The following is a 48,155-nucleotide window of genomic DNA, read 5'->3' as shown; positions in this document are numbered from 1 at the left end:
TGATTAACTACATGAAGAAAAACACTGCAACATTTTAAATAGCTAAAAATCCACATTTAATAAATTAAAGCCTAGTATAAAAATACAAAGACTGATTCTTTCTGTTAGTTAGTTACCCCCATAATTAATCAGAAAACTAACGTGACGTTACGTGAATAAAAATACATTTTGCGAGGTGTATTGCTACAGATTTCACGTAGCGCACGATTCAATTTATTACGTCTAAATCAAATCATCTGAGCGCTTTTAAATTAAAAACACCAACGCAAGTGCGATGTTCACGCACAAGCGTAAACACCAACACAGCAGCCACGCATAAAAGTCTGTAAGTAATCACAGCCAACAAACCAACCAAATAGAGCGACATCAACGCCCTAATCGCCCATATACTTTATTTCGCATAATGTATATTATGTTAAATAGAGTATCAAAATTGATGGTGAATGAGCCAGATGGTGCTTTGCAAATAGCTCTAAGCTATCCTTCCCGTAACAATTAGTTTTTCGTAAGGTTTAATTACAATTAACACAGATAAATAATAGATTTAATAATGTTCCTAAAAATATGTATCAGGCGTAATCCTAAAATTTTTATTATATTTAATGTGCGGATAGAAACATTAATTTATAAGCTCAAGTAGCCAAATACATAACGCTGATGTAATAAATAAAGGAAGCTAATTATTCCTAGGATAAAACGACTGCTGTAAGGTTTATTTTTTTAACAGTAAGCGCTAATGTGATAATAAGGACTATTTATTAATTGCTCTTTATTTTAAATATCATCAATTATTTAAACTTCTTATTAAATTAAAATTTAAGCATGTAGACCGTTCGTTGTTTTAGATTTGGATGGCGTGGATAGCACGTGGAATTTAAAATAATCGACGCGATGTTTATTGAATTCATATATGCGTAGACGTCGTTTATTCGGTAACGTACGTATCGACGTTTTATTATCGTCGTACCGTACTCGCCATTAGATAGGCGCTCTATGAAAAGCATATAAAAAGCAAAGGTAATGACTACTAGGTTATCGCCTATTCCACTTTTGTAACGTTTATTTTTAACTCGTTTGGTTTTAAACAATGTGTGACTAACCAGCAAACATGTTGGAAGTAAATCATGTGAAGTACTTCTTTAATAAATAAGCTTTTAGGGTGCTTGTTCATCACTTTATAGCCTATTTTTCAGGCGTCGCTACGTGAAATCTGAGCGCGCATTCGGGGTGTTGCCTTGCAGATTTCACGTAGCGCACGATTTAAATTGCTCAAAAAAAGCACTATCTCAGCAGGTCACAAGCCTTCTCAAGCGATATGGTTTGGAAAAATTACGAGATAGGCCAACAATCGACGGCATTGAAACATCCAAACTGTTTATATATACAGCAATATGGTAGAGTAGCAGTGTACTTGAGATTATAATAGCAAAGCGGTTTGTTGAGTGTTCAATGGATTACTGCGTAGCTTCACGCATGATAACTGTAATTATCATGCGTGAATATTGTTATATATCAATAGCTTATCAAGTTCTGTTAAATCTAGCATAATAGTCACATTAATGTCTTCAACAGGTTGCTCAATGCCCTCAAAAACTAATAGTTCATACCTGCCCACAACTCAATTAGTTAACAGCAACAGTGATAGCAACTCACAGCCACAAGACTCAATTAGCGCGACGGTTCCAGCTTTTGGTATCGAGTACTCTCATGGTAAGCAGCACTCGTCAGGTTCTGACGACCTAACAACAAGTCAATTTTCATCTTCTGATAAAAACGTTGAAAGCTATTATCAAGATATTTTTACCAAGCTTCCATACAACACACAACGGGCATATATTAGTGACTACAATGAGTTCACAATTTTTTGTAAGCAAGCTGGATTAAGTGGCTTTAAGAACAACTTCGAACACAATGAGATCTGCATTAAACAATATGTTGAAGCGTTGTGTCGTTCTCCCCTAGCCTATAGAACCATTAAGCGTCGGTTATCTGCCCTTAGTAAATTTTTAGGCGTGGCTAAATTGCCAAACCCAATTATTAGATCTGCGTATCTGAGAGACTTTATCCGTTTATCGCTTATAGAGAATAGAAAGTTTCGCTTGTCTCACAAACAAGCGGTTCCGCTTACCATAAATATGCTTGAACAAATAAACAATGCAATTATTCCTGATTCTTTATTAGAGCTCCGCGACCTTGCAATCATTAACCTGATGTTTGATGCATTGCTTCGCGCTGATGAATTAGTTCGCGTTTGCATCGAGGATATATCTGCGCGTAATAACACGCTGTTGGTTGTTTCTTCGAAAAGCGACCAGTCTGGTCAGGGTCAATATCGCTATGTTTCTTCCAGCACTATATCTATGGTTCAAGAGTATATTAACGAAGCTAATCTTGACCCAAAAACTAAAGCACCCCGCCTTTCTTCAGATTTACGCGGCCTTCACAAAGGCGTTTTGTTTAGACGACTAACAAACCATAAAACAGCACTTTTGCCATTCGATGAGAACATTCCCAGCCATAAGGCAAATGTACTTAACTATTCAAGTGTCTATAGGATTTGGCAACGCATTGCTCAACGCGCAGGTATTAGCGAAAACATTACCCCTCATAGCGGTCGTGTTGGTGGTGCAGTGTCTCTAGCCGAAGATGGTGCATCTTTACCCGAGCTTCAACTGGCTGGAGGTTGGCAATCACCGGAAATGCCTGGGCATTATACAAAACAGGCTAACGTAAAGCGTGGTGGAATGGCAAAATTATCGGCAAAACGGAAAAGATAAACCTTCTAAAATACAGTAATTTAATCAATACATGGTTACGCATAACCAGCGATATCAGTAACAATATCTAACTCACCTACTCTCTTCATTCTTTTACCAATCTGAAACTGTCCTACCCTCGTATCAAAAGGTAAATTTGCCCTAAACCTATATTAATGAATAGGTTTTCTAAGTTGGCAAGCATTCAAGTAAAAGGAGTGATATATGAGTAGCGGTATTGATACAAAGCATGGAAAATTACTCGCGGAGATGGTGGTTCCTTCGTCGTCATGGAATGTCCAACCCGAGAAGCAAGACCCATTCAAGTCACAAGAAGCAGCACTAGATTATTTAAACTCAAACAATGAGCCGTTATATCTCCACGTGCCATTTGCTCAATCTGATGATTACGTGAGAATCTGCGTAACTTCACGAGGCGATGATGTTGTTTTTATGATAAAAGATATCAATAACGGTGGTGAAGCTTCATTGCATTATTCGCACATTAAAAATTTAGATAGCACAATTAGAACCTTAGTATCAGAATGTTGTGACCAGAAAATCAAAGCCCTATAAATTAGGGCTTTCTTTCTGCCTATAAATCGCAAATTGCACTACCAAAGAATGCTAATCCACGTAAAGCCTGCCATCATTAAACTAATGAACACTGCTGCCGATCCGATATCTTTAGCACGCCCTATTAATAAATGGATGTCTGTGCTGACATGATCACAGAGTTTCTCAATAGCGGTGTTGAGTAGCTCAGTGATAAGCACTATCAATAAAGATATCACCAGCAATATACGTTCTACATGCGTAACGTCGATGAAAAACGCTATAGGTGTCATTATCAATATTGCGAAAATTTCTTGTCTTACCGCAGCTTCACTTAAAAAGGCTGCTCGAAGCCCCTTAAGTGAATAGTAAGTGGCATAGAGTACGCGTAAAATACCTGTCCGTTTCGTTATCATGATAAGTAATTTTAAGATTAGTTACAGCCTTACAAAACGTAACTGACCTTCGTTACATCTGCATGACGGCGAAGGTATTTATCATGAATATTTAAGGTATTTTCGACGCTAATCGCCGCATTAATTTATACTTTCACAGCTAGCACGTCTGTTTTAACACCATGTAGTACTGCATTGGCCGTTGACCCAAGTAGCAAACGAAGACCGCTCTGGCCATGGGTGCCGACAACAATGAGATCTGCATTAATCTTTTCGGCCATATGGTGAATCTCATCAGCAGGAGAACCTATCTCTACATTGATGTGGCTGTAAGGTATATCATGTTTTGCGGCAACGTCTTTTAACTGCCTTAATGCCTGCTCTCTTACTTCCTCTGAAAAATCCCGTTCTAAAAATAGTCCGTAAGGCTCTACATTGGTTTGTGGATAAGCAACATACAGGAGGTGAATTTTGTGACTATTGCCCGCTATTGCAATGGCTTTCTCCACCACTAATTCGTAGTCAGAATAAATATCTATAGGTACTAAAATTGTTTCATAACCTTGCATTGTGGCAGTCCTCAATTTTTGTTTGGTAGCAGTGCTTTTCTACCATACCGTTAACTAATTCCGTTAAATAGTAGTGCTATACAAATAATTTTTCTTTGAGCTAGGTCAATGATTAGTCTGTAGCCTCATTCATAATCAGTGTATGCACATTAGTTCTAGTGAACATTAAGTATCTTTACCGTATAAGAAAGAGGGAAATGAGTATGAAAACGGCAATAGTTGTTATAGCAACGCTTCTCCTTTTCGCCTGTGACCAGGGCGCGCAGTCACCTCGCGGCTTTAGCTTGCCCGAAGGCAATATGGAAAAAGGCTATTTGGTATTTAAAAAGTATCAGTGCCAAGACTGTCACAGAATTGCAGGAGAAAAAGAGTCCGACAATGCGCAATACCTAATCGCGAAGCCTATTCCGTTGGGAGGCAGCAGTGGAAGAATTAAAACTTATGCAGAGTTGGTGACAAGTATTATTAACCCGTCACACAAACTTACTCCTCGACAGCCTGCCAGTTTCACCAGCGAAGACGGTGTGTCATTAATGCGAGTTGTAAACGACGAGCTCACCGTTTCTGAACTAATAGATTTAGTGGCGTATCTTCAGCCTAAATATAAAGTAACACCATACAGGACAAGTGATTACCGCCTCTATCAACTGCGTATTCCAAGCGAGCAATCTAAAGATTAACTCGCAGTTTTAGGCATTAAAAATCGTTAAGCGTGACTCCACAATCGGTATTTGATTAGGAGTCATGGCTTAGTTTTTTTAAGATACCGCTTTCGTTTCTTTCTCTATTTCTGCCAATAAACTACAAGGCATAAAGCTTTCAGCATTTGCTTCTTTTAAGTGTAATTTAAATCTATCGGGAACGTCGTCGGTTAAGAAACTTCCTGTTTTAACTAACGGGAAAATTTCGTCGTAACGCGCAATATTACACTGATCTACTCGCCTAAATATATGGGTACGATTTAGTTCGCTAGTTCTCACATGTCCTGTAGAAGACAAGATATCCATCAGCGCATGAATAGTTTTTTTGTGAAAGCGGTACACGCGTTCGTACTTGTCTTCAACGTTTAAGCCCTTGGCAAGCTTGGGGTCTTGCGTTGCTACACCGGTCGGACATTTATTCGTATTGCATGACAGCGACTGAACACATCCAAGTGCCAACATCATTCCTCTGGCACTGTTACATAGATCGGCGCCTAAACTTAGATTTTTCGCTAACTGAAAAGCGGTAATGATTTTTCCAGAAGCAATGATTTTAATTTTGTCGCGAATACCAAAACCAGTGAGACAATCGTCAACAAACGCCAAGGCTTCACGCAGAGGAAATCCTATAGAGTTTGTGTACTCAAGGGGTGCGGCGCCGGTACCTCCTTCGCCCCCGTCTACCGTTATAAAATCTGGCGTTACGTCCTTCTCTACCATGGCTTTGCACATGGCAATGAACTCACTTTTTCTACCCAGCGCCAGCTTAATACCCACTGGTTTATAGCCACTTAACTTGCGTAACTGACTAATAAAATCTACCATTTCTAAAGGCGTTGCAAACGCTTTATGTCTAGGGGGAGAATCAACTTGAGTTCCAGGCTCAACACCTCTTATTTTAGCTATTTCAGGGGTATTCTTATACGCAGGTAAAATACCACCATGTCCAGGCTTAGCGCCTTGGCTTAGCTTTATTTCTATCATTTTCACATTGTCGAGTTTGGCTTTTTCTTCAAAAAGAACAGGATCGAAACCGCCATCTTCACTTCTACAACCAAAGTATCCCGTACCAATTTGCCAAACAATATCGCCACCGTTTTCGAGGTGATATGGGGTTAAACCACCCTCACCTGTGTTATGGTAAAACCCGCCTTTTGCAGCACCTTTATTTAGCGCCAAAATGGCATTTTTTGACAAGCTTCCAAAGCTCATTGCGCTTATGTTAAGTATGCTTGCACGATACGGCTTTTTGCAATGAGGGCCACCTACCGTTACTCGGGGATCTTCATCCATGTCTTCCACCTCGCGAGCAGATAAAGAATGGCCAATCCACTCATAGCCATCTTTATACGTATCTAGCTGAGTACCGAAGGGAACAGTTTCTCTACTGTTTTTTGCACGTTGATAAACAATCGAACGAAACATGCGGGAAATAGGTGCTCCGCCAGTATCGGTTTCTATGATGTATTGCTGGATGTAGGGCCTTAGTCCCTCGACGGTCCATCGTACTCTGCCAATTAATGGAAAGTTCTTTAATATGGCATGCTTTGTTTGGAAGGCATCATATAGACCAAAAATAAGTAATGTGATTGATAAAAGTAAAAGCCACCACACGGGCGCCCACAATACGCCAATCACCACATTGAAAGCGACCAGCAGGGTTAGCACAGTTAGAATTGTTAAACGCATTCAAAGTCCTTCTTTATTTTTTGTCATATCTAAACAAAATAATATGCCTACAACCCTGTTCAATACACCTGAAATCGGGAACTAGATTTACTTTAGCGGTAAATGACTGATTTAGGGGTTAAATATACTGAGCCGGCTTTTAGCTTAATTGGGTTACGCGTTACCAAAATATGCAATTACAATGCTTTTTTAGCTGCGAAAACAAGCCATTGCATGCTAGTCTAAAACCTTTCAATTAGCGAGTTGACAGGGCGATTTGTAGCTATCACTGGTTAATAGATGATGTAACCTATAAAAAGGTAACGGATTTGACGTTCAACATTTTCTGAAAGGTAATTCATGGAGTATGCATTTCTTCTTTTCGCATTTGTTTGCGGCTTAACGGTTAAACTTATTGGCATTCCTCCTTTAGTTGGCTACTTGGTAGCTGGCTTTTTATTAAATTTTGCAGGCTACACGCTCACTGAAGATCTAACCCAAATAGCCAACTTGGGCATCACCATTATGCTCTTCACCATCGGTCTGAAACTCAACATCCGCGATTTGAGTCGTCGAGAAGTTTGGGCGGGAAGCGTTTCACATACCTTAGTATGGGTGGGCGTTATTACCTGTTGCGTCTATGCGATAGGTGCGGTTGCAGCAAATTTCGTTGATGGGCTTACATGGAAAAGCGCTGCGCTTATCGCTTTTGCCCTTAGTTTCAGTAGCACAGTGTGCGTGGTTAAAGTATTAGAAGAAAGTGGCGAAAGTAAAACCCGCCACGGCCGACTGGCCATTGGCATTTTAGTTATGCAAGACGTTTTTGCCGTAATCTTTCTTGTAGCTGCAACAGGCAAGCTACCGTCGGTATGGGCACTTGCCCTTCTCGCATTATTCCCGGCAATGCCAATTATCAACAAGATGATTAATAAATCAGGCCACGGAGAATTGTTACCTCTTACAGGTTTCATTCTTGCTTTGGGTGGTTATCATTTATTTGAGTTGGTTAATATTAAAGGCGACCTAGGTGCACTTATCTTTGGAATAATGTTGGCGCAACACGAAAAGGCATCAGAACTTGCCAAGTCACTACTTAGTTTCAAAGATTTATTTTTAATTGGCTTTTTCCTTACCATAGGCCTAACAGCGCTTCCCAGTCTGAGTATGATTGTTCTCGCCATTGTATTCTGCTTATTTATACCGTTAAAAGCTGCGCTGTTTTTCGGTTTGTTTACATCGCTTCGTCTTAGAGGACGTACTGCGTATTTAAGCAGCTTGGTGCTATCAAATTACAGTGAGTTTGGGCTTATCGTTGGGGCGCTTGCGGTTTCTTTAGGATTATTGGCAAATTCATGGTTAGTAGTCATTGCCCTTGCCGTCTCAATCTCATTCGTAATTACCAGCGTGCTCTATCGGAACTCACATTCACGTTATCACAAATATAAGCATACCATTAAACGCTTCGAGAAAAAGGAACGTTTAAAAGAAGATATTTACCCTACTCTCCACAATGCAGAATTTTTAGTGTTGGGAATGGGGCGTGTTGGTCGCGGTGCTTTTAATGCGCTATCGAAGTTGAGCGATGTGAGCGTGTGGGGTATGGATGCTGATCGGGTTAAAGTTAAGGAACTCGCTGAGGAAGGACTCGATGTTATTTGCGGCGATGGCGAGGACGTGGATTTATGGGACAACCTGGATATTAAGCAAATACGGCTCGTTTTGCTTGCTCTACCATCTATCCAAGATTCGATTAATATCACTCGCCAGTTAAAGAACGCTGGTTATACCGGGAAAATCGCTGCCATAGCTCGCTATGAAGATGAAGTGTCCAGTTTGCTAGACAATGGCGTCGACAAAGTATTCAACTTCTTTACTGAAGCAGGACTTGGTTTTGCTGAAGAAAGCTTAGCCTACGCCCATGAACAACAGTAATGCTGTTCTAAATGCGAACAATGGATGAATTGAGAAACGTTATCGTTTGTAAACAACTGTTTTACAAAGACTTTTTTTTGACACGACATCAAATTTAGACTAAACTTCACGCAAATACGTTAATAGGGTTTTCACAATGCAAGGTGATAAACAAGTTGTTGCAAAGTTGAACGAAGTGCTGACAAGTGAACTTACTTCGATAAATCAATATTTTCTGCACGCTCGTATGTTCAAAAACTGGGGTTTTTCTGAACTTAACGAAAAGAATTATAAAAAATCGATCAAGGACATGAAGCAAGCGGACGATCTTATCGAGCGCATTTTATTCCTTGAGGGCCTTCCTAATCTTCAAGCTTTAGGCAAGCTTTATATCGGTGAAGACACCGTTGAAATGCTTTCATGCGATGCGCGCTTTCAAAAAGAGCAGCTTCCACTACTTCGTGAAGCTATCGCGCTATGTGAAGAAAAGCAGGATTATGTCTCTCGTGATTTACTTGAAGACCTTCTTGAATATGAAGAAGAGCACCTAGACTGGATTGAAACGCAAGAATACCAAATTGATGCAATGGGTATTGAAAACTACCTACAAGCGCAAGTAATGGGAGATGACTAGTGAAAGGTAACCAAGCAATCATCAATGGCTTAAATGAGCTTCTCTCTTATGAGTTGGCTGCCATGGATCAGTATTTCATTCACTCTCAGATGTATCTTGATTGGGGTTTGAATAAACTTTACGAACGCATCGATCATGAATTTGATGACGAGCGTGGGCATGCAACTAAGCTAATTGAACGCATGCTGTTTTTAGAAGGTACGCCTGACATGACGAAGCGCACAGGCTTCAAAGTGGGTAAAGATGTACCTGAAATGCTTGAAAGCGATTTACGTGTTGAATATGAAGTTGACGCAAAATTGCGTGAAGTGATAGCGCTATGTGAAACCGAGAAAGACTATGTGACCCGTGACATGCTAATCGTGCTATTAGACGATACAGAAATGGACCATGCACATTGGCTAGAACAACAACTTGGTCTAATCAAGCGTATTGGTCTTCAAAACTACTTACAGTCTCAAATGTAAGATAAAGCGTTCACGCTACATCACAGCTAATTAATAAAAGGCCGCTTTTTAATTCAAGAGCGGCCTTTTTCGTACTTGTTTGCTATCTGCTCTTTAGAGAGAGTCTTGTTGCTTTTAAAACAGTTACTGCTGTGTAACAAAATACAAATAGCTGGGGCTTTCTTTATCTTTAATATTTAGACGTAGCTGCCATTTCATAACTGGCTCACTACAACTGCCTAACATAAACCAACCTGACCATTTTCCTTCCCCGTCGTTATCTAACAGCACGGGGATTTTGCCCATATACATGTTTACCCCTTCAATCCATGCGCTCTCTATTTCCTCTCCCTCTGGAACTAAGAGCTTAATCGTTACTGACTCTTCGGCTTCAGGCATGGCTGAAAAGGTGGCAATGGCCAACCTGTCATCAATTAAGAATTCGCAAGTTTCATTGACAAAGTTGCAGCTGTTTCCTATTCCATTAACTATACTTGTGTCTTTTAACACCGATGATTGGAATTTATGTGCAAGGTATACACACACGGCTACCACAATAATAGCCACTAATGGAAGCTGGGAATGTAAAATTTTTGATCGTTTATTGTTATCGTTATTTAGCATTTCTTAAATTTTGTGTATTTCTTCATTGACGGAGATCAAGCTTAGGTAGTTTATGGTATCTTTTTGTAATTAAAAACCTTATCATCCGCGTACCAACTGGCTTGGAGACAATAATTATTACTCTTTCCGAGCTCGGTGTGAAGCGTTATTCCTTAGCTGATACACGTCTCGACCGTACTATTCCGGCAGTTGGAGACCATAGTTCATTTGAAGTGGAAGATTCATTAAAATGAGTGAAATAAGCCAAGCACAACCTGACTACAATTATAAAGTAGTTAGGCAATTTACCATCATGACCATAGTCTGGGGTATCATTGGTATGGGCCTAGGGGTATTTATTGCCGCGCAGTTATTTGCACCTATGCTTAACTTTGACACACCATGGCTAACATTCTCACGTTTGCGTCCATTGCACACTAACGCCGTTATTTTTGCCTTCGGCGGCTGTGCGCTATTTGCAACGTCATACTACATCGTTCAGCGTACCTGCCAGGTAAGACTGTTCAGTGACAAACTTGCCGCATTTACCTTTTGGGGTTGGCAAGCCGTTATTGTTTTAGCTGTAATTACCCTACCTATGGGTTTAACCAGCACAAAAGAATACGCTGAACTAGAATGGCCAATTGATATTCTTTTGGCACTGGTTTGGATCGCTTATATCATTAACTTTTTCGGAACCCTAGTAATCCGTAAAGTTTCGCACATTTATGTTGCAAACTGGTTCTTAGGCGCGTTCATGTTAACTGTTGCAGTTCTTCATATTGGTAACAGCATGGCTATTCCGGTATCTTTCACTAAATCGTATTCACTGTATGCAGGCGCAGTAGACGCTATGATGCAGTGGTGGTACGGCCATAACGCGGTAGGCTTTTTCCTAACTGCGGGCTTCCTTGGTATGATGTACTACTTCGTACCTAAGCAAGCTGGTCGCCCGGTTTATTCATACAGACTATCAATTGTTCACTTCTGGGCACTTATCTCTCTGTATATCTGGGCCGGTCCTCACCACCTTCACTACACTGCCCTACCAGACTGGACTCAGTCACTAGGTATGGTGATGTCTATTATCCTATTCGTTCCATCTTGGGGTGGTATGATTAACGGTATTATGACGTTATCTGGCGCGTGGCATAAACTTCGCACCGACCCAGTATTGCGTTTCCTTATTGTTTCATTGTCTTTCTACGGTATGTCTACCTTCGAAGGCCCAATGATGGCAATTAAGACTGTTAATGCACTATCTCACTACACTGACTGGACAATTGGTCACGTACACTCTGGTGCTCTAGGTTGGGTTGCAATGGTTTCAATTGGTTCAATTTACCACTTAATTCCAGTGCTATTCGGTCAGCGCGCTATGTATAGCACCAAGCTAGTTAATGTACACTTCTGGTTAGCAACTATCGGTGTTGTTCTATACATCGTAGCAATGTGGATGTCTGGTGTACTACAGGGTCTAATGTGGCGTGCAGTAAATGCTGACGGTACGTTAACCTATAGCTTTGTTGAGTCATTAGAAGCGTCTAAGCCTTTCTATGTGGTTCGTTTCATTGGTGGTTGTTTCGTGGTAGCAGGTATGCTTGTAATGGCATACAACACATGGAAAACCGTTCGTGCACCTAAAGGCAGTATCGCTGCAGACCCAGCGACTCAGCCAGCGTAGTAAAGGAGACGAATAATGAAAAACGCACATGAGTTAATTGAAAAGAACGTCGGTCTGTTAACGGTACTAATTCTTATCGCTATCAGTTTCGGTGCCATGGTTCAAATTACGCCGTTGATGTTTCAACAGCAAACCATGGAACCGGTAAAAGGCTTACGTCCATATACCGCGCTTGAGCTTGAAGGCCGTGATATCTACATCCGTGAAGGTTGTGTAGGTTGTCACAGCCAGATGATCCGTCCATTCCGCGCCGAAACAGAGCGTTATGGTCACTACAGCGTTGCTGGTGAATCAGTATGGGAGCACCCTTTCCTTTGGGGTTCTAAGCGTACTGGTCCTGATCTAGCACGTGTTGGTGGTCGTTACAGCGACGAATGGCACCGAGTTCACCTGCTTAATCCTCGCAACGTAGTACCAGAGTCGAACATGCCAGGCTTTCCTTGGCTTGCGGAAAACACGCTTGATGGTGAGTTAACAGCTAAAAAAATGGAAGTATTCCGTGGATTTGGCGTTCCGTATACCGACGAAGATATCGCGGGCGCGAAAGCGGCAGTACAGGGTAAAACGGAAATGCAAGCCCTTATTGCTTATCTACAATCTCTTGGCACACATTTGAAATAATATGGACCAGGGAATTGTAGGCAGCATTTTTACTGTCATCGTCTTTGTAAGCTTCATCGGTGTTGTGTGGTGGGCATTTAGCAGCCGCAACAAGAAAAAATTCGATGAAGCGGCAAACCTAGTGTTTGCAGACGAAGAAAAAGAAAAATCAAAAGAAGATTAGCAGGAGTCTCGAACTCATGAGTATGTTTTGGACAATTTGGATTTCAGTGATAACTCTAGGGTTAATCATTGGTTGCTACTTCCTTCTACGCTGGACCCTTGCTAACAAGACCGGCGTACCTGAAGGTGAGTCAATGGGCCACAAATTCGATGGTATTGAGGAGTTGAACAATCAACTTCCTCGCTGGTGGACAATTATGTTCTACATGACCATCGTTTGGGGCTTTTTATACCTAGCGCTTTATCCTGGCTTAGGTGCGTTTGAAGGTATTTTGGGTTGGAAGAGCTCTAACCAAAATATTCAATCGCTAGAAGAGTCAGCTCAGGCGCGTATTGATGCTAAAGAGCAAGGCTACCTAGTAGAATATGACCGTGAACTAGATTTCGCTGCCGAGAAGTTCGATCCGATCTTCGAAGCGTATGCACAAGTTCCTGTTGAAGAACTGGCTAAAGACCCAGAAGCAAATAAAGTAGGTCAGCGTTTGTTCCTACAAAATTGCTCTCAGTGTCACGGTTCTGATGCACGAGGTCAAAATGGCGGCTTCCCTAACCTAACGGACAACGACTGGTTGTACGGTGGTTCAGGTGCAAAAATCGTTGAAACTCTTACGCTTGGTCGTAAAGCGGCTATGCCAGCATGGCTAGATGCCATGGGTGAAGACGGTATCGAAGAAGTGGTTAACTACGTACTTAGTTTAAGCGGTCGCGATGTGGACCCTCAGCTTGCAGAAGCAGGTAAAGCACGTTTCGCAGCGTGTGCGGCTTGTCACGGTATGGACGGTAAAGGTAACCAAGCACTTGGTGCACCAAACCTTACTGACAATATCTGGCTATACGGCGGCAGCCACAGAGCGGTAACAGAAACGCTTACTTACGGTCGTAACGGTGTAATGCCGTCATTCAAGAAAACCTTGGGTGATGACAAAATTCACGTTGTTGCAGCGTATGTATACAGCCTTTCAAATGATTAATGATTTAAATCATTAAATATCTTAAAAAGCCTCGTTACTACGGGGCTTTTTTTATGAGAAAATACAGCGATATAGACAGCGACACAGAAAGTGCCGTTGCGAACACATTTTGTGCGCCTTAGACCTGCGTCCCCAACACTATATTTATTGTTATTAACTGATGTAGCAATAATAAATATGTTGTTAGCGACGTTGCTAGTGAAGTAAATACGAGAAAGATTTCGATGAATAGACCCTGGTATAAAGAGTTCTGGCCCTGGTTTTTAATTGCCGTACCTATTATTACACTCATCATGGGTGGCGTGTTGTTAAACCTTGCTATTAGCACCGAAGATAGCCTGGTGGTGGACGACTACTACAAGGAAGGAAAAGCGATCAATGCCCGTCTGGACAAAGAGGCCATAGCCCGCCGCAAGAATATCACTACCGATTTAACCATTGAAGATGGCAGCATAGCGCTAGAGTTTCATTCAGGTATTCCACAAGAAGGTAATGCGGTTAAACTAAGCTTTTATCACGTAACGCTTGAAGAGCGTGATGTCAGCGTTTTATTAAGCCGCGATGCTAAGGGTATTTATCGCGGTTTTGTCGAAGAAGATCTTGATGGTAAATGGCGCGTATCGCTAACCCCTATTGATGATAGCTGGAAAATACAAAATACCATCTATCTGCCCCACTCTGGCAAAATGAAATTCAATCCATAATGGCCAAGCACGACTGTTACCATTGCGGCTTGCCTATTGCGGGCTCAGACGATGGAAAATTTACTACCGTGATATTAGGGCAGCAACGCGACATGTGTTGCCCTGGATGTTTAGCCGTGGCCGAAGCCATCGTAACCAACGGTCTTGAAGACTATTACCAGTTTAGAACCGAACCAGCGCAAAAATCAGACGATGGCATTCTAGAGACACTCGACAAGCTCAAAGTGTATGATGACCCTTCCCTTCAAGAAGAGTTCGTGTTTGAAGAAGGTCAGGACAAACAGATTCAATTGACCCTTGAAGGTATTACGTGCGCTGCGTGTGGCTGGCTTATCGAAAAGCAGTTGTCAAAAGTTGAAGGGATAAAGCAAGTTGCGGTGAACGTTCAAGAGCGCCGAGCACTGGTTACCTGGTCACCTTTTCAAATCAAACTTAGTCAGATTCTTTCTACACTAAAACGCATTGGTTATGTTGGGTCGCCATTTCACCCCGACGAACACGAAGCCAGTTATAAACGCGAACAAAAGACTTTTCTGAAAAAGCTTGGCCTAGCAGGCATTATGACCATGCAGGTGATGATGCTAATGACTGGGCTGTATTTTGACTGGTTTGGCGCTATTGAATTAGAAACCCGACAGTATTTTTACTGGGTTGCCCTTACGCTTACTACACCTGTGGTGCTGTATTCAGGCAGCACTTTTTATGTGGGCGCCGCCAATGCGCTAAGCGCAAGAACAGTTAATATGGATGTACCCGTTACGCTCGCCATATTCGGTACTTACATTGCTGGAATTCGCTCTACAGTATTAGAGCAAGGCGAGGTGTATTTTGAATCTATTTGTATGTTCATTTTCCTGCTGTTACTCAGCCGCTTTTTAGAACATCGTAGCCGTCATCGCGCCGCACAGATCTCTGCCAATATGATGCAGTATGTACCCGTTTCAGCCACCAAATTACTGCCGGATGGCAGCCTAACCGAGTGTCTGGCAAAGCAGTTAAGAATTGACGATGTGGTGCTGGTTAAGCCGGGTGAAACGATCCCCATTGATGGGGTGGTGATCGAAGGGAACGCAGCGGTTGACGAATCTATGCTTACCGGTGAGTTTAATCCGGTGCGCAAGTCAAACAATAGCACCGTTTATGGTGGTACTGTATGTCAAGACGGCAGCCTGACCATTAAAGTGACACAAACTCTCAAAAATGCGCTGGTAAATCAAATAGTAAGGCTGCAAGCAAGTGCTATGGCGAATAAGCCTAAAGCGGCACAAATAGCTGATAACTTTTCTCGATATTTTGTAACAGCTGTCTTGCTGATTTCTGCCTTAACTTATGGGTTTTGGGCATATCAGGGGAGCGACGACGCGTTTTGGATCACCATATCAGTATTGGTAGCAACCTGCCCTTGCGCATTAGGGTTGGCTACGCCATCAGCGTTAACTTGCGCTATGGCGAAGTTGAACAAGCAAGGTATTTTGCTTAAACGCGCCGATGCGCTCGAACAAATCACTGATATCGACACCATCGCACTGGATAAAACTGGTACGCTGACACAAGGCAAATTTACCATTTCAAATGCCTGGTATGCTGACGGTGTAGACAGTGACAGTGCACTTTCAATTGCCCGTGCTCTAGAGTCGCGCTCTGAACATCCTATTGCAAAAGCCTTTAGCCACAATAAAGCCTTTAGTGCCAATAAAGCCCTTGGCGATAGTAACGTCCATAGTACGGATAATGACACAAGCAGACCTACTATCCACAATGTGGTTAATTTTACCGTGACGCCAGGAGGCGGCATTAGCGGTGAAATTAACGACACCTTGTTTTCAATGGGCTCTGCCCAATTTTGTGTCCACGAATCACAACAAAAGCTTCTTAAGGATTATCCGTCAGCCAATGTCTTTCTCACCGTGAAGGGCCGTATTATGGCGGCGTTTGAGGTAAGCGACACGTTGCGAGAGGATACTCAAGAAACCTTAAATATTCTGGCAAAAAGTCACACCCTTGCAGTATTAAGTGGCGATACACAACAAAACGTGGACGCTCTTACCGCTTCCTTGCCAATATCAACAGCTAAAGGTGGGCTCACACCAGAGCAGAAATACGATGCTGTACAGGCTATGCAGCAATCGGGGGCAAAAGTAATGATGATGGGTGATGGCATTAATGATGCGCCTGTGCTCGCCAGTGCAGATGTGGCTATCGCAGTAGGCAATGCTACAGACGTTGCTAAAACTGCTGCTGATGTCATATTACTTGGCGATCAGTTACTTTCTGTACCTGAACTGATTAAAACCGCACACCAAGTGAAGCAAAAAATTAGACAAAACATTGGTTGGTCGGTAGGTTACAACGTTTTGATTCTGCCTTTCGCCGTGTCTGGCCTACTTTCACCGTGGATGGCTGTTGTTGGTATGTCGTTAAGCAGTATTATTGTAGTCACAAACTCAACGCGACTATTGAGCAAATAGCATGAGTATTATTTACGTATTAATTCCAATCGCCATTATCATAGTCGCTGTCGCTATCGTGATATTCTTTTGGGCGGTGAAAACTAATCAATTCGAGGATCTAGACCGTCAGGGCTACAGTATTCTATTTGACGATGACCTTCCTCCTGAAGAGAAAAAGCTTGCTGAGCAACGCAAGCAACTTCAAGAAAGTATAATAGATAAAAGCCAAGCGCCTCATGGCAGAGATTAATTACTTTTCTGCATTTCTTATAGGCTTAGCTGGGGGTGTTCACTGTGTGGGCATGTGTGGTGGAATAGTTGCAGCGCTTAGAATGGTATCTCCAAAAGGTGCTTCAGCTGTGCCCTATACCCTTGCCTACAATATAGGTCGCATAACTAGCTATACGGTGGCTGGCGCCTTAACCGGGGCTCTTGGTAAAATCACCGCAGACTACATACCGCTTGCCAACTATGCGCTGTCTTTACTTAGCGGCATTATGTTATTTCTACTGGCCTGTTATTTGGGCAAATGGTGGACAGGATTAACGGTGCTGGAAAATGCCGGTAAAGGCCTATTTTCCAAACTACAACCTTTATCAAAACGTTTTTTGCCATTTAAGACCCCTTTAAGTGCGTTGCCTTATGGTTTTATTTGGGGTTGGCTTCCTTGCGGTTTAGTGTATTCAACACTAACATGGTCGTTAGCGGCAGGAACTGCAGTTGAAGGCGCAGCTCTTATGTTTTTCTTTGGTTTAGGTACTCTGCCCACCTTACTCGCCGCTAGTGCTGGTAGTCAGTATCTTATTCGAAGTTTTCAGCACACCTATTTTAGACAAATTATTGCCATAATAATGGCCATATATGCAGCTTATCTTGTTTGTGGGGCAATCATTTAAAAATCGGTGTATTATGGTGGGGTATTCTTTAAAAGAGCATGCATTATGAGCAAAGGAAGCCAATTTTCTATTCACTGTCAAAACTGTAGTTTCAGCCACCTGTGTTTACCAGTGGCGCTGAACAAAACAGAAATTGAATCTCTTGACGATATTATTGAACGTAAAAAGCCGCTTCATAAGGGCGATACGCTGATTCAAACCGGCGATAAATTTCGTTCGCTATTTGCAGTGAGAACAGGTTCATTTAAGTCCTTTGTGACCAATACCGAAGGTGAAGAACAGATTACCGGCTTCCACTTTCCTGGTGATATTATCGGCTTTGATGCATTAAGAGAGAACATGCACCAAAGCTACACGTCTGCATTAGAAACAGCCATGGTGTGTGAGCTTCCGTACGAAACTCTTGATGAAATGTCGGTACAATTTCCAAAGCTTCGCCATCAAATCATGAGCTTTATGAGTGCAGAAATAAAACAAGATCACGATATGATCATGCTTTTAAACAAACGCACCGCCGAAGAGCGCTTGCTGTATTTCATTTCACACCTGTCGCAACGCTTTGAAGAGCGAGGCTTCTCGAACAGAGAATTCCACCTAACAATGACGCGTAATGAAATCGGAAACTATTTAGGATTGACCATCGAAACCATCAGTCGTCTTCTAAGCCGCTTTCAGAAAGACAACATTATTAAAGTAGACGGCAAACTTATTACAATATTGGATTTCGACCGTCTAAATACCAAACTCGCGGCCCTAAATGGCCCTAGCGCGGTATGTAACGGCTAAAATTCTTGATCTAAAACAACTTACGTTTTTCTTAATGTCGTTTATAGTTAGTATGAATAACTGTTAAAGAGCTTCGATTTCGACAGCCGCTACTAAGTTTCGTAGTTAGGGGGACGTTATGATTGAGTGTAAACGAATTCTGGCCGTGGTAGATGCCGAGCGCGATAATCAACCTGCACTAAGCCGTGCTTATGAACTCGCTTCAAAAACAGGCGCTTCAGTTACCGCCATGATGGTGGTATACGACTTATCTTATGATATGACGACCATGCTTAGCCCCGATGAGCGCGAGTCAATGCGCGATGCAGTTACAAAGGAGCATGCAAAATGGCTTGCCACCCACTTAAGAGAACAAGGATTCACTGAAACTGATATCGTTGTAGAATGGAATAATCGCGCGTATGAGTCGATTATTTACTACACCCTAAACAATCAGATAGATTTAGTGGTAAAGGCAACCAAAAAGCACGACGATCTTGCTTCTGTTATTTTCACCCCCACCGACTGGCATTTAATGCGTAAATGCCCTCGCCCAGTATTACTCGTTAAAGAGCACGACTGGCCAGAAGGTGGAGAGATTATTGCTGCAGTAAACGTAGGCAGTGAAGACGATGAGCATGCCGCACTTAACGATAAGCTCACCCTCATTGCTAACGACTACGCCTCTTTATTGAAAGGTAGCGTGAATTTGGTCAACAGTTACCCCTCTACACCACTTAATATCGCCATAGAAGTACCTGAGTTCGACCCCGATACCTATCATGACGCGGTAAAAAATCATCATTTAAAGGAAATGCGTAGTCACGCGTTAAAGTACGGTATTCCTGAGAACAAATGTGTAGTAAGAGAAGGCCTTCCGGAAAAAGTCATCCCGCAAGTGGCAAAAACACTGGATGCAGAGCTGGTTGTTATTGGTACTGTTGGCCGTGTGGGCATTTCAGCGGCCCTAATTGGTAACACTGCAGAACACGTGATCGACGAACTCAATTGCGATGTGCTTGCTATTAAGCCAGATGGATTTGTGTCGCCGTTGTCGGTGTAGTCTTTTCATCAGTGCTACATAGCCCGTGTTTGCCGTTACTTAGCGGCGAACACGGTATGTCACCAACAAATTTAACTTCACAAGCATGGTCTCGAAAAGCCGCTTTAATGTATAATGATGGCTTTATCACAAACCAAGCTAGTTAATTATGAGTTTAGGCACAAGCAGTGCTGACGCGTCGCCTTTAAACGCTGCGCAAAGTAAGCAAAAGTACAACTTCAATAAACTTCAGAAACGTCTTCGCCGTAATGTGGGTAAAGCCATAGGTGATTTCGGCATGATTGAAAACAACGACAAAGTTATGGTGTGTTTATCTGGCGGTAAAGACAGTTATACCATGCTTGATATTCTATTGTTTTTAAAGAAGATTGCGCCTATTCATTTTGATATCGTTGCGGTTAATCTTGACCAAAAGCAGCCTGGTTTCCCAGAACATATCTTGCCTGAATATTTAGAAAGCATTGGTGTTGATTACAAAATTGTAGAAGAAGACACCTACTCTATTGTTAAAGACAAAATTCCAGAGGGAAAAACGACCTGCTCGCTTTGTTCTCGCTTGCGCCGTGGTATTTTGTATCGCACAGCAAAAGAACTGGGTGCTACTAAAATTGCGTTAGGCCACCACCGCGACGACATGCTAGAAACGTTTTTCCTCAACATGTTCCATGGTGGCAAACTTAAGTCCATGCCGCCAAAACTGGTCAGCGACAACGGTGAACATATCGTTATTCGTCCATTGGCGTACTGCACAGAAAAAGACATCGAGAAATATTCTCAAGCCGCTGAGTTCCCAATTATTCCTTGTAATCTTTGCGGGTCACAAGAGAACTTACAGCGCCAAAACATAAAGGCTATGCTTCAAGACTGGAACCGTCGCTTCCCAGGTCGTATAGAGTCGATGTTCCGTGCTCTCCAAAATGTGGCGCCTTCACATTTAGTAGACAGTAATTTGTATGACTTTAAGGCGATCACAACTCAAGATGGGCCTGTTGAGGATGGTGACATTGGATTTGACCAACCCACTTTTAATACTGAAAATAGCGCAAACTTCAGCGATGAAGACAACGCTATTGAAGTCGTTAACATCATGGAACCGAAGTAAATGAAAATTGGACTTGCTTTAGGTGCCGGTGCCGCGAGGGGCTGGACTCACATTGGTATAATTGAAGCATTGGAAAAGCTAGGCGTTAAAATTGACGTGGTGGCGGGTTGCTCTATTGGTGCTTATGTTGGTGCTGCCTATGCAAGTGGCAAGCTGGAAGCATTGAAAGAGTGGGCCTGTTCCCTCAGCGACTGGCAGGTACTTGCTCTTATGGGCGTAGGACTTAGACGCGGCGGTATTGCCAGCGGACAGAAAGTTTTCGACAAGCTAGCAAGCGAGTTTTGTGAATCGACTTATGAAGACATGCTTAAGCCGTTTGCGGCTGTAGCTACCGACCTTTATACCGGCCGTGAAGTGGTGTTTAACTCTGGTCCTATCGGAGACACCATTCAAGCATCCTGCGCTATTCCCGCACTTTTTGCGCCCGTAGCACATGGAGATCGCTGGTTGGTAGACGGTGCCGTTGTAAACCCTGTACCGGTGAACTTATGTCGCCAATTAGGGGCCGATTTTGTAATCGCGGTTAACCTTAACGCCGATTTTCGACCACTTCGTCTTGAAAAGTTGAGGCAGGATCACGAGGAAAACCAGCGCAAAACTGAGGACTTTTTTACGAAGAGTCAAAACGTACTACGCCAATGGTTTTCGCCTGATAGTAAAGAAGACAAAGCGTTAGAGAAAAATGAAGATAAAGACGAAGCTTTATCTGACACTGGCGAGTTAAAAACTGAAGAAGGCATTGCTTCTGATGTGATTGAAAAAGTGGAAGAAGAGTTTACCGAAGTGCCCGCAAAAGTGAATAAGCGCAACCCGCCGGGAATTATGAGCGTGATGAGCAGTTCACTTGAGATTCTTCAAGCACGCGTTACTCGCTCAAGACTAGCGGGCGATCCGCCAGACATACTTATTGAACCTCAGCTTACCGATGTGGGCATTATGGAATTCCATAGAGCCGAAGAGCTATGCGCGAAGGGTGAAGAAACCATCGCGCGTCTAGCAGAGCAAATTAGGTATCAGCTACTTACCTAATCGCGAATATAACAAGCGCTTAGCTTGAAGCCATAGCAGTAACACGTAACGGCGCATGAGGCAGCGTTAGGCCTTTTGCGTCGTCGATCCAATCTTGTTCTAAATGCAACACACCATTATTGATTTGCACACCTTGTGGTGTGATGAAATCTAGATTCTTGTCATCAAACTGAATCATCAAGCCCTTTACTGAAGGCATCATGAAAGACAAGAAGCTTCCCATTTCATTAAAAAACGCCTCATACTGAGCATACAGAAATGTTAGGTCTTCTTTGGTGTAGTGCTGCTTTAAATACTCTGGTTTCGTTTCTAATTGAACCGACATATCACACACATTTGCGCGTTCGTTCAAATCAATGCGAACCAGTGCATTGGCAAGCTTCAGGGCTTTTTCAGTTGGCACAGTAAAACGCCCTTCTTCACTTACCGTAAGCGGCATGGTTTTCTTGTCAGTAACGATAGACGCCCCGTTCACTTCGCACAAACGCCCCTCACCTACACGGACAAATCCAAAAGCAAACTGCAGTGCTTGAGTATCCTCGTTATCTAGCTTTTTAACATGGCTATAAAAACGGCTGTACTCTACATCTATCGTTTCAGCAGCAACGTTTGTACTAGCTACACCCACAAATAGTGATGAAGCAAAAAATAAGGCCGCGCGTATCATTCGGATAAAAACTCCTCGTTAAATTGGATCATAGTTTGAAGCTCTTCAACATAAGCGGCTCCACGTTCAGAATAATTCATAAGCCCTTCAGCGAGTGCCACACCAGTAATCGGTATTTGATTAGCGCGCAGTCTACTGCGAATCTCACGTAAATCCGCGTACGCATCATGGCGGTTTAAATTTCGCATATAGGTGTACGTCGCCCGGGACAGGCTATCAAACTTGGCTACTTCGTGAGACGCCCCATCGTTTCGACGATTTGGAACAAAGCCACACCCTTTAGAAAAGCACCACAACCCAAAAAAGTTATAGCCTTTTCTCGCAAAGCGACTGGTTCCCCAAGCCGACTCGTTTGCAGCCTGAACAAGTACCAGTTCGACTGGTAAAACATCAATTTTTTGTAGCAGCGCCAGCAATTTCGTTTTAAGCGGCTGTGTTGGCTTAACTCGATATTCCTCTTCTAACCATTCAAGCCTTGCCATATCTTCTTCAGAGAGCGTCTCGTTAGCTAACGCCTTTCTGTACAAGGTTTGCACGTAATGCCTTAACGTAAGTAGATACGCATTCTGCTTCTCTACTTCAGGACGTAAATAGTTAAAAAATGCTTCTTTCTTCTCTTTTACATCTGTATAGGCAGAGAAGTTAGGCACCGGCTTTTTAGCTTCAACCGTTTGCGGTATATCTAAAATATCCGGCTCGTCCTTTGTAAAAATTATGGCGTTAATGACGATTACAGCCAATACGCCCAGCGTTATAAGAACAATTTTAAAGGTTTCACGCTTATGCATCGAAGCTAGACTCATTCACATCGTTTTCAGATGCTTCCGTGCTCACTCCTTGCTCGCCAATCAATTCCTGATAGAGCAAGCCCATCATACTAAAATAAAACGGTAATACCCAAATAAGTGAAAAGCCCAGCGTTAACGGCACCGACACAAACAGTAAAAAGAACACACCAAATATGCTGGCGATTTGAGTCCAGTATGCATTAAATACGCGACACGACAGGATGATCGCGCTAATTGGCGTTAACTTTCTGTCAGCGACTAACATTAAGGAAAAAGACGACGCTAAATAAAAGTAAAGACCAGGAATGATAAGCAGCATCATACCTAGCTGAACAAGAATACTGTTTACTAACTGAGTTAGCGCCAGCAAAAATATCAAGGGGAAAAACTGAAATACGGTAAATACTGAAGTTTTAGTGCCACGGGCAACAAAAACGCCCATCATATACAACCCCGTCAACAGCGGGGCAACGATGCAGATTGCAACAATTTCTATGATAGACTGATGCTCGAAAACGTAGGTCCCATCGTCATTCATTGTGATGTACTGCTGAGCAAATACACCTAACACGACAAACGTCAAAAATAGAACAACACTTCCCTGCAGTAATGATGAAAAGTTTGCCTTTGTTAAACCGGCAGCGCGGCGCAATAGACCTTTGGTATCAAATTGATACTGTTTAGACAACGTATTGTTCAGGCGGTCTTGGTTTACGTCTTTCACACAACTCTCTTATCTTTTTGAAAAATCGGCGCGATTATACCAATTCACAAAAACAAATGCCTGTTTGTAAGGTAAACAAACGTTAACCTAGTACTAATTTCGCAGCTAAACCGACGAGTAGCACCCCCATCGCACGGTCTAACCAATACCCTTTTTTACCAATAAGCTCGGCTACTTTACTGGTGCTCAAAAGGTATGAAAGAAAACAGAACCACAGTCCAGTGGCTATAGCTAAATAGATACCGTAGCCAAGTTTCACTGTAAATGGAGTATCAATACTAATAATTGCAGTAAACAACGAGAGGAAAAACAGTGTCGCTTTTGGATTAAGCCCATTTGTTAGAAAGCCCATCCAAACTGCGCGCTTTGCCGATATGTGGGATGTTTTCTTTTCAGCGTTAACCGCCTGGTCCTGCTTTACAGGCCCGCTTCTAAGCGCACCAAACGCAAGGTACAGTAAATAAGCTGCGGCGGCATAGCTAAACGTGGTGAATAACCATGGAGTAGTTGCAATAACCACACTAAGCCCTACTAACGAGTAAGCCACATGCAGTAATATAGCTAAGCCAATCCCTATACTGGTGTACATGGCGATACGTCTGCCATAGGCCACGCTGTTTCGAACAACCACCGCGAAATCTGGCCCTGGGCTAGCAACAGCCACAAGGTGTACCAACGCAATGGTAAGAAACTCATTCATATACTGCATGTTATGCGCCTCCTACAGCGCGTACTTTGATATTAATTGATCAACCCATTGTGGGACGATGTGAGAAGCAGGGCCTGTTAGCGATTCATCGAACAATGCATTAGTTACGCCCGGCTCCAAATTTGCCTCTATGGTGTGTGCGCCACTTTCTTTAGCGATCTGAACAAAACCCGCGGCAGGATAGACATTACCTGATGTGCCAATAGCAACAAACACATCAGCCTTTGAAAGCGCATCGTAAATCTCTTCCATGTACATGGGCATTTCACCAAACCACACGATATCCGGTCGTAAGGTTACTCTGTTGCAACACGGGCATTTAGTGGTGTGATCAAAACTATCACTCCAGTCAAAAGTTTGCTGGGTTATAGCGCAGCGCGCCGATAGCAGCTTGCCATGCATATGGTAAACAGACTGGCTTCCACCGCGTTCATGCAAGTCATCTACATTTTGAGTAACCAACATCAGGTTGCTACCGAACGCTTTCTCAAGTTTGGCCAGCGCCTCATGCGCTGCATTAGGATTCACGTCGTCTTGCTGTAGCTGCGCACGTCGAGCGTTGTAAAAGCGATAAACTAAGCTAGGATTTTGTTCAAAAGCCTCTGGGGTGGCCACCTCTTCTACGCGATGATTTTCCCAAAGGCCGTCATTATCCCGAAATGTCTTTAATCCAGATTCAGCGGAAATCCCCGCACCGGTAAGAATAACAATATTGGGTAGAGATTGATCAGATGGCATCAGGTTGTTCTTACTCTGTAATTATAGCGCTAATTATACGATTAGCATGTTGTGTATTTACTTAGTTAAAAGCCGCGACTCTTTACATATCTTTGACCACAGGATATTGAGTATCAGCGCCCCACTCTGACCAAGAGCCATCGTAGACTGAAACCTGAGTAGCGCCGCACAATAATGCCGCCACACCAATTATGCAGGCGGTAACGCCAGAACCACACGTACAAATAATGGGTTTGCGTAAATCGATATTAGCGCGGTCAAAAATAGCCTTAAGCTGCTCAACTGGCAAAAAATGCCCGCTTTTGAGTAAGGTGTCAAAAGGAATATTAAACGCACCAGGCATATGACCTGAACGTACTCCTTCACGAGGCTCTGACACTTCTCCTTTGAATCGCGGCGCGCTGCGCGCATCAACAAGTTGTGCTTCAGTATTTATTGCCTGAAGTACTGCACCGGAATTTGCGAACCAACCAGGCCTAGGTGTAGCTTGATAGGTTAATTTTCCGTATTGTTGTTGTTCTGAAACCGGCAGCGCTGCTTTTTCCCATGCAGGCTGCCCGCCATTTAATATATAAACATCTTGGTGGCCCAACGCTTTTAACATCCACCACACCCTTGGCGCAGAATATATTCCACGGGTATCGTATACCGCAATAGGTGTGTTCGCTGTTATGCCCTGATTACCAAGATAAATTGCAAGGTCGTTTGCAGAAGGCATACTGTGAGGGAGACCTGTAGTGTGATCGCTACCTTCACTATCTAAGTCAAAGTCGACTGACGCAGGTAAAACCATTGCCGTTCGCGTATCTGGTGTTTTTGAAACGGGGTCGTCCATTAACGCTCGTACAAGCGTTACCGGCTTTTGTTGCATTACATTGGCTAATTCACCAACTGAGAGCAATACCGATGCCATTACATTCTCCTAAAAGGCACCCACATCAGTGAGTGCCCTGTAATACCCCGATAAAACAAATCGGTGCGTATTCAAACACATTACATAGTTAGCTAACCAACTAACCTATGTTGCGGATTTACTTAGCTAAGAGCTGCGATAGCCGCGTCGTAGTTCGGCTCTTCTGTTGTTTCTGCAACTTGCTCTGTGTAAACCACTTTGCCTTCAGCATCGATAACCACTACTGAACGAGACAGCAGCCCAGTAAGCGGCGCTGATTCAAAGGTAACACCATAGTCATCACCAAAGCTTGAGCGGAAAGTCGAGCCTGTAAGTACATTTTCAATACCTTCAGCACCACAGAAGCGACCCGCTGCAAACGGAAGATCTGCCGATACACAGATAACTGTAGTGTTATCCAATTTTGCCGCCTCTTCGTTGAATTTACGCACAGACATTGCACATGTTCCCGTGTCGATAGAAGGGAAAATGTTTAATATCACATTTTTTCCTGCAAGCTCAGACAGTGTTACTTCACCCAAATCTGCTTTCACTAAGGTAAAGTCTGGTGCAGATGTACCTACTTCAGGAAGCTGACCCTTTGTCGTAACTGTATTGCCTTGAAAAGTAACTGATGCCATTCGCTTTCTCCATGTTTTGTTAATATGAAATAGTGGATGTAAAACAATACTTTCGCAAATAAAAGTGACGCTTTTTAAATGTTACTTTTAACCTGCGACTCTGCAAACGCAAGCTTATGCTGCAAATGCGGCTTACCTTTTAAATATTCCCGTCTAAACACACTGAAATAATGCGCTAAGGTTTGTGCCCCTTGCTTCTGCTGCGCAAGGTCTAATACGCTAATACCAACTTCAGCAGTACAGTGTTGGAAATCATGGGTAGATTCGCGTAGTAGATAATCTGACGCTACGTCCATACTCACGCCCAACACAGGAAAGTCATGCAAGTAGGGGCTCTTCACGAACATTTTTTTTGCTTCACGCCACGTTCCATCCAAAAAAATAAATAGTAACGTTTTCCCAGTATTCAATGGTGGCGTATCAATACAACGTTCAGCTGCAGCATATTCGTGTGGAAATACCACGATAGGAAAATATTTTTCGTTACGAAGTAACGCCAATAGCGCCTCTTCTGGCTCGGTGCGCTTCCACAAGAATGCGTGGTTATCTTTAACCACATCCGCAATTAAACGACCGGTATTAGTAGGCTTATAATATTCGCCTTTGTACATCAAAAACAAAACCGCCACATCAGTGCCAGCCTCAGGCTTAAATTCACAAATACAGTTTTGCGTTGGAAGCAGACACGCCTCACAGCGAACTACTTTACTCCCACGCGCGTGGAATGGACGTTCAGCACGAGATAACTCGTCTAAACGAAGTGACATAACAGAATTCAAGATGGTACGTCTTTGCCAAAATTTTTACGGATTTTACCATAGTAATTGGTGATAAAAGAGCGCAATTGTCTTATCAATTTTTTGATTTAAAGTTTGGAGAATTGGGAGTAGATAAATGGTGCCCGGGGCCGGAGATAAAACAAAAACACAAACTACTGATTAGTAATGATATAAATATAACAACTTCGACTTTGTAGCACCATTTGTAGCACCAAAAATTACCTTTAGGACCTCTTTAACGGATTCACTTTTTTGTTATAAGTAACCAGCTTTTAATAAGAAAATATTTTGCTTAAATTCTAAAACATTCTCGTTAGAGTACTGAGTAAGATTCAATCAGATTACTAAATAGTGACGTAAGCTTAATACAACCAAGTTCTATAAAAAAAGCTACAAACTGCCAATATAAAATGTATTGCACCTACAACAACGTAAACGGTTAAAAAGTGCTGTTTAGGTGGAAGCAATTGTTTTTCACTAATTTGTTTTATTTCCTCTTTGGAAATGTGGTTATGAAGTTTTGAAGACCAATCAGTGAAGATTCTTTCAGAGTTAATTAGAGATTGGTTAGCGTTCCAAAAGCGCATGACGAAAGAAACTAACAAATATACAGCAACACCTTTAAAAATGAGCTCTATAGAGCTGTCGGTCATAAATTCTCTTTTACCAAGCGTAATTCGTGAAAATACCGTTAAAGAAAAAATGAACGACAATGATAAAACATCTGTAACAAGACCTTTGCTGATCGAGTCACATAGTTCATTAAGCTTTGTCGAGAAATCTCTCAGGTCGCTGTATAGCTCCTTTAATTCTTTACGATAATCTTCGTTCCTTTCCGCTAAGAGGAATTTGTACTTTGACTTGGCCTGTTCTAGACTTTCTATTATTAAAGAATCGTTCAGCCCTTGGAGGTTAAATTTTTGAGGTAGTTCTAAAGCTAATCTGTCAGCTATTAGCTGTTTCTTTGTTTCACAGTCATCACCTGTATAAATCCACGAAATCAGCTCTTCAAGATTTTTGCACTCTAACGGATCTTCACTTCGCCATGAACCTATATTTACACTGAGATGTTTTAGCCCGTCGAGGCTAATATCCCCCTGTGAATAGAAAGAGGTTGCCAAGCTTGCTAAAAGGCTAGATTTGTATGCATTTCGAATAATCGCAAACTTAGAATCACCTACATCTCCTTTAGTTATAGCGAATAATGCCGGGGCAATTTGAATTGCTGAGTTTGATATAAGCTTTATCGTGCTCTTTATTTTATCCTGATTAGGAATATAGAGATGTGTCGATTTTTTAAAAACGTTGGTATCGTCTACAGGAGTTATTCTCAAATATTCTCCAGATATCGATACATCTAGGCCATGCACTTGTATTCTGATGACTTTGTCTTCTGAAAGTAATGAAGGCTCGAAAGGATTTCTGAAGCCGAAAAAGTCTCTTTCAGCAACATCAAGGAAATCATCTGAAAAGAATAGATACTCTTCAAAAGCTGTAAACTTAGAGTCGTAGCCAGTTTTCTCAAGCAGCTTGGCTTTATTAATATTTATTGACCAGTCAACCGAGCCTTTATCAAATTCTTCGTCATCGTGTTCAAAATCGTATTTTTCATTATCTATGAAAAGTGATTCTATAAAGCTTTCGCTAATTGATAGCGATAAAAGGCGCTTAAATACACTGAAACACTCTTCATTAAAGTAGCCTTCGACGAAAAGCGTTTCTAAATTGTCTTGAGAATTATGTGAATTTTTTAGCAATAGAGCCAAGTCATCGCATATAGCCTTAAGAGAGCTCATCAATCTTACTTGCCCTAATTATAATAAGTTTTTCACCAGTTTTGTTGTCTGAGGTAATTTCTATACCGTTAGATTCTGGACTACCCTCAAACTTTACAATTACGTGTTTATTGGTTCTATAGCAGTTAACTTTGTCACTGTCAGGAATGGAAGCAGGTCTTGCAACGAACTGCACTCCCTCCATTGCATTTTCTTCCCTACCCATGAAATTTTTAAAAGATATAAGTCGTTCATTATGAACATCTTCATTTTCGTGAGCACACACAGCCACAGCGATATCATCCATTGAGAGAACCTGCCCATCATGAGCATTAATAAGCGCCACTGCAGTAGCTTTAGCCTCGCTCTTACTTAGTCCTTCTACAGTACCAGCCCACTTCGATACAAGAGATGGTACTCGACGCGAGTAAACAGAGTCATTCGCAAGAAGCTTAACACCCAAAAATCTTTCAAAATAATCTGTAATAGCCTTATCACTGTCTAGCTTTTTCCCAACGCGACCACGCTCAACTGCAAGAGCGTCCCATTTGAAAATATTATTTACGTCGATTAATGCTCGCTTTTGAATCGCACTCTTATTTTCAGCGAGTGAGTCTGATATTTCCTTAAATGAAACCTTCAAATTGTCGTTTTTGTTTCTTATCTGTTGGAGTACTTTTGTGTAGTCTACTTTGATGATAGCTATGAATGACTTGGTTTCAGCGTCGATTTCCATTGTCACCCTTGAGACAATAAGAATACCACTTACCGCTGTATTTGGATGGAATCTTAAGAAGTCCTTTGCAATTTTTTTTGAGTTACTTTCAAAGTATTTTTTAGGATCTTGGGTTATCTCGTTGCACCATGTAGAAAGTAACGACTCTTCTTCACCCTTTCCCTCTTTGTTTCTCTCGTCAAAAATGTACTGGGTGCCTTTAGTGCATTCTTGAATCATTTCGGTAAAAAATTTACGCTGGTCAAAAGTGAGACTTACTTCTTTAAGGTATTCGGGTAAACTCGTTCCTTGAATCATTATGTGGTAGATGAATTCGTGAACTTCTAGAGAATTGATCGAAGCAGCCGGAACAGCGGAAATTCTATCACGCATCTTAAAATCCCTTTAAATATATTAAAACGTTTACAGTTATTATGTATTTTTTAAACTGAGTAAGGTTAACCTATTTAAAAACACATGTTCAAGTAACTCAGTATTAACAGTCTGCTAATACTAATCAAACAGGCTTATCGAGTAAGCCACTACGTTTTCCCTATTGCATAAATCACAATTGAACTTGAAACCGTGGTTTATATCTCGCTGCCAGATAGAAACGGGATTAAGACAGCCTTTGTTTGCGCACGTTGCACTTACTTTATCGGGTCTGTAACTAAGCTGGTGGTTAACAGCATCAAAAGTAATTTCGTATGAAGCTGAACACTTAGAGTTTGAGCAGTGCAGATTAAACTTACTAACGGTGTAGTCAGGATCACACCCAATGCGCTCACCACACTTTTTGCAGTCGAATGTAAAAAGACCTGCTTTAGGAACGAGTTTAGAGATAGGGCTATTGATCACTTCATCCAGTAAGATGCTTAACCGTTCCAACGTTTTATTAACGCTGGTGGTATTAAGAGCGATAGGTTCTAAATCATTGTTAAAGCTAGCGTGAAGATAAGAGCCTATCTTATGGTAATGCTTACTCAATTCTTTCCGCGATAGAACACGTTCAGTCTCATCCATTATAATGTCGTTCTCGTCTTCCTTACTGGCCATAGTGAGCCTTACCCCTCTGTCAGCATATGGCGCAATCTCAAGCAAACGTTTAATAAGTCTGCTTGGCTGCCATTCTTTGAGGTCATCGTTAGACAGCACGCTTTTGTAGCACCATGCCCTTTCGTATATCAAACATTCAAGACACTGCCTAAGTTCAAGGGCCGCATACCGTAGTACCTCTTCGCTATTAGACGGTAACATGGCATTAGCGCGAATTAAGCAGCCCCGTGCTACATCCCTATATTTCATGGTAAATCCCTTCTAAATTTGCACTATCGATTCTCAATTTGCACTTTACTTTAGTCATTAACCAAGAGTGCAAACGTTTTATTTAGCTGATAAATATACAGTTATTTCTGTTATTTGCACTATTTGCACTTTTTGCAGTAGAAATATACCTATCTAACCCCGTGCCCCTTAACTTTTTGCTTTCACGCGAAGAGAAGCCCGATTCGACACACTATATTTTGGTCTTGCTGTATTGGGTATGGACAACCATAACGAGGTAAAACCCAATTACCCTTTGAGTAATATTTATAAATTAGGTCTGGTATACAATACCTTAGTGCAAACGTTCAATTTAATGGTGAGATATGACCCCTCTTGAATACGAACAAAGCTTATACTTCAAGCTAGGTATGGATTTACATATCATTTAAACCAATGATTTAATTACACTTATTACACCTTAAATTATAACCCCCCTATGAAAATTCCTAGCTGTTAAAAAAACGCGGTGCTTTGAGCCGTATGAGGACCCCTTCCAAAAGGACCCGTGAAATATTGTAGGCAAACATGACCATGAAGTGAGTTCGTTTGCAAAGGTTATGGTGGTGGGTATACGCAATGCCACCTCACTCAACTGAAGTCTGTTTAAAAGTCTTTACAACTGAAAGCGCGTTAAGCCCCGTTGCGCAGGGTAGAAGGGAGAAACTCCAGACCTAGTAAAATAGAGTGCAAATAGTGCAAATAGTGCAAACGGGAGTTGTAACTCTATGTTTATAAATACATATTTAGCATTTGCACTACTGCAAACGGCTATAAACAAAGTGCAAACAGGTACTGCATAGTGCAAATTTAATAAGATAAATGGCGTGTTATTGGTGCTTACAGAGAAAGAAATGAGCAGTTGGAGTAATGGGTTTAGGTGGTTAATCAGATGCAACAATACTAAACCTGTATATCTAAACAGGCTTAGTATATTAGACATTATCCATTGGTATATATACATAGTCAGGCTGACTTAGCTTGTTTAGCTTCGTCTTGTTCACTATCGCTTAAAGCCATTCTATCTACAGCTTCAAAGAGTGAAGATGCCTTGAACTTAATCACCTGTTGAGACTTACCACCAGCATTAGGTAGAGCTTCAGAGGTGTTTAGCTTCTTACGTTCTAGCTCTGACGGTCTAAGCATAGAAACGCCTAGATCTCTAAGCAGTCGAGCGGCCCTCTTACCATCAAACCCTTTACACATAACATCCATAAAAATATCTTTATAGACGTAATACATATGGTCTGTGGTGGCGTCTTTGTCAGGGTGCCTAATAGTAATTTGCTCTCTATAGCCCCACATTTCTAATTTAGATGGTACATGCTCATCAATGACCATAGGGTCTTTTGCCCCTCTTCTATCCCACCGTTTAAAGTGCTTTTCACCATAAAGCTTTATTTGCTTCGCCAGGTGATTAAGAAGCTGTATCTCTTCCACGTTCCCAGTACCACCCCGAATATCTACCCACATTCTGAACAAGGATATAGCCGATTGAATAGAATGGCCCTCGCTCCATCCAGTAATGCCAAAAGTTGAAGCAAGCTCACCAGCTAAGCCCACCAGCGCAAATTTCTGAAAGGCCCTTACTGCTTGTCCACCAGCATCATTACCAAGCACACGTTCTCTATAAGTTGCAATCTCTGCATGATGCACTTTGATTAGTTCGCCTAAGTCGGTACTGGTTAACTGCTTAATAAATTCTAAGAACGGTTCACCGTAGTACTTTTCACACGCCTTGTTTAAGTGGTCAGACAATGCAGCACCGTTAATAAAGTTATGTGTATCGGTGTATATGCCATTACGCTTTTTAAGTGCTTCGTCTTCGTGCTGAGAAGCTGGCAGAGAAAGAAAACGCATATGAACACCACCATTAACCGATTTGCCAATGCTGCCTAAGTAGTCATCAATAGTCTTTTCACCGTTTGACAAGAACGCTAGGTTCCAACGCTGTGTTTTCTTCTTGGCATAGTCAGGGCCAGAGCGGTTCTTTCCTTTACCGTTACCAACCATATAAATGATGCCCTCAATAGTTAAGGGGTTAGCTTCGTTCAGCTCATCGAGCGCCAATAGCATATCTGAATGTAAAGCTGCGGTATCTTCTAAGGCGTTATCAGTGGTACGCCATGAACCTTTAAATTCACTAGGCTTGCCATACACAGAGCAAGCAACATTCATTAACGTGGACTTACCTAACGAACTGTCACCGTAGAAGTGAAAGCCTACATTCTCAGAAAGCCCCATCAAGCTAACTAGGGGGCCAGTAAAGGCCAGAGACACAGCAAGAGTAAGTAAAGGGTTTCCTTCGCAATATGACGCTATTTCACGTTGCCAATCTGATATAGCGCCAGCGGCCTTTAATTTACAATCCCGAGCGTTTTCATTGTCGTAGAGAAGCGGTGACTCTGTTTTGCCTATCGTTTGGTCTGGCAAAATGAAAGCATTCTTATGCCAACCTAATTTCTTAACTAATCCTACTCTATTGGTTATGTCAGGGCAGTTAAGGTAATCAATGAGTTTTCCTTTCTCTTGCGAGCGTGGCTCTATATGAAGCCCTTCGGAAAGCAATTGTTTTCTAATGTCTGAACCACCGTCAGTAGCAAACAGGCGCTTAGGAATATTCAAGCGCTTCTCTTGACCGTCATAGTCTTTAAAGCGCACAAGTACACCCCAATCTTGACCAGAGCCACCAGCGTCACGGGTTAAGGCTAACAGTTCTAAAGGGGCGCATATTCGCTTGTATATTTCATTCCCTTTATCATCAGACTTGTAAAACGCTTCTACACCGTTATCGGTTAATTTAAAGCCTTGAGGTACATTGGGCTTAATATCGCTAGGGGCGTGTGTAATCGCCTCTTTTATGAATAGTTCACCACTTTTCTTTAACGCTTCTAAGTGTGCAGCCCCCCAACCTAGTTCAAGCGCGTCAGCGGCATCTGCTTTATCGGGCCACGTGCAATCTTCACCAAATAAAGGGCCACCTTCGCTTTCAGAAAGAGGGGTTTTAGCCAAGCTATCTAAATTTATAATTCTAATGCTTGCTGCATCTAATGATGTAAGTAAGTTCTTAAGCTCTTTAGCGCACTTAATGCCGGCATTATCATTATCAGGCCATATGATTACATTACGCTTAGCCAACGGTGTGAAATCGGCCTTACTGATAGACTTAGATCCGTTAGGCCACGTCATACAAACACAGCTAGGGAACAATGCTTTTGCCGCGTCTGCGGCCTTCTCACCCTCTGTAAGAACTACTGTGGCTTTAGGGCGCTTGGCTAGTTCGTGTAATCCGTACAATGGACGGTTTATTTTTGGTATAGACCATCGCCATTTGATTTCACCAGTAACACGGTTTCTATATAAGGCTAACGGTGCAAATACTTTTTCTTTTTTGCCGTCTATCTGTTTATCAAAGCGCAGTACTTTAAGAATGAGCTGATTGTTAGCGTCCCTGTATTCCCATGTAAAAGTAGGTAAGCCGTGCTTTAGGTGTTTTTTAAAGCAACGTTTTACAAATTCGGGCGGCACAGGCGTTACGCGTAACCACTCTTCACTATTCCTACGGGTATTTGTGGCGCTTTTGTTTGTCTTTGTTGCAACTCTATTACCATAGTTGAGTAAGTCGCTAAGCTCTTTGAATGCTTCGCCTTGGGGCTTGTTTGTAACATAAGCCACCAAGGATATAACGTCTTGTCCTTTCGCTTCACTATCTGCAAAGTCAGCCCAAACACCTGTATTGGTATTAATACTGAATGAACCAGTTTTATTGTCTGCTCTTCTTGGGTTTAATGGCTTGTACTCATGGCCCTCATGCTTTCCGTTAGGTAAGTAATGATGTAATACGCTATCAATATTACTCAACGCATACTCATTTAGGCCTTCAAAATCTAACTTACCCATTAATACCTCTTCTTACTGCAAGACTTAGCTTTGTTTATTCTGCTCATTGATTGCGATTTCACATGAGCTGAGAAAAGGGCTACAGGCTTTTGGGGTTTTCGTTTTTTTGCTTTGAAGGTTAGCCAATGCACCACACACGTAGCGCCACAAGGTAAGTTAATGACTTCCCTTGGTAGCTGATTGATTTCGGTTGCTGGTGGGTAGCAGAGGTATATTAAGTTGTTAACTGTGAATTGCTCTATAGGCTGACGGGCCACGCGTAACACTTCAAGAAAACCGAGTACTCTATGCTCACTATCCCCAATGATATACACGTGTTCGGGTTTGAGGTGCTCTTTACTTGTTAGCTCTCGTAATTTCATAGGTCTAACCCCATTTGCTTAGCTTTGTCGCTTACAGAAAGAAGGTTGAAAGTTTCGGGGATTTCGTACACCAAGCATTTGTCACCGTTAGCCAATGCATGATGTTTAAACTTGAACTGAAATGCTAAGTGACTAGAGGGGGTGTATTCCAAATAATAGCCCTCATTCTCTGTTTCCATCACTTCGCATGGGCCAGTACCGCGAGCAGCTCGAAAACCTATAACTTGATTTACAGTAGAACCGATAAAATAGAAGTGATCAGGCTTATACGGGATAGTCTTTTGCATTACTGCCCCCGTGATATTGCTATACGTTCAGCTTTCCATTGATTGATTTCTGAAAGAAGCCAGCCGCTTGCTCTACCGCCTAGGCTTATAGGAGAAGGGAACTGTGATTGCTTTATCAGTAGGTATATTGTGCTTTTCTTTAAGCCAGTGGTCCTCTCAACCTCTGGCATTCTTAAAATTGGGTCATCTGTTATAGGGGTATATGCCGATGCGCTGTTATTCATTCCAAATATCTCCACTTAAGACCAAAGTTGTTTAGGGTGGAAATATTAAATAAAACCGAAACGCCTAATAAGTGGGGATAAAGCAGCAAATAAGGAATAAATCCCCTAGGGAGATTTTGAGTAAATAAGAATAAAAACCCCCTATTACAAAAATGCTTATCGTTTGTGTGCTGCGGTTAAATCCGCTGTAAGGCCCCGTATTGACTTAGTATCTACCTCACTATAGAAAGCATCAGAAAGTCGCTTTACGCGGTCTATATGGGCTTTGTTTGTTAGGTTAAGCAAGCAGTAAGTGACATATCGTATAAAGTAAGCCCGTGGTGCATTGGTGTCATTGGGTTTCTTTAGGGTGATTTCAGGCCAGAACGGCTCATAGGTATATTGTAAATCTTCCCATGACTTAAAACGTTCAGAATCAGCATTAACCTGAGTAAGTCTCTCTAAGTCCCACATAAATCCAAATGAAGACTCAAAAACCCTTTCCTCTAATGCGCCTTTCAAAGCCTTCGCCTCTTCTTTATTCGTTACATGAAAATCAATAAGCCACGCTAGGTCTTTGTATAGGTTAAATACCCTTTCGTCAGATACTGATTGTAAGTCGCTTCCAGATAAAAGGGCTTCGAGTCTCTGTGACGTTTGAGCCACATCAGCTTTCCATTTTTGCCTGTCCTTTGCTGTTAGCTTGCCTTGGGGGTTATTGGGTCCTAAATACCCCATTACAATTACAGCAAGTAAGTCTGGAGCTGTGTAGTCGCTACAGGATATAGCATCTTTCCAGATATAAGCATTATCAGGATTATTATAAAAGAGCCTAGGAATGTCACTGATAGCTTGTGAAGCGCGCTTAGCCCTTTCGATGAGTAAACTAAGATACTCTCTACTACCATCGTTTTGTGCCGTGGCTAATTCATTATTAAGGCTTTGTATGCTTCTGGCCTTATGCTGTAAATCAGGAAGAATTTCATTTTTCCACGATGAGAACGCTTCATCTAATGAACCGAGCATTTTTGTCATACCGTACCCCTACGGAATCCCATAAAGAGGAACTGGCACAGGTGATTGGGGTCACTTTTCGGGAGCTACCCTAGCGCCAGTTTATAAGGCTAAGCTGCGGTGATAGTCAGCACGTTATAGTCAGGGTCGATATACTTGTGAAGAATCGCATGATATTCGTGTGAAGCGTCACATATCTGAGAACTAACGCTATAACAAGCACTTCTAAAAGATTGATACTCTGTAGATGAATCTTTTTGTTGGAATACACCATTTTCAAGAATGCCTAGCATTTCATCTGCTAGGGCACTTGAAGCTTCTCCTGTCCTAATGATTAACGCTAGGTCTTTAGAACTATCACCCTTACCAATGCTTTCAAGCTGGGTTAACGCACTTTTAAATGCGGGTAACATTAAGCTGAGCGTTTCTGATAACGTCTGAGACTGTGAGTCTGTATAGCTGCGACCACCATCTATAACAAGCTGCATGGTGTTATACAAACTGGTGAACGCTAGTAGCTGACTCTCATGCTCACCTGCGTCTAAGTAATTCTTCAATCTGTTATTGATTTCCATAATAATTCCCTACCGTAGTTAATTGACCCTGCACGACACTCATCAGGCTTGTTTTTTAAAAATGGGCGTAACGTTACCGTTATTCTTAAGACTATCTAAGTAGTCACTCCACCATTGCATCATTTCTTTACGTTCTTCTAAGTAACGAGCATGGTGGGTGTAAGCAGCTCTAACCCCATTCCTTTCCATATGTGAAAGCTGACGCTCTATTGCGTCTGGGTTAAAGCCAGTTTCATTTAGTATTGAAGATGCAGTAGCACGGAACCCATGTGGGTTAGCCTTGCTTTTGCCTTTAGTTTCACCATCGTAGCCCATGCGAAAAATAGCCATTCGCATAGTATTGTCAGACATTTGCTTAAACCTATCTCTTTCAGAAGGAAAAACGAACTCGAAACGAGCGCTGAACGGCTTGGTATTTTCTAATACTGCAAGTGCTTGCCTAGAAAGTGGCACGATGTGATCGGACTTCATTTTCATTCTATGCGCTGGTATCCGCCATAGCTTTTCTTCTAAGTCGAATTCATCCCAACGAGCACCGGCTAACTCACCAGGTCTAACAAAAGTGTGTACTAATAGTTCAATAGCTAGCTTGGTGAGTAAGCGGCCTTGCTGGTGGTAGTCATCTAAATCACGTAGAAACTGTGGCAATTCTTCCCTTGGTAAAGAGGCCCTGTGCGATGTTTTACGCTTTTCCAGTATCCCGGATAGCTCAGAAGCAGGGTTATGGAGTAGAACGCCAGTCTGTACAGCGAAACGACACACACGCCTTATGTCTTGAAGTACTCTTTGTGCAACATCGAGCGCGCCACGCGTTTCTATTTTTTGAACGGTTCTAATTATATCTTGAGGTGTGATTTCACCAATGGGCCGCTTGCCTAGCGTCTTCAACGCATTATCATTTAAACGAGTCCAAATTCGGGCGGCATGGCCCTCGCTCCACTGGCCCTTTTGTTTGTTCCACCAAAGCCGTGCTTGAGTGTTAAACAGTTCTATTTCGCTTACAGAAGAAAGGTGCTTCTTTTCCTGCTTTATAGCGCTAGGGTCAATATCATCCCTTAATAGCCTTCTAGCTTCTGATACTGCTTCTCGTGCATCCTTCAAAGATACTTCTGGATAGACGCCAATTGCCAGCGTCTTTTGTTTACCCTGAAAACGATACTTAAGACGCCAGTACTTAGAGCCATTCTTTTTCACGAGCAAGCGCAAGCCCTTCTCATCTGTGAGCCATATATCCTTTGTGCTTGCTTGAGCTTGTTTTATTTGAATGTCTGTTAAGGGCATGTGGTGCTACCTATCGTCTGATTAATCGACTGGTGCTACCAACATGCTTACTTGCTGGTGCTATTTAGTCGTAATTGAATCTATGTAGCACCGAATGTAGCACCATGTGCTTAGGGATGACAATAGACCGTATTGGACGTAGTAAGACACAAAAGCCTGATAAACAGTAGGAATAAAGGCGAAAATTGACTGGTATGGAGTGTGTTAAAACATGAAATGGTGCCCGGGGCCGGACTTGAACCGGCACGCTGTTACCAGCGAGGGATTTTAAATCCCTTGTGTCTACCAATTTCACCACCCGGGCATCGGGTTGCTTTTCAGCAAAGGTGTCAGGCGTAGAACCTGATGCTGCGTTGCAGCGTTTGGAGGCGGAACCCGGAGTCGAACCGAGATAGACGGATTTGCAATCCGCTGCATAGCCATTCTGCCATTCCGCCAGATGCGTCTGGCGCGTGATTAAAACTCATCTCTAAGAGATTGGAGCGGGAAACGAGATTCGAACTCGCGACCCCGACCTTGGCAAGGTCGTGCTCTACCAACTGAGCTATTCCCGCATGTCTTAATCGACCATTTCGTTTGGTTGATGTCCTCTCGAAATGTGGGGTGCATTCTACCTACCCATTCAAAACTGTCAACACAAAAAAGCGTTTAAATTGAGATAAATGCGGTTTTTTATGATCGTTTGCTATTTTTTTATTCACTTTGATTAAACCGCGATCAATTCTACTTTGTAGCACCACTTCGAAGGTGTGGCCACGCTGCTTTTGTATAAACAAACATTGACCAAATTGACAGCACTGCAGAGAAATATAAAAGAATATACCCCAAAGAAACCCAATAAATTGTTACGCCCATAAAGGTTTCTAAGCCTGAAAGTAAACCAATTAAGGCTAACATTTGCGCAGTTGTCTTTGCTTTACCTATAAAAGACACTTTAACCGCATCTCTTACGCCATTCGACCCCATCCATTCACGCAACGCCGAAACATAAATCTCACGAACCAATAGCGCTATAGATGGCAACGTGATCCAAAGATTTGCATAACTATGAGTAATCATAAGAAGAGCAGCGCCCACAATCAGCTTATCAGCAACTGGGTCTAAAAACGCACCAAAGGGTGTGGACTGCTGTAGTTTTCTTGCTAAATAGCCGTCAAACCAATCGGTAATGGCGGCAAGCCAAAAAATAAACGCGCCCGCCTCGTGTGCCCAGCGCCAATCAAGGAAATAAACAACTACAAATACAGGAATAAGGATTACTCGGAATAAAGTAATACAGTTTGGAACAGTCCACATAAAAAGTACGTCTCGGTGTTATGCCTCTATGGGCGTTTTAGCGCGGTAGCGTATAAGCTCTGCATCTTTCATTTTTGTAACACATTACCTTAATTTGCAATGTAATGCTTGTTACTCATTCATTTATTGATGAAGATGATCATAAATGGTATCCGCCAACTCAGGGCTAATACCAGGTACGCTCGCAATCTCATCTTTGCTGGCTTTTTTAAGGCCTTGTAAGCCCCCCATAAATTTAAGCAGCGTTTGTCTTCGTTTAGCGCCAATACCCGGTATGCTTTCTAAACTAGACGTGGTTTTAACTTTTTGACGTCGGTTGCGATGCCCGGTAATGGCAAATCGGTGTGACTCATCGCGAACGTGCTGAATAAGGTGAAGCCCTGGCGAATGACTGTCCATGGGAAGCACCTGATGACTACCAGCTAGAATTAGCGTTTCTAAACCAGGCTTACGGGTAGTCCCTTTTGCCACACCTAAGAGCATTGGCTTTTTGTCATGCGGCCAGTCTTCAAAAAACGCTTCTGCTTGGGCAAGCTGGCCTTTGCCACCATCAATTAATAGAAGGTCTGGAATTTTTTGCACTTCTTTTACTGATTTGTAGCGACGTTTCAACGCTTGAGCCATGGCCGCGTAGTCATCACCTGGGGTAATGCCTTCAATGTTGTATCGACGGTAATCACTTTTGTGCGGACCTTCACGATTAAATACTACGCACGAAGCCACCGTTTGCTGGCCAGACGTATGTGATATATCAAAACACTCCATGCGTTGAATAGGCGTATCAACTTCCAGTGCCGCTTCTAAGTCGAGATAGCGTGCGAAAACAGATTTTTGCTGGCTGTATTGAGCATCTAATGCAGTTTGTGCATTTGACTGAGCAAGTTGCAGGTACTTACGTTTCTCTTCTCTCGCCCCTTTAAAGAAATGCACTTTGTGCCCTGCCTCACTAGCAAGCACCTCTGCTATAGCATCTTCATCGCTTAAGGTGTTACTTAACACTATTTGCTTCGGGATCACTTTGTTGCCGGCCAAATAGAACTGCAGAAAGAAGGATTCAAAAACTTCTTGCTCATCGGCAGTATTAGGTACTTTAGGAAAATAGGCCTTGCTGCCTAACAGTTGCCCTTCGCGAATAAACATTACCTGAATACACGCCATATTGCCTTTTAACGCAAACCCAAACACATCCATCTCGTCTTGGGTACCGGCAACCCACTGTCGTTCCTGCACTTTTCTTAGCGCGTTTATCTGATCGCGGTAACGAGCCGCTGCTTCAAAGTTTAACGCTTCGCTGGCTTTTTCCATTTTTTCCACCAGCCCACCAATCACTTGCTGGTTTTTGCCTTTCAAGAACAAGCGTGCAAAATTGACCTGCTCTTTATATTCTTCATCGCTCACATAGCCTTCTACACACGGCGCACTGCAGCGCTGCATCTGATACTGAAGACAAGGTCTACTGCGAGCTCGGTAATAGCTATCCTCGCACTGACGTACGGGGAAAATTCGCTGCATTGAACGCAAGCTTTCTCGCACCGACCACGCACTGGGGTATGGTCCAAAGTATTCGCCCTTTTTCTTTTGAGGGCCGCGATGAAAAGAAAGCCTTGGATGTTCGTGGTCGGATAAGAAGATAAAGGGATAAGACTTGTCGTCACGCATGACCACGTTGTAACGCGGTTTGTATTTCTTGATGAAGTTGTTCTCAAGCAAGAACGCTTCGGTTTCGCTGTTTACAACCGTGACATCCATGTTCGCAATCTGACTAACTAGCGAACGCGTTTTGGCGTTATCAAGATTACTACGAAAATAGCTTGATACGCGCTTTTTAAGGTTTTTGGCTTTTCCTACGTAAATAACCTCTTCCTGACTATTGTACATGCGGTACACGCCAGGTTGAGAGGTTAGATTCTTAAGAAATGCTGCTGAATCAAATGCAGACATAATCACTTTGACGTTGCGCGTCTAGTGACGCTTAAAAGGTGTTAGGATTGATAAGCTTATGACGATAGGCCAAGTGCGTTAGCTCTACATCAGAATTTACGCCTAACTTTTGAAACATTCGGTAACGGTAAGTATTAACCGTTTTTGAGTTAATACTGAGTTCTCGGGCTATATCCGGCACTTTGTGACCTTCGGTTAATCGCATTGCTATTGTAAGTTCTCTACTCGATAGCTCGTCAAACGGATTATCAGAACTAGGCAATAACTTACCTATGGCTATGCTATTGGCCACTTCTTGATCAACATACTTTTGTCCTGCCGCAACTTTATGGATAGCGCGTATTACTTCGTCTGGCTCTGCATCTTTTGTCAGAAAACCGTATGCGCCTGCGTCCATAACTTGCATTGGAATAGGACTTTCCTTGTGCATTGAAACACAAATAACACGCGTATTTTCAGACATACGAACAATTTTCTTTGTCGCTTCCAGTCCACCAATACCGGGCATATTCACGTCCATGAGTACCACATCTGGCGCATTTTTTCGGCACAAAAGTACCGCGTCTTCACCGTTCTTCGCTTCTGCGAGGATAGTAAAATCGTCTACGTCTTCCAGAATCCGGCGTATCCCTGTTCTGACCAAATCATGGTCATCTGCTAGGATTATTTTTATCACTCTAGTATCTCACTGACTTCAGTTTTATATACAACTGGATTAAAGACTAATAAAACTCATTAATGAGAATTATTACCAGCCTTTAGTCTTATTCAAGTCATCATACCACGAGATAAGCATTCGTGAAGTAGAGATACACAATTTGAAACTAAATTATTGATCTAGATTACTTTTAGACAGCTATTTAGGTAATTCAAACCACAAGGCCACACTTTCCTCTGAGGCTTTCAGACGAATGATGTCTTGCTCATAAATACCCAAAGCATCGCCTGCCCCTATTTCAACTGCATTCGTTTCACTGTCTACCACAGCCTGTACATTACCGCTAATCATATGAAGGTAACCCTTTTGGTCTTCAGTGCCATGCTCCCATGTTTCGCCAGCTTTCAATGTTAAACGGCTGATTGCCGCATTTTGCTTAATGCGTAATGACCCTTCCCCACCGTTATCACTTACTAATAATTCAAGCTTTGAATCATGGTTATTTCCACCCGCCTGTGTGCCAAAGGTTTTTTGCGCATAGCTGGGCGTACCGCCTTTTTCATTGGGCAGAATCCAAATTTGCAGAAAGTTAACAGGCTCTTCAGTAGAAGGGTTAAACTCTGAATGCATTATACCCTTACCTGCACTCATTACTTGCACGTCACCCGCAGGCACTACGTACTCATTACCGGTATTATCTTTGTGCTTTAAAGCACCGCTCACAACATATGAAATTATCTCCATATCTCTGTGACCGTGGGTTTCAAAACCTCTACCGGCCTGAACAACATCGTCATTGATAACCCGTAGCGCTGAAAACCCCATATGTTTTGCGTCATAATAGTTTCCAAACGAAAAGCTATGTTGGCTTTTTAGCCAGCCAAAGTTCACTTTTCCTCTTTCATTCGCTTTTCTCAAATACATCATCTTGCATTCCTTATAACCGTAAGCCGCCACTGACTCTTCTGCCCAACAGGAGTAACGCTGGGCGATAGAACATGTGTTAAGGGCTAATTATTTAATAAGGCCATTTTAATCCTCTTTAATAGAAATAAAATGTCATATATTTGAGATTATTATTCTAATATTTAGAATAAAATTGACTGTCGATCAACAGATGCGAGTTAAGCTACGCTAAGAAATAAAGCACAGTCTTTGCAGCGCGGTTTCTACAACCGCAGGGTGACAGGCTAAATTTAGCCTAATATGGTGTGGAGAACCAAAGGGCGCGCCGTCGTTACCTATCACGCCTCGCTCAATGCATCCTTCAACAGTGGTCACGGGTGAATATTTGAGAGGTTGACGAGAAGCGTCACCTAAAGGAGCTTCATCCACAGAAGCGATACTGTTCGGCTGTTTTAAATGCGAAGGGAACGTTGAAAGGTCTAGCCACAAGAAATAACCAGCGCTGCCCATTGTATAATTAACAGATAAACCATAGTGCTCAAAGAAGCGCACAACAAGCTTTCGGTTGAAGCTCAACGCACATTTTACGCTGTCTAACCAAGTACTTCCCTTCTCATATGCGGCAATCAACGCAACTTTTCCTAAATTACTTGCGTTCAGGTGCCTGCTATTAATAGCTTGGGCAAACGTCTCTCTGATCGTTTTATCCTTAATGACCGCATACGATGCACCTGGAATACTCGCTAGGTTAAACGCCTTGGATACGCTATTGATGTGGATAATGCGTGGCAGTTGATGAGTATGGATGTTACCACCGTTTTGACTTTCTTGGCGCCTCTCTCTCTTATTGTTTACCTCTGCACCAAACATGGGGATTAGCGTTGGTTCATTTGACGAGTTAAATGCAAACTCGCTGTGCACCTCATCAGTGATGATTAAAATATCGTTCTTGGCGCAGAAGCTCAAAATAACAAGCTGCTCTTCTGCACTTAACACTGTACCTGTAGGGTTATTAGGATGGCAAATCACAAATGCAGCCGCAGCACTATCGAAGGCTGAAGTATCTATAGTTGCGTGAGAACCTTCGACGTCTTCCTGACGACTCTTGCCGCTATCCTTTGTCGCGGCAACTTCAGAAAGCTTAGTCTGAATTTGACGCGTGTTTTGAATGACTGGAATAGATACTGGCGTTAAGCCGTTATTATGAATAGTCTCTGTTAAAGGGGAATAGGTTGGTGTTAAAACCATGACTTTTTGACCAGGTTGGCAAAAAGTGTGAAGCGCAACGTCTATTGCTCCTATTGCGCTCGCAACATCCACAACATCGCCACTTTCTACTTTAAAGCGACTACTTTTTTGCGTGGTACGCTCAAACCGTTTTTCTACCGCGTCACCGATATCAAGGGACTGATATCCATAAGTAGAGCGAAGGTTTTGTGTAATCGCGCTGAGAATTTCATCACAAGGCGGGATGTCCATATCCGCTATCCACATTGGAATAGGGTCTCGCTGAGACGCGACAACGTTCGCTTGAGATGAAGACGCGCCCTGAAAGCGGCGAAATATCGCTGAATATTTAAGACGAGTTTGATCGAGTTTCAGGTGAGAAGGTGCCTGCCATACATCCTTGTAAGGCATAAACTCGCTTTGCATAGCGTTGAACACGGGGAAATGGCTTAGCGCGTTGCTCACCTTCACATTATCCTATTTATATAGCCTTACGCATTTACTATTGGCTAAAGGCCTTCTGAAATCTACTATACTTATAAGCACGTTACACGCGTACCGCGCTCACTTTATACTGCACACACACTTTAATAGACACCGTGTTATTCTATCTTTTCAAACACGTTAAATTCAGAAAGCGTATGTTGGTATTTCCGCTTTGTTTCTCGAATGACAAATGGAATGTCTTTAGGTTCAGCAATTCGTTTAAAGCTCTGACCTAATGCATCTTCAAGCGCCTGAGTAGAGCTAAGCGTTTCACCATTTTCATCTTTGTAGCCGCCCAACCATTCACTTCTTTCGGTATACTCTTCCAACCATGTAAAGGGGCTGGCGACAACGAGCAATCCACCTTTATTTAGCCGCGTGGCCATGTCCGTTAATACCTTTCTTGGACTATACACTCTATCAATAAGGTTGCCTAAGAAGATCAAGTCGTAGCCTGTGAATTGCGGCTTCAAATTACACGCATCACCTTGTGCGAAAGCAACCTTGTCTACACTGTCATCTAAACCGAGCGCGGAGAGCTTGCGCGCCTTAAACGACGTAAGTTCACCTTCTTCTATAAGGTTATAGCGTATTTCACCACGCTCTTGCATCTCAAACGCTGTTTTTATAAAGCGTGCAGAAAAATCGATGCCATCGACATGATCGAAGTATTTTGCAAGTTCAAAGGTAGAACGACCAACGGCACACCCCAAATCTAACGCTTTAGCGTGTTGACGCCCTTGCATAGCGTCAATACAAAACTGCGCACTGGCTTTAGCAAAATTAGGGACGCCGTAGTACTCGTCGCCGTAATGAAATTCACTGTATTGCGAAACCTGTGTATCACTTTCATAATCAAAATCGTTCACTGCTATAACTCGCTTTCCTTGAACATACCGAAACCCCGCGTGCTGAAAGAAGTGGCGCCTAAAAGCGTAACGACTATCTTTCATTGCTTCGTTACCAGTAGATACCCAACTGCCACCTTTAATGAGGTTATGCTTATTGTCAAATGTGGGTGTTGTAAAGTCGTCATACAAAGGATGAACGTTAAAGCCTTCAAACGGATAGATGGGTGTTTCCGTCCATTGCCATACGTTGCCAACAACATCATAAAATTCGCCGGACTTATTAACATTAACAGGTTCACTCGACGCATATTTTTGCAGCGCTATATTAAAGCCTTCGCTGTATACGGTTTGTGTTACACCAGCCTGCTGACGTAACGCTTGCCATTCATTTTCAGTCGGCAGACGGATAAGCTCACCCGTTTTTTCACTCAAGTAGTTACAAAACGCTTTCGCTTCATGATAATTCACATCCACAGGCCAATCTAAAGGTAGTGGATGCTCTTCAAGCATACTGCGATATAAATACTCATCACCCTTTTTAATCCAAAATACAGGGTGCTGCGCTTTAGTATATTCACGCCACTTATTACCTTCAGCCTCCCAGTATTTTGCGTTGTTATAGCCGCCGTCTTGCACAAACGATAAATACTCACCATTACTTACAAGAAATTTAGACGCACTAAACTCGCTAACGGATTCTTGCTGAGAACCATATTCATTGTCCCAGCCGTAATAAGCACTGTCCCACGCTTTGTCATTTATGACTTTCTGTGCCGGAACGGTCATTAAAACATTAGCCTCTAACGCTTCAGCATTAGTTTGCATAGTGCTACATGCAGGCCATTCTGGGCTGGGGCGTACCGATGCAATGGGTAGCTGTCGGATTAGAACAGATGAGGTTTCTAAATGAATACGTTCATGCTCTATTCCCATAACAACGGGCCACATTGGACTTTCCCAGTCAATAGGCATGCTAAAAGACATGGTATCTATTAAATCGCATACCAATGTGCGCACTTGATTACGATATTGACGTACCTCTTCCACCTTCGGCCAGTCGTAATTTTCATCGTTGAGATCATCCCAACTCATTTCATCAACACCAATGGCAAATAGCGATTCAAATTTTGGATTAATGCGCTCGTTTATTGCTTTAGACAGTACTAATTTATTGATAAAGAAAGTAGCAGTATGACCAAAATAGAAAATTAACGGATGGCGCAACTTTTCAGGTCGTTGATAAAACACGTCATCATTGGCAAGACAAGAGAAAAGCGATTCGTAGGTATCAAAGGAATCGAGGAAATAAGCCTTTATTTCCTGTCTTTTTTGCTCAACTGTTCCGTCCCGTAAATTAAGTGTGGGCATTGCCTGCATAATGTCCTCTCGATTTTTGTTATTACTACCAACTGCGTAGGACCAGCGCCATAAAAATAAAAGAAGAGCGCTTTTAAATGCCGTAATGATTTCAGTTGATTATTAACCTTTTTATATATATCAAGCTTTTGTGAATAAAGCGCGACATAACTTGGTTTTTATGAAGTGTTTTGTAGTTACAAGATACAGACAGGATGAGATCAGAAAATATTTCACCCATAAAAAAACCCGCAGCTAAGTGCGGGTTTTTCGTATTTGGCGGAGAGTGAGGGATTCGAACCCCCGGTGGGTTTGACCCCACGTCTGATTTCAAGTCAGGTGCATTAAACCGGGCTCTGCCAACTCTCCTGAAGTG

Annotated in this window: 45 protein-coding genes and 4 tRNA genes; 18 read left to right on the top strand and 31 right to left on the bottom strand. The window is 42.4% G+C overall.

The genetic code is table 11. The features are described 5' to 3' along the window. Nucleotides 1-1,580: 1,580 nt before the first annotated feature. Together RJ41_RS10220 and RJ41_RS10215 are read left to right on the top strand one after the other, a co-directional pair. Nucleotides 1,581-2,777, top strand: coding sequence for a tyrosine-type recombinase/integrase (locus RJ41_RS10220; protein ID WP_039220137.1), 1,197 nt, complete (start codon nt 1,581-1,583; stop codon nt 2,775-2,777). A 204-nt stretch (nt 2,778-2,981) separates the two neighbouring features. Beyond that, a complete protein-coding gene (locus tag RJ41_RS10215; RefSeq protein WP_039220134.1) occupies nt 2,982-3,332 on the top strand; it encodes a hypothetical protein in 351 nt (116 codons plus the stop codon). 38 nt (nt 3,333-3,370) lie between these two features. On the opposite strand, the gene RJ41_RS10210 is transcribed toward RJ41_RS10215, so the two are convergent. Together RJ41_RS10210 and RJ41_RS10205 are read right to left on the bottom strand one after the other, a co-directional pair. Beyond that, nucleotides 3,371-3,727: a diacylglycerol kinase gene (locus tag RJ41_RS10210; protein WP_039220131.1), complete on the bottom strand. Its 357-nt coding sequence runs from the start codon at nt 3,725-3,727 to the stop codon at nt 3,371-3,373. A gap of 125 nt (nt 3,728-3,852) precedes the next feature. Next, entirely contained in the window at nt 3,853-4,275 is a 423-nt protein-coding gene (locus tag RJ41_RS10205) for a universal stress protein (protein ID WP_014949582.1), read from the bottom strand. Between the two features lie 203 nt (nt 4,276-4,478). Here RJ41_RS10205 and RJ41_RS10200 point away from each other — a divergent pair, with 203 nt between their 5' ends. After that, nucleotides 4,479-4,955: a c-type cytochrome gene (locus tag RJ41_RS10200; protein WP_039220126.1), complete on the top strand. Its 477-nt coding sequence runs from the start codon at nt 4,479-4,481 to the stop codon at nt 4,953-4,955. Between the two features lie 78 nt (nt 4,956-5,033). Here the strand turns inward: RJ41_RS10200 and RJ41_RS10195 are convergent, their stop codons facing one another. Further along, the gene (locus RJ41_RS10195) at nt 5,034-6,665 is read right to left on the bottom strand and encodes an FMN-binding glutamate synthase family protein (RefSeq protein ID WP_039220124.1); all 1,632 of its coding nucleotides are present in this window, start codon (nt 6,663-6,665) and stop codon (nt 5,034-5,036) included. Between the two features lie 339 nt (nt 6,666-7,004). Here RJ41_RS10195 and RJ41_RS10190 point away from each other — a divergent pair, with 339 nt between their 5' ends. The 3 genes from RJ41_RS10190 to bfr (RJ41_RS10180) all read left to right on the top strand — a co-directional run bounded on the left by RJ41_RS10190 (nt 7,005) and on the right by bfr (RJ41_RS10180) (nt 9,656). Then, nucleotides 7,005-8,576, top strand: a complete 1,572-nt coding sequence (locus tag RJ41_RS10190; RefSeq protein WP_039220121.1) for a cation:proton antiporter family protein — start codon at nt 7,005-7,007, stop codon at nt 8,574-8,576. Between the two features lie 136 nt (nt 8,577-8,712). Then, the gene (gene bfr, locus RJ41_RS10185) at nt 8,713-9,189 is read left to right on the top strand and encodes a bacterioferritin (RefSeq protein ID WP_014949586.1); all 477 of its coding nucleotides are present in this window, start codon (nt 8,713-8,715) and stop codon (nt 9,187-9,189) included. Then, entirely contained in the window at nt 9,189-9,656 is a 468-nt protein-coding gene (gene bfr, locus RJ41_RS10180) for a bacterioferritin (RefSeq protein WP_014998429.1), read from the top strand. The genes bfr (RJ41_RS10185) and bfr (RJ41_RS10180) overlap by 1 nt, the downstream gene beginning before the upstream one ends. Before the next feature lie 123 nt (nt 9,657-9,779). Here the strand turns inward: bfr (RJ41_RS10180) and RJ41_RS10175 are convergent, their stop codons facing one another. Further along, a complete protein-coding gene (locus RJ41_RS10175) occupies nt 9,780-10,259 on the bottom strand; it encodes a hypothetical protein (RefSeq protein WP_039220111.1) in 480 nt (159 codons plus the stop codon). A gap of 229 nt (nt 10,260-10,488) precedes the next feature. On the opposite strand from RJ41_RS10175, the gene ccoN reads away from it, so the two are divergent. The 12 genes from ccoN (at nt 10,489) to RJ41_RS10115 (ending at nt 21,685) form a co-directional block, all read left to right on the top strand. After that, complete coding sequence (gene ccoN, locus RJ41_RS10170; RefSeq protein ID WP_039220109.1) at nt 10,489-11,922, top strand: cytochrome-c oxidase, cbb3-type subunit I; 1,434 nt, start codon at nt 10,489-10,491, stop codon at nt 11,920-11,922. 15 nt (nt 11,923-11,937) lie between these two features. Next, the gene (gene ccoO / locus RJ41_RS10165) at nt 11,938-12,543 is read left to right on the top strand and encodes a cytochrome-c oxidase, cbb3-type subunit II (protein ID WP_014979357.1); all 606 of its coding nucleotides are present in this window, start codon (nt 11,938-11,940) and stop codon (nt 12,541-12,543) included. A 1-nt stretch (nt 12,544) separates the two neighbouring features. After that, entirely contained in the window at nt 12,545-12,706 is a 162-nt protein-coding gene (locus tag RJ41_RS10160; protein ID WP_014949591.1) for a cbb3-type cytochrome oxidase subunit 3, read from the top strand. A 16-nt stretch (nt 12,707-12,722) separates the two neighbouring features. Next, nucleotides 12,723-13,676 carry a cytochrome-c oxidase, cbb3-type subunit III gene (gene ccoP, locus RJ41_RS10155; protein ID WP_039220102.1) on the top strand — a complete coding sequence of 318 codons (954 nt, stop codon included), beginning with the start codon at nt 12,723-12,725 and terminating at the stop codon, nt 13,674-13,676. A gap of 224 nt (nt 13,677-13,900) precedes the next feature. Then, a complete protein-coding gene (locus RJ41_RS10150) occupies nt 13,901-14,380 on the top strand; it encodes a FixH family protein (RefSeq protein ID WP_039220100.1) in 480 nt (159 codons plus the stop codon). Then, complete coding sequence (locus RJ41_RS10145; RefSeq protein ID WP_039220098.1) at nt 14,380-16,848, top strand: heavy metal translocating P-type ATPase; 2,469 nt, start codon at nt 14,380-14,382, stop codon at nt 16,846-16,848. The genes RJ41_RS10150 and RJ41_RS10145 overlap by 1 nt, the downstream gene beginning before the upstream one ends. A 1-nt stretch (nt 16,849) precedes the next feature. Beyond that, nucleotides 16,850-17,080, top strand: a complete 231-nt coding sequence (gene ccoS / locus RJ41_RS10140) for a cbb3-type cytochrome oxidase assembly protein CcoS (protein ID WP_039220097.1) — start codon at nt 16,850-16,852, stop codon at nt 17,078-17,080. Continuing rightward, nucleotides 17,067-17,726: a sulfite exporter TauE/SafE family protein gene (locus RJ41_RS10135; RefSeq protein WP_039220095.1), complete on the top strand. Its 660-nt coding sequence runs from the start codon at nt 17,067-17,069 to the stop codon at nt 17,724-17,726. The genes ccoS and RJ41_RS10135 overlap by 14 nt, the downstream gene beginning before the upstream one ends. 45 nt (nt 17,727-17,771) lie before the next feature. After that, nucleotides 17,772-18,512, top strand: coding sequence for a fumarate/nitrate reduction transcriptional regulator Fnr (gene fnr, locus RJ41_RS10130; RefSeq protein WP_039220092.1), 741 nt, complete (start codon nt 17,772-17,774; stop codon nt 18,510-18,512). Nucleotides 18,513-18,630: 118 nt separating this feature from the next. After that, complete coding sequence (gene uspE, locus RJ41_RS10125; protein ID WP_014949597.1) at nt 18,631-19,554, top strand: universal stress protein UspE; 924 nt, start codon at nt 18,631-18,633, stop codon at nt 19,552-19,554. A gap of 148 nt (nt 19,555-19,702) precedes the next feature. Then, the gene (gene ttcA / locus RJ41_RS10120; RefSeq protein ID WP_039220087.1) at nt 19,703-20,656 is read left to right on the top strand and encodes a tRNA 2-thiocytidine(32) synthetase TtcA; all 954 of its coding nucleotides are present in this window, start codon (nt 19,703-19,705) and stop codon (nt 20,654-20,656) included. After that, a complete protein-coding gene (locus RJ41_RS10115; protein WP_039220083.1) occupies nt 20,657-21,685 on the top strand; it encodes a patatin-like phospholipase family protein in 1,029 nt (342 codons plus the stop codon). A 19-nt stretch (nt 21,686-21,704) separates the two neighbouring features. Here the strand turns inward: RJ41_RS10115 and RJ41_RS10110 are convergent, their stop codons facing one another. The 27 genes from RJ41_RS10110 to RJ41_RS09975 all read right to left on the bottom strand — a co-directional run bounded on the left by RJ41_RS10110 (nt 21,705) and on the right by RJ41_RS09975 (nt 48,148). Beyond that, nucleotides 21,705-22,352, bottom strand: a complete 648-nt coding sequence (locus tag RJ41_RS10110; RefSeq protein ID WP_039220081.1) for a DUF2987 domain-containing protein — start codon at nt 22,350-22,352, stop codon at nt 21,705-21,707. Then, nucleotides 22,349-23,140: a glucosaminidase domain-containing protein gene (locus tag RJ41_RS10105; RefSeq protein ID WP_039220144.1), complete on the bottom strand. Its 792-nt coding sequence runs from the start codon at nt 23,138-23,140 to the stop codon at nt 22,349-22,351. Before RJ41_RS10105 ends, RJ41_RS10110 begins: the two co-directional genes overlap by 4 nt. Further along, nucleotides 23,133-23,864, bottom strand: a complete 732-nt coding sequence (locus tag RJ41_RS10100) for a YciC family protein (protein ID WP_039220079.1) — start codon at nt 23,862-23,864, stop codon at nt 23,133-23,135. Before RJ41_RS10100 ends, RJ41_RS10105 begins: the two co-directional genes overlap by 8 nt. Before the next feature lie 82 nt (nt 23,865-23,946). Then, nucleotides 23,947-24,573: a LysE family translocator gene (locus RJ41_RS10095; protein ID WP_014949603.1), complete on the bottom strand. Its 627-nt coding sequence runs from the start codon at nt 24,571-24,573 to the stop codon at nt 23,947-23,949. 12 nt (nt 24,574-24,585) lie between these two features. Continuing rightward, nucleotides 24,586-25,311: a Sir2 family NAD+-dependent deacetylase gene (cobB, locus tag RJ41_RS10090; RefSeq protein WP_039220076.1), complete on the bottom strand. Its 726-nt coding sequence runs from the start codon at nt 25,309-25,311 to the stop codon at nt 24,586-24,588. Between the two features lie 82 nt (nt 25,312-25,393). Next, nucleotides 25,394-26,224 carry a sulfurtransferase gene (locus RJ41_RS10085; RefSeq protein WP_039220073.1) on the bottom strand — a complete coding sequence of 277 codons (831 nt, stop codon included), beginning with the start codon at nt 26,222-26,224 and terminating at the stop codon, nt 25,394-25,396. Nucleotides 26,225-26,346: 122 nt separating this feature from the next. Next, nucleotides 26,347-26,844, bottom strand: a complete 498-nt coding sequence (gene tpx / locus RJ41_RS10080; protein ID WP_039220071.1) for a thiol peroxidase — start codon at nt 26,842-26,844, stop codon at nt 26,347-26,349. A 74-nt stretch (nt 26,845-26,918) separates the two neighbouring features. Then, on the bottom strand, nt 26,919-27,611 hold the full coding sequence (locus RJ41_RS10075) for a tRNA-uridine aminocarboxypropyltransferase (RefSeq protein WP_039220069.1): 693 nt from the start codon (nt 27,609-27,611) through the stop codon (nt 26,919-26,921). Between the two features lie 374 nt (nt 27,612-27,985). After that, nucleotides 27,986-29,419 carry a hypothetical protein gene (locus RJ41_RS10070; RefSeq protein WP_039220066.1) on the bottom strand — a complete coding sequence of 478 codons (1,434 nt, stop codon included), beginning with the start codon at nt 29,417-29,419 and terminating at the stop codon, nt 27,986-27,988. Continuing rightward, nucleotides 29,406-30,506, bottom strand: a complete 1,101-nt coding sequence (locus tag RJ41_RS10065) for a nucleoid-associated protein (protein ID WP_039220064.1) — start codon at nt 30,504-30,506, stop codon at nt 29,406-29,408. Before RJ41_RS10065 ends, RJ41_RS10070 begins: the two co-directional genes overlap by 14 nt. Before the next feature lie 120 nt (nt 30,507-30,626). After that, nucleotides 30,627-31,418: a hypothetical protein gene (locus tag RJ41_RS10060; protein ID WP_039220062.1), complete on the bottom strand. Its 792-nt coding sequence runs from the start codon at nt 31,416-31,418 to the stop codon at nt 30,627-30,629. A gap of 984 nt (nt 31,419-32,402) precedes the next feature. Continuing rightward, on the bottom strand, nt 32,403-35,336 hold the full coding sequence (locus tag RJ41_RS10055) for a DUF927 domain-containing protein (RefSeq protein WP_052235448.1): 2,934 nt from the start codon (nt 35,334-35,336) through the stop codon (nt 32,403-32,405). Between the two features lie 358 nt (nt 35,337-35,694). Further along, on the bottom strand, nt 35,695-35,985 hold the full coding sequence (locus tag RJ41_RS10045) for a hypothetical protein (RefSeq protein WP_039220058.1): 291 nt from the start codon (nt 35,983-35,985) through the stop codon (nt 35,695-35,697). Beyond that, complete coding sequence (locus RJ41_RS10040) at nt 35,985-36,209, bottom strand: helix-turn-helix transcriptional regulator (RefSeq protein ID WP_052235447.1); 225 nt, start codon at nt 36,207-36,209, stop codon at nt 35,985-35,987. The genes RJ41_RS10045 and RJ41_RS10040 overlap by 1 nt, the downstream gene beginning before the upstream one ends. 156 nt (nt 36,210-36,365) lie before the next feature. Continuing rightward, nucleotides 36,366-37,223, bottom strand: a complete 858-nt coding sequence (locus tag RJ41_RS10035; RefSeq protein WP_039220057.1) for a hypothetical protein — start codon at nt 37,221-37,223, stop codon at nt 36,366-36,368. 89 nt (nt 37,224-37,312) lie between these two features. Then, nucleotides 37,313-37,777, bottom strand: coding sequence for a hypothetical protein (locus RJ41_RS10030; protein ID WP_039220056.1), 465 nt, complete (start codon nt 37,775-37,777; stop codon nt 37,313-37,315). Between the two features lie 42 nt (nt 37,778-37,819). Further along, nucleotides 37,820-39,058, bottom strand: a complete 1,239-nt coding sequence (locus tag RJ41_RS10025; protein ID WP_039220052.1) for a tyrosine-type recombinase/integrase — start codon at nt 39,056-39,058, stop codon at nt 37,820-37,822. 217 nt (nt 39,059-39,275) lie between these two features. Beyond that, nucleotides 39,276-39,362, bottom strand: a tRNA-Leu gene (locus tag RJ41_RS10020). A 59-nt stretch (nt 39,363-39,421) separates the two neighbouring features. Beyond that, a tRNA-Cys gene (locus RJ41_RS10015) sits at nt 39,422-39,495 on the bottom strand. A 41-nt stretch (nt 39,496-39,536) separates the two neighbouring features. Continuing rightward, a tRNA-Gly gene (locus tag RJ41_RS10010) sits at nt 39,537-39,612 on the bottom strand. Nucleotides 39,613-39,781: 169 nt separating this feature from the next. Next, nucleotides 39,782-40,354 (bottom strand): CDP-diacylglycerol--glycerol-3-phosphate 3-phosphatidyltransferase, encoded by a 573-nt coding sequence (gene pgsA / locus RJ41_RS10005; protein WP_014998466.1) that lies wholly within the window; start codon nt 40,352-40,354, stop codon nt 39,782-39,784. Nucleotides 40,355-40,477: 123 nt separating this feature from the next. Further along, nucleotides 40,478-42,295, bottom strand: coding sequence for an excinuclease ABC subunit UvrC (uvrC, locus tag RJ41_RS10000; RefSeq protein WP_039220049.1), 1,818 nt, complete (start codon nt 42,293-42,295; stop codon nt 40,478-40,480). A gap of 31 nt (nt 42,296-42,326) precedes the next feature. Continuing rightward, nucleotides 42,327-42,971: a UvrY/SirA/GacA family response regulator transcription factor gene (uvrY, locus tag RJ41_RS09995; protein ID WP_014949610.1), complete on the bottom strand. Its 645-nt coding sequence runs from the start codon at nt 42,969-42,971 to the stop codon at nt 42,327-42,329. Between the two features lie 180 nt (nt 42,972-43,151). Beyond that, entirely contained in the window at nt 43,152-43,880 is a 729-nt protein-coding gene (locus RJ41_RS09990; RefSeq protein ID WP_039220041.1) for a pirin family protein, read from the bottom strand. Nucleotides 43,881-44,087: 207 nt separating this feature from the next. Further along, on the bottom strand, nt 44,088-45,551 hold the full coding sequence (locus RJ41_RS09985; RefSeq protein ID WP_039220039.1) for an aminotransferase class I/II-fold pyridoxal phosphate-dependent enzyme: 1,464 nt from the start codon (nt 45,549-45,551) through the stop codon (nt 44,088-44,090). 137 nt (nt 45,552-45,688) lie between these two features. Continuing rightward, the gene (ovoA, locus tag RJ41_RS09980) at nt 45,689-47,800 is read right to left on the bottom strand and encodes a 5-histidylcysteine sulfoxide synthase (protein ID WP_039220036.1); all 2,112 of its coding nucleotides are present in this window, start codon (nt 47,798-47,800) and stop codon (nt 45,689-45,691) included. A 256-nt stretch (nt 47,801-48,056) separates the two neighbouring features. Further along, nucleotides 48,057-48,148: transfer RNA gene (locus tag RJ41_RS09975), tRNA-Ser, on the bottom strand. Between the last annotated feature and the right edge of the window lie 7 nt (nt 48,149-48,155).

This window comes from Alteromonas marina, from assembly GCF_000808575.1.
GTDB lineage: Bacteria > Pseudomonadota > Gammaproteobacteria > Enterobacterales > Alteromonadaceae > Alteromonas > Alteromonas marina_A.
The sequence above is the reverse complement of the archived record's forward strand: the minus strand, read 5'-3'. Positions and strand labels throughout refer to the sequence as shown.

Bases quoted from the DNA above. Each gene is read 5' to 3' on its own strand.
- RJ41_RS10220 (WP_039220137.1), top strand. From the start codon at position 1,581: ATGCCCTCAAAAACTAATAGTTCATACCTGCCCACAACTCAATTAGTT.
- RJ41_RS10215 (WP_039220134.1), top strand. From the start codon at position 2,982: ATGAGTAGCGGTATTGATACAAAGCATGGAAAATTACTCGCGGAGATG.
- RJ41_RS10210 (WP_039220131.1), bottom strand. From the start codon at position 3,727: ATGATAACGAAACGGACAGGTATTTTACGCGTACTCTATGCCACTTAC.
- RJ41_RS10205 (WP_014949582.1), bottom strand. From the start codon at position 4,275: ATGCAAGGTTATGAAACAATTTTAGTACCTATAGATATTTATTCTGAC.
- RJ41_RS10200 (WP_039220126.1), top strand. From the start codon at position 4,479: ATGAAAACGGCAATAGTTGTTATAGCAACGCTTCTCCTTTTCGCCTGT.
- RJ41_RS10195 (WP_039220124.1), bottom strand. From the start codon at position 6,665: ATGCGTTTAACAATTCTAACTGTGCTAACCCTGCTGGTCGCTTTCAAT.
- RJ41_RS10190 (WP_039220121.1), top strand. From the start codon at position 7,005: ATGGAGTATGCATTTCTTCTTTTCGCATTTGTTTGCGGCTTAACGGTT.
- bfr (WP_014949586.1), top strand. From the start codon at position 8,713: ATGCAAGGTGATAAACAAGTTGTTGCAAAGTTGAACGAAGTGCTGACA.
- RJ41_RS10175 (WP_039220111.1), bottom strand. From the start codon at position 10,259: ATGCTAAATAACGATAACAATAAACGATCAAAAATTTTACATTCCCAG.
- ccoN (WP_039220109.1), top strand. From the start codon at position 10,489: ATGAGTGAAATAAGCCAAGCACAACCTGACTACAATTATAAAGTAGTT.
- ccoO (WP_014979357.1), top strand. From the start codon at position 11,938: ATGAAAAACGCACATGAGTTAATTGAAAAGAACGTCGGTCTGTTAACG.
- RJ41_RS10160 (WP_014949591.1), top strand. From the start codon at position 12,545: ATGGACCAGGGAATTGTAGGCAGCATTTTTACTGTCATCGTCTTTGTA.
- ccoP (WP_039220102.1), top strand. From the start codon at position 12,723: ATGAGTATGTTTTGGACAATTTGGATTTCAGTGATAACTCTAGGGTTA.
- RJ41_RS10150 (WP_039220100.1), top strand. From the start codon at position 13,901: ATGAATAGACCCTGGTATAAAGAGTTCTGGCCCTGGTTTTTAATTGCC.
- RJ41_RS10145 (WP_039220098.1), top strand. From the start codon at position 14,380: ATGGCCAAGCACGACTGTTACCATTGCGGCTTGCCTATTGCGGGCTCA.
- ccoS (WP_039220097.1), top strand. From the start codon at position 16,850: ATGAGTATTATTTACGTATTAATTCCAATCGCCATTATCATAGTCGCT.
- RJ41_RS10135 (WP_039220095.1), top strand. From the start codon at position 17,067: ATGGCAGAGATTAATTACTTTTCTGCATTTCTTATAGGCTTAGCTGGG.
- fnr (WP_039220092.1), top strand. From the start codon at position 17,772: ATGAGCAAAGGAAGCCAATTTTCTATTCACTGTCAAAACTGTAGTTTC.
- uspE (WP_014949597.1), top strand. From the start codon at position 18,631: ATGATTGAGTGTAAACGAATTCTGGCCGTGGTAGATGCCGAGCGCGAT.
- ttcA (WP_039220087.1), top strand. From the start codon at position 19,703: ATGAGTTTAGGCACAAGCAGTGCTGACGCGTCGCCTTTAAACGCTGCG.
- RJ41_RS10115 (WP_039220083.1), top strand. From the start codon at position 20,657: ATGAAAATTGGACTTGCTTTAGGTGCCGGTGCCGCGAGGGGCTGGACT.
- RJ41_RS10110 (WP_039220081.1), bottom strand. From the start codon at position 22,352: ATGATACGCGCGGCCTTATTTTTTGCTTCATCACTATTTGTGGGTGTA.
- RJ41_RS10105 (WP_039220144.1), bottom strand. From the start codon at position 23,140: ATGCATAAGCGTGAAACCTTTAAAATTGTTCTTATAACGCTGGGCGTA.
- RJ41_RS10095 (WP_014949603.1), bottom strand. From the start codon at position 24,573: ATGCAGTATATGAATGAGTTTCTTACCATTGCGTTGGTACACCTTGTG.
- cobB (WP_039220076.1), bottom strand. From the start codon at position 25,311: ATGCCATCTGATCAATCTCTACCCAATATTGTTATTCTTACCGGTGCG.
- RJ41_RS10085 (WP_039220073.1), bottom strand. From the start codon at position 26,224: ATGGCATCGGTATTGCTCTCAGTTGGTGAATTAGCCAATGTAATGCAA.
- tpx (WP_039220071.1), bottom strand. From the start codon at position 26,844: ATGGCATCAGTTACTTTTCAAGGCAATACAGTTACGACAAAGGGTCAG.
- RJ41_RS10075 (WP_039220069.1), bottom strand. From the start codon at position 27,611: ATGTCACTTCGTTTAGACGAGTTATCTCGTGCTGAACGTCCATTCCAC.
- RJ41_RS10070 (WP_039220066.1), bottom strand. From the start codon at position 29,419: ATGAGCTCTCTTAAGGCTATATGCGATGACTTGGCTCTATTGCTAAAA.
- RJ41_RS10065 (WP_039220064.1), bottom strand. From the start codon at position 30,506: ATGCGTGATAGAATTTCCGCTGTTCCGGCTGCTTCGATCAATTCTCTA.
- RJ41_RS10060 (WP_039220062.1), bottom strand. From the start codon at position 31,418: ATGAAATATAGGGATGTAGCACGGGGCTGCTTAATTCGCGCTAATGCC.
- RJ41_RS10055 (WP_052235448.1), bottom strand. From the start codon at position 35,336: ATGGGTAAGTTAGATTTTGAAGGCCTAAATGAGTATGCGTTGAGTAAT.
- RJ41_RS10045 (WP_039220058.1), bottom strand. From the start codon at position 35,985: ATGCAAAAGACTATCCCGTATAAGCCTGATCACTTCTATTTTATCGGT.
- RJ41_RS10040 (WP_052235447.1), bottom strand. From the start codon at position 36,209: ATGAATAACAGCGCATCGGCATATACCCCTATAACAGATGACCCAATT.
- RJ41_RS10035 (WP_039220057.1), bottom strand. From the start codon at position 37,223: ATGACAAAAATGCTCGGTTCATTAGATGAAGCGTTCTCATCGTGGAAA.
- RJ41_RS10030 (WP_039220056.1), bottom strand. From the start codon at position 37,777: ATGGAAATCAATAACAGATTGAAGAATTACTTAGACGCAGGTGAGCAT.
- RJ41_RS10025 (WP_039220052.1), bottom strand. From the start codon at position 39,058: ATGCCCTTAACAGACATTCAAATAAAACAAGCTCAAGCAAGCACAAAG.
- pgsA (WP_014998466.1), bottom strand. From the start codon at position 40,354: ATGTGGACTGTTCCAAACTGTATTACTTTATTCCGAGTAATCCTTATT.
- uvrC (WP_039220049.1), bottom strand. From the start codon at position 42,295: ATGTCTGCATTTGATTCAGCAGCATTTCTTAAGAATCTAACCTCTCAA.
- RJ41_RS09990 (WP_039220041.1), bottom strand. From the start codon at position 43,880: ATGATGTATTTGAGAAAAGCGAATGAAAGAGGAAAAGTGAACTTTGGC.
- ovoA (WP_039220036.1), bottom strand. From the start codon at position 47,800: ATGCAGGCAATGCCCACACTTAATTTACGGGACGGAACAGTTGAGCAA.